50 protein-coding genes, 2 pseudogenes and 1 riboswitch (1 of these 53 running past the window's edge) are annotated in these 57,671 nt (G+C 59.6%); of the genes and pseudogenes, 27 read left to right on the top strand and 25 right to left on the bottom strand.

The features are described from left to right. Positions 1-60, top strand: the final stretch of a protein-coding gene (locus INR99_RS15800; RefSeq protein ID WP_194117344.1) for a bifunctional 4-hydroxy-2-oxoglutarate aldolase/2-dehydro-3-deoxy-phosphogluconate aldolase. Its footprint begins 564 nt before the window's first position; only the last 60 of its 624 coding nucleotides appear in the window; its start codon lies beyond the left edge, outside the window; it ends in the stop codon at positions 58-60. Positions 61-275: 215 nt separating this feature from the next. Beyond that, positions 276-1,277 (top strand): type I glyceraldehyde-3-phosphate dehydrogenase, encoded by a 1,002-nt coding sequence (gap, locus tag INR99_RS15795; protein ID WP_194117343.1) that lies wholly within the window; start codon positions 276-278, stop codon positions 1,275-1,277. 110 nt (positions 1,278-1,387) lie between these two features. On the opposite strand, the gene clpB is transcribed toward gap, so the two are convergent. The 10 genes from clpB to metG all read right to left on the bottom strand — a co-directional run bounded on the left by clpB (position 1,388) and on the right by metG (position 16,059). Beyond that, entirely contained in the window at positions 1,388-3,973 is a 2,586-nt protein-coding gene (gene clpB / locus INR99_RS15790) for an ATP-dependent chaperone ClpB (protein WP_194117342.1), read from the bottom strand. Positions 3,974-4,151: 178 nt separating this feature from the next. Continuing rightward, the gene (locus INR99_RS15785; protein WP_194117341.1) at positions 4,152-5,744 is read right to left on the bottom strand and encodes a GGDEF domain-containing protein; all 1,593 of its coding nucleotides are present in this window, start codon (positions 5,742-5,744) and stop codon (positions 4,152-4,154) included. After that, positions 5,738-7,288 (bottom strand): diguanylate cyclase domain-containing protein, encoded by a 1,551-nt coding sequence (locus tag INR99_RS15780; RefSeq protein ID WP_194117340.1) that lies wholly within the window; start codon positions 7,286-7,288, stop codon positions 5,738-5,740. The genes INR99_RS15785 and INR99_RS15780 overlap by 7 nt, the downstream gene beginning before the upstream one ends. A 102-nt stretch (positions 7,289-7,390) precedes the next feature. Beyond that, a complete protein-coding gene (locus INR99_RS15775; protein ID WP_194117339.1) occupies positions 7,391-9,655 on the bottom strand; it encodes an arginine/lysine/ornithine decarboxylase in 2,265 nt (754 codons plus the stop codon). A gap of 190 nt (positions 9,656-9,845) precedes the next feature. Continuing rightward, the gene (locus tag INR99_RS15770) at positions 9,846-10,430 is read right to left on the bottom strand and encodes a prepilin-type N-terminal cleavage/methylation domain-containing protein (RefSeq protein WP_194117338.1); all 585 of its coding nucleotides are present in this window, start codon (positions 10,428-10,430) and stop codon (positions 9,846-9,848) included. Continuing rightward, on the bottom strand, positions 10,430-11,710 hold the full coding sequence (locus tag INR99_RS15765; protein WP_194117337.1) for a pilus assembly PilX family protein: 1,281 nt from the start codon (positions 11,708-11,710) through the stop codon (positions 10,430-10,432). The genes INR99_RS15770 and INR99_RS15765 overlap by 1 nt, the downstream gene beginning before the upstream one ends. 2 nt (positions 11,711-11,712) lie before the next feature. Beyond that, positions 11,713-12,321, bottom strand: a complete 609-nt coding sequence (locus INR99_RS15760; protein WP_194117336.1) for a PilW family protein — start codon at positions 12,319-12,321, stop codon at positions 11,713-11,715. Between the two features lie 16 nt (positions 12,322-12,337). Further along, positions 12,338-12,889, bottom strand: coding sequence for a GspH/FimT family pseudopilin (locus tag INR99_RS15755; RefSeq protein ID WP_194117335.1), 552 nt, complete (start codon positions 12,887-12,889; stop codon positions 12,338-12,340). 104 nt (positions 12,890-12,993) lie between these two features. Beyond that, positions 12,994-13,965: an L-threonylcarbamoyladenylate synthase gene (locus tag INR99_RS15750; RefSeq protein WP_194117334.1), complete on the bottom strand. Its 972-nt coding sequence runs from the start codon at positions 13,963-13,965 to the stop codon at positions 12,994-12,996. A gap of 75 nt (positions 13,966-14,040) precedes the next feature. Continuing rightward, a complete protein-coding gene (metG, locus tag INR99_RS15745) occupies positions 14,041-16,059 on the bottom strand; it encodes a methionine--tRNA ligase (RefSeq protein ID WP_194117333.1) in 2,019 nt (672 codons plus the stop codon). A 123-nt stretch (positions 16,060-16,182) separates the two neighbouring features. Between metG and INR99_RS15740 the strand changes: the two genes are divergently transcribed. Both INR99_RS15740 and INR99_RS15735 read left to right on the top strand, forming a co-directional pair. After that, positions 16,183-20,055, top strand: a complete 3,873-nt coding sequence (locus INR99_RS15740; RefSeq protein ID WP_194117332.1) for a response regulator — start codon at positions 16,183-16,185, stop codon at positions 20,053-20,055. A 39-nt stretch (positions 20,056-20,094) separates the two neighbouring features. Then, positions 20,095-20,721: a trimeric intracellular cation channel family protein gene (locus INR99_RS15735; protein WP_194117331.1), complete on the top strand. Its 627-nt coding sequence runs from the start codon at positions 20,095-20,097 to the stop codon at positions 20,719-20,721. A 102-nt stretch (positions 20,722-20,823) separates the two neighbouring features. Here INR99_RS15735 and INR99_RS15730 read toward each other — a convergent pair whose 3' ends face one another. The 4 genes from INR99_RS15730 to gcvT all read right to left on the bottom strand — a co-directional run bounded on the left by INR99_RS15730 (position 20,824) and on the right by gcvT (position 26,037). After that, entirely contained in the window at positions 20,824-21,339 is a 516-nt protein-coding gene (locus INR99_RS15730; RefSeq protein WP_194117330.1) for a glycine cleavage system transcriptional repressor, read from the bottom strand. 107 nt (positions 21,340-21,446) lie between these two features. Continuing rightward, positions 21,447-24,305 (bottom strand): aminomethyl-transferring glycine dehydrogenase, encoded by a 2,859-nt coding sequence (gene gcvP / locus INR99_RS15725; protein WP_194117329.1) that lies wholly within the window; start codon positions 24,303-24,305, stop codon positions 21,447-21,449. A 149-nt stretch (positions 24,306-24,454) separates the two neighbouring features. Next, positions 24,455-24,841: a glycine cleavage system protein GcvH gene (gcvH, locus tag INR99_RS15720; RefSeq protein ID WP_028453203.1), complete on the bottom strand. Its 387-nt coding sequence runs from the start codon at positions 24,839-24,841 to the stop codon at positions 24,455-24,457. 104 nt (positions 24,842-24,945) lie between these two features. Then, a complete protein-coding gene (gcvT, locus tag INR99_RS15715) occupies positions 24,946-26,037 on the bottom strand; it encodes a glycine cleavage system aminomethyltransferase GcvT (RefSeq protein WP_194117328.1) in 1,092 nt (363 codons plus the stop codon). A gap of 145 nt (positions 26,038-26,182) precedes the next feature. Further along, positions 26,183-26,273: riboswitch (glycine riboswitch) on the bottom strand. A 127-nt stretch (positions 26,274-26,400) separates the two neighbouring features. On the opposite strand from gcvT, the gene INR99_RS15710 reads away from it, so the two are divergent. The 3 genes from INR99_RS15710 (at position 26,401) to INR99_RS15700 (ending at position 29,514) form a co-directional block, all read left to right on the top strand. After that, positions 26,401-27,039, top strand: coding sequence for a CoA pyrophosphatase (locus tag INR99_RS15710; RefSeq protein ID WP_194117327.1), 639 nt, complete (start codon positions 26,401-26,403; stop codon positions 27,037-27,039). A gap of 176 nt (positions 27,040-27,215) precedes the next feature. Next, positions 27,216-29,030, top strand: coding sequence for a translational GTPase TypA (typA, locus tag INR99_RS15705; RefSeq protein WP_194117326.1), 1,815 nt, complete (start codon positions 27,216-27,218; stop codon positions 29,028-29,030). A gap of 127 nt (positions 29,031-29,157) precedes the next feature. Continuing rightward, positions 29,158-29,514, top strand: a complete 357-nt coding sequence (locus INR99_RS15700; RefSeq protein WP_194117325.1) for a DUF1622 domain-containing protein — start codon at positions 29,158-29,160, stop codon at positions 29,512-29,514. 244 nt (positions 29,515-29,758) lie between these two features. On the opposite strand, the gene INR99_RS15695 is transcribed toward INR99_RS15700, so the two are convergent. From INR99_RS15695 to INR99_RS15685, 3 genes are read right to left on the bottom strand one after another with little or no spacing between them, the layout of a single operon-like run. Next, entirely contained in the window at positions 29,759-31,126 is a 1,368-nt protein-coding gene (locus INR99_RS15695) for an NAD(P)(+) transhydrogenase (Re/Si-specific) subunit beta (RefSeq protein ID WP_194117324.1), read from the bottom strand. 10 nt (positions 31,127-31,136) lie between these two features. Beyond that, the gene (locus INR99_RS15690) at positions 31,137-31,484 is read right to left on the bottom strand and encodes a proton-translocating transhydrogenase family protein (protein WP_194117323.1); all 348 of its coding nucleotides are present in this window, start codon (positions 31,482-31,484) and stop codon (positions 31,137-31,139) included. A gap of 20 nt (positions 31,485-31,504) precedes the next feature. Beyond that, positions 31,505-32,683, bottom strand: coding sequence for a Re/Si-specific NAD(P)(+) transhydrogenase subunit alpha (locus INR99_RS15685; RefSeq protein ID WP_194117322.1), 1,179 nt, complete (start codon positions 32,681-32,683; stop codon positions 31,505-31,507). 188 nt (positions 32,684-32,871) lie between these two features. Between INR99_RS15685 and INR99_RS15680 the strand changes: the two genes are divergently transcribed. The 17 genes from INR99_RS15680 to INR99_RS15600 all read left to right on the top strand — a co-directional run bounded on the left by INR99_RS15680 (position 32,872) and on the right by INR99_RS15600 (position 49,439). Continuing rightward, on the top strand, positions 32,872-33,210 hold the full coding sequence (locus INR99_RS15680) for a DUF2325 domain-containing protein (protein ID WP_194117321.1): 339 nt from the start codon (positions 32,872-32,874) through the stop codon (positions 33,208-33,210). A 97-nt stretch (positions 33,211-33,307) separates the two neighbouring features. Then, the gene (flgB, locus tag INR99_RS15675) at positions 33,308-33,718 is read left to right on the top strand and encodes a flagellar basal body rod protein FlgB (RefSeq protein ID WP_194117320.1); all 411 of its coding nucleotides are present in this window, start codon (positions 33,308-33,310) and stop codon (positions 33,716-33,718) included. Positions 33,719-33,728: 10 nt separating this feature from the next. Next, a complete protein-coding gene (gene flgC / locus INR99_RS15670; RefSeq protein ID WP_194117319.1) occupies positions 33,729-34,136 on the top strand; it encodes a flagellar basal body rod protein FlgC in 408 nt (135 codons plus the stop codon). Positions 34,137-34,153: 17 nt separating this feature from the next. After that, complete coding sequence (locus INR99_RS15665) at positions 34,154-34,837, top strand: flagellar hook assembly protein FlgD (RefSeq protein WP_194117318.1); 684 nt, start codon at positions 34,154-34,156, stop codon at positions 34,835-34,837. Positions 34,838-34,852: 15 nt separating this feature from the next. Then, positions 34,853-36,217 (top strand): flagellar hook protein FlgE, encoded by a 1,365-nt coding sequence (flgE, locus tag INR99_RS15660; RefSeq protein WP_194117317.1) that lies wholly within the window; start codon positions 34,853-34,855, stop codon positions 36,215-36,217. 21 nt (positions 36,218-36,238) lie between these two features. Then, on the top strand, positions 36,239-36,976 hold the full coding sequence (gene flgF, locus INR99_RS15655; protein ID WP_194117316.1) for a flagellar basal-body rod protein FlgF: 738 nt from the start codon (positions 36,239-36,241) through the stop codon (positions 36,974-36,976). 33 nt (positions 36,977-37,009) lie between these two features. Next, complete coding sequence (gene flgG / locus INR99_RS15650) at positions 37,010-37,795, top strand: flagellar basal-body rod protein FlgG (RefSeq protein ID WP_194117315.1); 786 nt, start codon at positions 37,010-37,012, stop codon at positions 37,793-37,795. A 13-nt stretch (positions 37,796-37,808) separates the two neighbouring features. Further along, positions 37,809-38,492, top strand: coding sequence for a flagellar basal body L-ring protein FlgH (locus INR99_RS15645; RefSeq protein WP_194117314.1), 684 nt, complete (start codon positions 37,809-37,811; stop codon positions 38,490-38,492). Positions 38,493-38,535: 43 nt separating this feature from the next. Beyond that, entirely contained in the window at positions 38,536-39,612 is a 1,077-nt protein-coding gene (locus INR99_RS15640; protein WP_265588352.1) for a flagellar basal body P-ring protein FlgI, read from the top strand. A 90-nt stretch (positions 39,613-39,702) separates the two neighbouring features. Continuing rightward, positions 39,703-40,608 carry a flagellar assembly peptidoglycan hydrolase FlgJ gene (gene flgJ, locus INR99_RS15635; RefSeq protein ID WP_194117312.1) on the top strand — a complete coding sequence of 302 codons (906 nt, stop codon included), beginning with the start codon at positions 39,703-39,705 and terminating at the stop codon, positions 40,606-40,608. A 31-nt stretch (positions 40,609-40,639) separates the two neighbouring features. Beyond that, positions 40,640-42,691 carry a flagellar hook-associated protein FlgK gene (flgK, locus tag INR99_RS15630; RefSeq protein ID WP_194117311.1) on the top strand — a complete coding sequence of 684 codons (2,052 nt, stop codon included), beginning with the start codon at positions 40,640-40,642 and terminating at the stop codon, positions 42,689-42,691. Positions 42,692-42,713: 22 nt separating this feature from the next. Continuing rightward, positions 42,714-44,081 carry a flagellar hook-associated protein FlgL gene (flgL, locus tag INR99_RS15625; RefSeq protein ID WP_194117310.1) on the top strand — a complete coding sequence of 456 codons (1,368 nt, stop codon included), beginning with the start codon at positions 42,714-42,716 and terminating at the stop codon, positions 44,079-44,081. 81 nt (positions 44,082-44,162) lie between these two features. Further along, entirely contained in the window at positions 44,163-45,515 is a 1,353-nt protein-coding gene (gene radA, locus INR99_RS15620; protein ID WP_194117309.1) for a DNA repair protein RadA, read from the top strand. 132 nt (positions 45,516-45,647) lie between these two features. Further along, entirely contained in the window at positions 45,648-45,974 is a 327-nt protein-coding gene (trxA, locus tag INR99_RS15615) for a thioredoxin TrxA (protein ID WP_194117308.1), read from the top strand. Positions 45,975-46,101: 127 nt separating this feature from the next. Next, the gene (gene rho / locus INR99_RS15610) at positions 46,102-47,361 is read left to right on the top strand and encodes a transcription termination factor Rho (protein ID WP_194117307.1); all 1,260 of its coding nucleotides are present in this window, start codon (positions 46,102-46,104) and stop codon (positions 47,359-47,361) included. Positions 47,362-47,446: 85 nt separating this feature from the next. Beyond that, the gene (locus INR99_RS15605; RefSeq protein ID WP_194117306.1) at positions 47,447-47,704 is read left to right on the top strand and encodes a type B 50S ribosomal protein L31; all 258 of its coding nucleotides are present in this window, start codon (positions 47,447-47,449) and stop codon (positions 47,702-47,704) included. A 253-nt stretch (positions 47,705-47,957) separates the two neighbouring features. Beyond that, a complete protein-coding gene (locus tag INR99_RS15600; RefSeq protein WP_194117305.1) occupies positions 47,958-49,439 on the top strand; it encodes a glycosyltransferase family protein in 1,482 nt (493 codons plus the stop codon). A 29-nt stretch (positions 49,440-49,468) separates the two neighbouring features. Here the strand turns inward: INR99_RS15600 and INR99_RS15595 are convergent, their stop codons facing one another. The 8 genes from INR99_RS15595 to argF all read right to left on the bottom strand — a co-directional run bounded on the left by INR99_RS15595 (position 49,469) and on the right by argF (position 55,635). Next, a complete protein-coding gene (locus tag INR99_RS15595) occupies positions 49,469-49,627 on the bottom strand; it encodes a DUF3149 domain-containing protein (protein WP_194117304.1) in 159 nt (52 codons plus the stop codon). A gap of 101 nt (positions 49,628-49,728) precedes the next feature. Continuing rightward, the gene (locus INR99_RS15590) at positions 49,729-51,582 is read right to left on the bottom strand and encodes a sensor domain-containing diguanylate cyclase (RefSeq protein WP_194117303.1); all 1,854 of its coding nucleotides are present in this window, start codon (positions 51,580-51,582) and stop codon (positions 49,729-49,731) included. Positions 51,583-51,659: 77 nt separating this feature from the next. Next, positions 51,660-52,154, bottom strand: a complete 495-nt coding sequence (locus INR99_RS15585; RefSeq protein WP_194117302.1) for a YajQ family cyclic di-GMP-binding protein — start codon at positions 52,152-52,154, stop codon at positions 51,660-51,662. Positions 52,155-52,234: 80 nt separating this feature from the next. After that, positions 52,235-52,546, bottom strand: a complete 312-nt coding sequence (ppnP, locus tag INR99_RS15580) for a pyrimidine/purine nucleoside phosphorylase (protein WP_194117301.1) — start codon at positions 52,544-52,546, stop codon at positions 52,235-52,237. Positions 52,547-52,571: 25 nt separating this feature from the next. Continuing rightward, positions 52,572-52,772, bottom strand: a complete 201-nt coding sequence (locus INR99_RS15575) for a DUF2788 domain-containing protein (RefSeq protein ID WP_194117300.1) — start codon at positions 52,770-52,772, stop codon at positions 52,572-52,574. A gap of 72 nt (positions 52,773-52,844) precedes the next feature. Beyond that, complete coding sequence (locus tag INR99_RS15570; RefSeq protein WP_194117299.1) at positions 52,845-54,062, bottom strand: argininosuccinate synthase; 1,218 nt, start codon at positions 54,060-54,062, stop codon at positions 52,845-52,847. Positions 54,063-54,090: 28 nt separating this feature from the next. Beyond that, positions 54,091-54,711, bottom strand: a complete 621-nt coding sequence (gene leuE / locus INR99_RS15565) for a leucine efflux protein LeuE (RefSeq protein ID WP_194117362.1) — start codon at positions 54,709-54,711, stop codon at positions 54,091-54,093. Positions 54,712-54,720: 9 nt separating this feature from the next. Further along, the gene (gene argF, locus INR99_RS15560; protein WP_194117298.1) at positions 54,721-55,635 is read right to left on the bottom strand and encodes an ornithine carbamoyltransferase; all 915 of its coding nucleotides are present in this window, start codon (positions 55,633-55,635) and stop codon (positions 54,721-54,723) included. A 207-nt stretch (positions 55,636-55,842) separates the two neighbouring features. Here argF and INR99_RS15555 point away from each other — a divergent pair. The 3 genes and pseudogenes from INR99_RS15555 to INR99_RS17550 all read left to right on the top strand — a co-directional run. Beyond that, positions 55,843-56,133, top strand: a pseudogene (locus INR99_RS15555) (DUF3579 domain-containing protein); the annotation flags it as partial. A gap of 161 nt (positions 56,134-56,294) precedes the next feature. Continuing rightward, the gene (gene fabG / locus INR99_RS15550; protein ID WP_194117296.1) at positions 56,295-57,035 is read left to right on the top strand and encodes a 3-oxoacyl-ACP reductase FabG; all 741 of its coding nucleotides are present in this window, start codon (positions 56,295-56,297) and stop codon (positions 57,033-57,035) included. A 119-nt stretch (positions 57,036-57,154) separates the two neighbouring features. Then, positions 57,155-57,542 (top strand): annotated as a pseudogene (locus INR99_RS17550) (transposase); the annotation flags it as partial. Positions 57,543-57,671 lie beyond the last annotated feature (129 nt).

Below are 57,671 nucleotides of genomic sequence, written 5' to 3'. Positions count from 1 at the left end.
GCCGGCGACTGGGCAACTATCACCAAGCTCGCCAGCGAAGCGGCTGCGCTGCGTCCGTAATTCTCCGCATCCGGCCGGTGCATGCGCTTGGCATGTGCCGGCATCCTGCTAGAATCAGGGCTTGTCGTGTCGCGCTGCACCATCCGGCCGACAGTTCCTGACCCGCATGCAAGAATCTGACGGTTTTTTGTCATGGCACAAAGGCAGGCTGCCCGGCCTGCTGCATGCTTAACCGTCTCGTATATCGTTCCATCCTCTATTTCTGGAGATGATCCATGGCTATCAAAGTAGGTATCAATGGTTTTGGCCGTATCGGCCGCATGGTTTTCCGCGCTGCTGTCTACAACTTCGCCGATGACATCGAAATCGTTGGTATCAACGACCTGCTCGAGCCGGACTACCTCGCCTACATGCTCAAGCACGACTCCGTGCACGGCAAGTTCAAGGGCGACGTGAAGGTGGAAGGCGGCAATCTGGTCGTGAACGGCAAGACCATCCGCCTGACCGCCGTGAAAGATCCGGCTGAACTGAAGTGGGGCGACATCGGTGCCGACATCGTGGTTGAGTCCACCGGCCTGTTCCTGACCAAGGAAACCTGCGAGAAGCACATTGCTGCCGGCGCCAAGAAGGTCATCATGTCCGCACCGTCCAAGGACGACACTCCGATGTTCGTGTACGGCGTGAACGACAAGACCTACGCCGGTCAGGCCATCATCTCCAATGCATCCTGCACCACCAACTGCCTGGCACCGATCGCCAAGGTCATCAACGACAACTTCGGCATCAAGCGCGGCCTGATGACCACCGTGCACGCGGCGACTGCAACGCAAAAGACCGTTGACGGCCCGTCGAACAAGGACTGGCGCGGTGGCCGCGGCATTCTGGAAAACATCATCCCGTCCAGCACTGGCGCTGCCAAGGCCGTGGGTGTGGTGATTCCGGAAGTGAAGGGCAAGCTGACCGGCATGGCCTTCCGCGTTCCGACTTCCGACGTATCCGTGGTTGATCTGACTGTCGAGCTGGAAAAGGAAGCCTCCTACGCTGACATCTGCGCCGCCATGAAGGCCGCTTCCGAGGGCGACATGAAGGGCGTGCTGGGTTACACCACCGAGAAGGTCGTTTCGACCGACTTCCGTGGCGAAGCCTGCACTTCCACCTTCGATGCCGACGCCGGTATCGCGCTGGACAAGACCTTCGTCAAGCTGGTGGCCTGGTACGACAACGAGTGGGGCTATTCCAGCAAGGTGCTGGAAATGGTTCGCGTGATGGCCAAGTAATTCGCCATCAAGCACCAACAAAAAACCCGCTTCGGCGGGTTTTTTGTTAGGTATTGCCTTGCAGCTTATTGAGTGATTGGCTTGCGGGCGGATACCCGCCTGCTGTTGTTTCAGCGTTCGCGACTGAAGCTGATCCTGCCCTCGCTGGCATCGACCCGGATCACGTCCTTCGGGCCGAAGTGGCCGGCGAGCAACTCCTTGGCCAATACATTCTCGATCTGCTGCTGGATCGCGCGCTTCAGCGGCCGCGCGCCATACACCGGATCGAAGCCGGCTTCCGCCACCAGGTCGAGCGCGGCATCGCTGCAGATGAGACTGATGTCCATCTGCGCCAGCCGCGCTTCCAGCCGGCCGAGTTGAATGCGGGCGATATTGCGGATGGCCGCCTGATCCAGGCCGTGGAACACCACCACCTCGTCGATGCGGTTGATGAACTCGGGGCGGAAATGCGTCTTCACCTCGGCCATCACGGCGAGCTTGACCACCTGGTAATCTGAATCTGCCATCATCTGGATGTGCTGGCTACCGAGGTTCGACGTCATCACGATCACGGTGTTCTTGAAATCCACCGTGCGACCCTGGCCGTCGGTGAGGCGCCCGTCGTCGAGCACCTGCAGCAGCACGTTGAACACGTCCGGATGGGCCTTCTCGACCTCGTCGAGCAGGATGACCGAGTAGGGCTTGCGGCGGACGGCCTCGGTGAGATAGCCGCCTTCCTCATACCCTACATATCCCGGCGGCGCGCCGATCAGCCGCGCCACCGAGTGTTTTTCCATGAATTCGCTCATGTCGAGCCGGATGATGTGCTCGTCGGTATCGAACAGGAAGGCCGCCAGCGCCTTGGTGAGTTCGGTCTTGCCGACGCCGGTGGGGCCGAGGAACAGGAAGGAGCCATACGGCCGGTTCGGATCGGCCAGACCCGAGCGTGAACGACGGATGGCGTCCGCCACCAACGTAACCGCCTCGTGTTGTCCAACCACGCGGCGGTGCAGCGCGTCTTCCATTTTCAGCAGCTTGTCGCGCTCGCCTTCCATCATCTTGCTGACCGGAATGCCGGTGGCGCGGCTGACCACCTCGGCGATTTCTTCGGCGCCGACCTGGGTGCGCAGCAGCTTCGGCTTGTCACTGCCACCGGCCTCGCTGGCTTCGGCGGCTTTCAGCTTGGCCTCCAGTGCCGGCAGTTCGCCGTATTGCAGCTCGGACACTTTTTGCCAAACGCCTTCGCGCTTGAGCGCTTCCATCTGGTTTTTCAGCTTCTCGATGTCTTCCTTGATGGCCTGGCTGCCAAGCACCGAGGCTTTTTCGGCCTTCCAGATTTCTTCCAGATCGTTGAACTCGCGCTGCAGGCGTTCGAGTTCTTCCTCGATCAGCGCCAGGCGGCGCTGCGAGGCTTCGTCCTTCTCCTTCTTGACCGCTTCGCGCTCGATCTTCAGCTGGATCATGCGGCGTTCGAGCTTGTCCATGACTTCCGGCTTGGAATCGATTTCCATCTTGATGCGGCTGGCGGCTTCGTCGATCAGGTCGATGGCCTTGTCCGGCAGGAAGCGGTCGGTGATGTAGCGGTGCGACAACTCGGCGGCGGCGACGATGGCCGGGTCGGTGATGTCGACACCGTGGTGGATTTCGTACTTTTCCTGCAGGCCGCGCAGGATGGCAATGGTGGCCTCGACGCTCGGTTCGTCCACCAATACTTTCTGGAAGCGGCGCTCCAGCGCGGCATCCTTTTCGATGTATTTGCGGTATTCGTCGAGCGTGGTGGCGCCAATGCAGTGCAGCTCGCCGCGCGCCAGTGCGGGCTTGAGCATATTGCCGGCATCCATCGCGCCATCGGCCTTGCCGGCGCCGACCAGCGTGTGCAGCTCGTCGATGAAGATGATGTTGTTGCCTTCATCCTTGGCGAGTTCGTTGAGCACGGCTTTCAGGCGCTCCTCAAACTCCCCGCGGTATTTGGCGCCAGCCAGCAGGGAGGCGAGGTCCAGAACCAATACCCGCTTGGATTTCAGCGAGTCGGGCACTTCGCCGTTGACGATGCGCTGCGCCAGCCCTTCGACGATCGCCGTCTTGCCCACGCCCGGCTCGCCGATCAGCACCGGATTGTTCTTGGTGCGGCGCTGCAGCACCTGGATGGCGCGGCGGATTTCGTCGTCGCGGCCGATCACCGGGTCGAGCTTGCCGGCCTTGGCGCGCTCGGTCAGATCGACGGTGTATTTCGACAAGGCTTCGCGCTGTTGTTCGGCATCGGCGCTGTTGACGGCTTCGCCGCCACGCGCGGCGTTGATGGCGGCTTCAATCGAGTTGGTCTGCCCGCCGTGCTCCTTGAGCAGCTTGCCGGCGTCGCCCTTGTCGCCGGTGAGCGCCAGCAGGAAGAGGTCGCTGGCGATGAACTGGTCGTTGCGCTTCATGGCCAGTTTTTCGGTGGCATTGAGCAGATTGCCCAGATCTCGGCCAATGCTGATGTCGTGGTCGCCGCTGACATTCTTGGCGAGCTGCTTGATCTTGCCATCCAGCGCGTTTTTCAGCGCCTGCACATTGACGCCGGCGCGTGCCAGCAGCGCCGGGGCGCCGGAGTCCTGATCCGCCAACAGGGCCGCGAGCACGTGCACCGGCTCGATGGCCGGGTTGTCATTGGCCAGTGCCAGGCTTTGTGCGTCTGACAGGGCCTGCTGGAATTTGGTGGTGAGCTTATCGAGTCGCATGGTGAAAACCCTCTTTAATTCATGGTCATAGCCATAGATGGGTTTGCCTGCCACGCATTTCAAGCGTCAGGCTGTGTATACGGTGCGGTAGCGGTTCTCGCAGCCAAGGTGGTGGATACCCATTAGGGTAATGGCAGGCTTGCTCAGTATTTGATGGGGTATGTGGCTATACCCTTGCCTAGCAGCAGGTGCGATTGCGGCCGCCCGCTTTGGCCTGGTAGAGGTGGGCATCGGCACGGGCGAGCAGATCGTGCGTGGACTCGCCGGCTTGCAATTCCGCTGTGCCGATACTGATGGTGAGGGTCAGCAGTTCCGGGTGCAGGGTGAACCAGTCATGGTGGCTGATTTTCAGGCGTATGCGTTCGGCAATATGCCGGGCGGTGTCTGCACCCGCGCCGGGCAGCAGGATCACGAATTCTTCCCCGCCATAGCGGGTAATGAATTCATCCTGCCGGCAGCAGGACTGAATCAGCTCGGCCACCGTTTTGAGCACTGCATCGCCGGTCAGGTGCGAAAAACGGTCGTTGACCTGCTTGAAGTGGTCAATGTCCAGCATCAGCAGGCTGAAGGGACGGCTCAGCTGCGTGGCGGTGTAGAGCTCGCGCTGCAGACGATCCTCCAGTGCCCGCCGGTTGAAGACGCCGGTCAGCGGGTCGGTTTCTGCCTCGATTTTCAATGCCTGGATATGCTGTTCGTGGCTCTGCAGGCGTGCCATCAGGCTGGAGTTCTCCTGCTCGGATTGCGCCAGGGCCAGTTCGCTTTCCATGCGCCGCAGCCGCCGCCGCGTCGTCGGATCAATCTGGTGGCGATTCTGATTATCGATCAGTTCCAGCGTCAGCTCGGTATAGCGCCGGTGGTGCACCAGTGCTTCTTCATAGCGCTGCTCCTGTTTGCTGATGCTGTAGAGCAGTTCCTCGGCCTGCATTTCCAATAGGTGTGAGGCAATGCTGTGAGCTTTGCTGCTGGCGATCAGCAAATGGCTGCGTGCAGTGGCCAGCCGGTTCAGCACGAAATGCACGCGCCCGGATTCCAGCTCGGCAAAGGCGTGGTGCCAGTTGTAATGTCCGGCCGTTGCCATGCGGATGGCTTCATCGAGCTCATTGACGGCCTTATGCCATTCGCCGCGTCCGGCACGGATCTGGCTGCGGTAGATCAGCAATTCGCTGCGGTGCTTGTCCGGGTAGGGGCTGTGAGCCAGATTGTCTTCGGCGATTGCGAGCGCGACATAGGCGCGATCGAATTCGGCCAATTTCAGGTAGTCCGCCGCCAGACAGAGGTGGATGGCCGAGTTCATGCTGTTGTCTTTCAGGGCATACGACAGCTCGACCGAACGCAGATGCTGCTCTTTGGCCTCGTCATGCTTGCCAAGGGCAAAGAGAACCTTGCCGATGCCGAGGTGTGCCCGCACGAGGCCGAAACGGCTGTCTTCCTGCAAGGCAGCATCAAAGCAATCCAGCCATTGTCGTAGTGCGGCATCGATCTGGCCGCGCATCAGGCAGATCGCCGCCAGCTCATCGCGGGCTTCTGCGACCAGATAATGCATGCCGCGCTGCTTGGCCTGGCGTAGTGCCCGGGTGAGCTCGTACTCGGCCTGGACATAATTGCCCAGACGGGCGTGGCAGATGGCCTGCAGCAGGCGCAGTGCCAGACGTTCCACCGGATCGGCGCGGGTTGCCATCTGTGCTGCGGCTTCTGCCTGTGCCGCGGCCGGATCGCGGGCCATCAGCTCATGCAGCTGGTAGATGAAAGGCAGTTCGTGCACGATCAGCATCCCGGTACTCCCGTGCCGGCAGGCCAGAACCAGTCTGCCGGCCGGCCGAGCAGTTGCCGGCCCGCGGGCTCGGCAGGATTCCAGTCGGTTACCGTCAGGCTGTGCGTGACAAAGACATCGGCGTGCTGCCAGCGCAGTTGGGGTATCCACTCCTGCAAGTGGCGGGCCGCGGCGTCGGCGGCCTTGCGGTCGGTGATCAGCAGCAGGCTGCTGCCGCTAAAGCGCAGTGCTTCACCCCGGAACTGGCGCGCAGCCTCCTGCAGCAGGCTGGCGCAGCGCTGCAGCAGCTGGTCCCCGCTGCTGATGCCATGAATTTCGTTGAAGGCAGTCAATCCGTTGATCTGCCAGAGCTGCAGCGTGATGTGCTCGCTGCGTTGCTGCTGCAACCATTGCTGCAACAGGTTTTCCAGCACGACACGGCGGGGAAGTCCTGTGAGTATGTCGGTGCCGTCCTGATTGTCGAGCTGACGCAAGCCTCGTTGTTTGAGCAGAGCCAGGTCATAGCGGGACTTGACCAGTTGCAGGCGCAGATCAAGCTGTGCCAGCCGGGCAGGGGTCAGCTGGGTGCGATTGCGTTTCAGCTGGCGGCGATGGTTGACGGCAAAGCGATGGTAGGATTCATGCGCAGCCAGCGCTGAGGCGAAGTCCCCGGTGCTTTCCCGCAAGTCCACCAGCTGCCTGCAGACCTGTTGCAGCAGAAAGCCCTGATCAAAGCTGCTGGCAATGGCGATCGCTGTTTCCAGCGTGCCGCCGGCCTGCGCCAGTTTGCCTTGCGCCTGATACAGTCTGGCCAGCAGCATGCGATTCTGGGTTTCTCCCCACAGCAATTGTTCGCGCATATTGATCTGCAGCGACTGCTGCAACTCGTGTTCGGCCTCATCCAGGCGACCCAGCGACAGCAGCGCGGCAGCAGCGTAGTGGTGGATTTCACCCCGCCAGGCCGGATCCGTATCCTCCGCCTCGCAGGCCCGGGCGATTTGCAGTACCTGCATTGCCTCTTCGGCCCGTTCCGCCTGCATCAGGTCAAACAGCAGGAACAGCGCGGCTTTCAGTCGCAGATGACGGTCAGTGTGCTGTTCGGCAAGGTGCAGGGCATAGCTGTGGTAGAGCTGGGCCTGCGCGGGCTGGTTGTCATACAGGTAGTAGTGGCCGATGCCCAGATAAGCCTCGATGTACAGATCGGGGCTGGCGGTGGTGCCAGCTTCTTCAAGACAGGTGACCCAGCCTTCCAGTGCCTTGCTGTAATTGCCCTGGGCATTGTGCAGCAGGGCTTGCAGGCTTAGCGCTTCGGCACGCAGCAGCGGGGCATCCTCGCTGAGTGCCAGTACCTTGCGGATGTGCTGTAGGCCTTCGGGGTAGTGCACCAGTCCCCAGGCGATTCGCGCGCGTTCGAGGTGGATGGCCGCTTCCAGCAGCGGCAGATTCTGCATGCCCAGCAGCTGCTCGGCCCGATCGACAAGCAAGCCGGCCTTGCTGGCCGAGCCGGTGCGGGTCTCGGTCCTGGCTTGATGCAGCAGCTGGAATATCTGCTCTTCAACAGCCATGCGGGCTCTGGGCGGTGATGGAAGGTAAGCCGATTATAGAAGTACAAACGGGCCAGCAAAACCTGCTGACCCGTTTGACAGGGAGCTCTCGCTCAATTTCGCCTAATTCGCCACACAATCGACGTAGTAGCGTTTGCCGGCCGGACCATCTTCCACCACCAGCCCGTGCGTATAACTCTCGAAGCCAGGGAAGCGGCCGTTGAATTCGCGCACGAATTTCAGGTAGTCGACGATGGTCTTGTTGAAGACCTCGCCCGGCACCAGCAGCGGAATGCCCGGCGGGTAGGGCGTCAGCATCACAGCGGTGACGCGGCCTTCCAGTTCGTCCAGCGGTACGCGCTCGATTTCCTTGTGTGCCATTTTGGCAAAGGCCTTGGACGGTTTCATCGCCGGCACCAGATCCGACAGGTACATCTCGGTCGTCAGCTTGGCGACGTTGTTGTCCTTGTAGATCCCGTGGATCTGCTGGCACAGGTCGCGCAGGCCGATGCGTTCGTACTGCGGGAACTGGGCAATGAATTCCGGCAGGATGCGCCACAGCGGGGCATTCTTGTCGTAATCGTCCTTGAATTGCTGCAATGCGGTCACCATGGTGTTCCAGCGGCCCTTGGTGATGCCGATGGTGAACATGATGAAGAAGGAATACAGGCCGGTCTTCTCGATCACCACGCCATGCTCGGCCAGATACTTGGCCACGATGGCGGCCGGAATGCCGCTATCGGCAAAGTTGCCGTCGACATTCAGCCCCGGGGTCAAGATCGTTGCCTTGATCGGGTCGAGCAGGTTGAAGCCTTCGGCGATATCACCAAAGCCGTGCCAGTTTTCGCCGGCCTTCAGCATCCACGCGTCGCGGTGATCCAGGCCCTCATCGGTCAGGTCGTCCGGACCCCAGACGCGGAACCACCAGTCCTGACCGTATTCCTCATCGACCTTGCGCATCGCACGGCGGAATTCCAGTGCCTCGGCCAGTGATTCTTCCACCAGCGCGGTGCCACCCGGCGCTTCCATCATCGCGGCGGCGACGTCGCACGAGGCGATGATCGCGTACTGCGGGCTGGTGGAGGTGTGCATCAGGTAGGCTTCGTTGAAGATGTCGCGGTCGAGCTTGTTGTCGATCGCATCCTGCACCAGGATCTGCGAGGCCTGCGAAATGCCGGCCAGCAGCTTGTGCGTGGATTGCGTCGAGAAGATCATCGAATCCTTGCAGCGCGGGCGGTCTTCGCCAATCGCGTGATAGTCGCCGTAGAAGTCGTGGAAGGCTGCATGCGGCAGCCAGGCTTCGTCGAAATGCAGCGTCTCGATTTCGCCGTCGAGCAGCCCCTTGATTTCCTCGACGTTGTACAGAATGCCGTCGTAGGTCGACTGGGTGATGGTCAGCACGCGCGGCTTGACGTTGGGATTCTCGGCCAGTTTTTCGCGGCAGAAGGGGTTGGCCAGCATTTTCTTGCGGATGGCTTCCGGTTCGAATTCGCTGCGCGGGATCGGGCCGATGATGCCGTAGTGGTTGCGGGTGGGCATCAGGAAGATCGGGACTGCGCCGGTCATCATGATCGCGTGCAGGATGGACTTGTGGCAATTGCGGTCCACCACCACGATGTCACCCGGTGCCACGGTCGAGTTCCACACGATCTTGTTGGAGGTCGACGTGCCGTTGGTAACAAAGAACAGGTGATCGGCATTAAAGATGCGTGCGGCATTGCGCTCGGAGGCGGCTACCGGGCCGGTGTGATCCAGCAGCTGGCCGAGTTCGTCCACCGCATTGCACACGTCGGCGCGCAGCATGTTTTCGCCGAAGAACTGGTGGAACATCTGGCCGACCGGGGATTTCAGGAAGGCCACGCCGCCGGAGTGACCCGGGCAGTGCCAGGAATAGGAGCCATCCTGCGCGTAGTGGGTCAGCGCACGGAAGAAGGGGGGGGCCAGTCCGTCGAGGTAGGACTTCGCCTCGCGGATGATGTGACGGGCCACGAATTCGGGGGTATCTTCATGCATGTGAATGAAGCCGTGCAGCTCGCGCAATACATCATTGGGTATGTGGCGCGCGGTACGGGTTTCGCCATACAGGTAGATGGGGATATCCGGATTGCGGCGGCGGATTTCCTCGACGAAGTGGCGCAGGTGCGTCAATGCGTCCTGCGTTTCTTCGGGCGTGCCGCCACCGAATTCCTCGTCGTCGATCGACAGGATGAAGCCAGCAGCGCGGCTTTGCTGCTGGGCAAACGAAGTCAGATCGCCATAGCTGGTATAACCGACGACGTCCATGCCCTCGGCCTCGATGGCCGCAGCCAGCTCGCGGATGCCCGAGCCGCTGGTGTTTTCAGAGCGGAAATCTTCGTCGATGATGACGAGGGGGAAGTAAAAACGCATTGGCGTGTCCTTTCCAAAGAAGGGGTGGAAAGGGAGCGCGGTACCTCTGGCAACCTGAGGAATCAGGCTGTTACCGGCCTTGGACGTCCCGAAAAACGCGCTATGTTAGCGGTTTTTTGCGGCAAGGGTGTGACGAATTTGCCCCGCTGCCGCAGTAGCCGCTTTCGCGTGGCAGCACCCCGCTTGCCAGTTAGATCTTGCTCCACCAGTTCCAGGCATCCGGCGAGGTGTACGAGGCCGGAATGGCATAATCGGCACGATAATTCGAGCCGTTGTAAGACACGACCGTGCCCTGCGGATAAGCCGTGTTGGCCTGCCAGGCCGGATAGCTCGGTGTCGGCGTGGCGGCTGGGGTGGCTGTCGGCGTGCTGCTTGGAGCCGGCGTGGTTGTGCTGCTGCTGGTCGCGATGTAGGTACTCACTGCTAGCGTCTGTGCATTGCCGCGACTGTCGGTCCAGCAGACGTTCATCGAAATGCTCTTTACGCCGGGGGGCGTGCCCGGGGTGCTGACCGTCCAGTAACGGCGAAAACTGCCTGTGCTGCAATCGGCCGCACCGTCGCTGCCGCTCGTGGTCGTACTGGCACCGGTAGCACGCAATTCGTCGATTTTCTGCTGTGCCATGTTCTGCGCACGCGAGCGGTCGGCGCTGAAAGCCACATCGCGGTAGAGCGTGCCGGTGAAGCGCGACAGCACCAGCAGCCCGACGGCGAGGATGGCGACCGCGATCATGACCTCGATCAGGCTGATGCCATGCTGTGAGCGCAGGGGACGCATCAGAAATCCCTCCAGGAGTTGGCGCTGGTGCTGGGTTTGGTCGCACTGCTGCTGGGGATGACTGAATACGGGGATGTCGCATAAACCGAAATCGTACCGTTGGTGGAAAGATTGCCCGCAAAGGCCGCAGATCCATTGATGGTCAGGCTGCTCGGGATATTCGAAACGGCATCACCACGGACATAAAGGGTGCCGAATAGTGTGCTGGGCGATGGATTGGGCATGCTCAGATTGCCTTCGACAATCAGTACCATCGGAGGCGTCCGGTTCAGGCCCACATTGGCGAACTGGGAGTCAAAGACCAGATTGCCTTGAATGAAGACATACTTCTTGCCTGCACACGTCGTGTTGATGCTGGTCTGCACTGCACTGAAGTTGCTGTCCGTACCTGCCGCACCCAGCAGGCAGGATGTGCTGGAACTGGCCTTGAGCGAATTGATGTCAGTGCCGAAGTAATTCTGGAAGTGCGTGTCCTTACTGACCCCGCCGGTGATTTCATAGGGTGGGTCATATTTGTTGCTGCTTGAATTATTGCACTGTGTGACACAGCCAATGACATCGCTGAAGCTGCCTGTGCCCTGAGTGCCAACGCTGACCCCGCAGGTATACGCATCGCTGCCGCTGCTGTTTTTTACGTTATTGGTAAATCCGTGAATGCTGGAGCCGCCAGAAGTCGAGATATTCAGTGTGCCATTCACATCCATCGGGCAAATTGCTCCGCCGCTGATTGTGAAATCAATCATCACAAACGCTTCGGCGTAGTCGCAGGCGTCGGCACAGCCCCGGCTGATCATGCGGAAACGGTTGGTGCCGAGCGTTGCCAGATAGACGGTGTAGGTCTGTGCGAAACCGTCGATGTTGTTGCCGCCGGCATCCTTGGGCAGTGGCAGGGTGCCGCTGTCGGCCGTTTTCAGCCCGGTCTGGCCGAAGTCATGGTTGTATGCGCTGTTGCTGCTGTTGAGATAGCCGGCGCTATTGAGTTTGCTGGCGTTGTCGTAATTGGTTTTCAGCTGCCAGTTGCCGCCGGATTTCTGGAAATACTTGTTGAAGTTCTGGCTGGTATCCGTTCCGCCCAGTGTACCCATGAAGCCGTCGATGCCGGACTGGGCGGCTTCGAGCGCCAGCGTGCGCTTGTACTGGTTGGTGGTGGTGCGCTGCTCGATGAAGATGGCGCGGTTGCTATACAGCGTAATGAAGGCCAGCACGATGAGCATCACCACGGCAATCAGCAGGGTGGCCAGCCCGCGCTGGCGGGAGAGGGGGGGCATACCGTAGCGCATGGTCAACTTCCGGTGGTGGCGGTGCCCAGGCTCGGGGCATTGAACAGGGTGATGGTCTGGTCGAGCGCGAAATTGACCTTGCTGTCGCTTTGCAGCGTGCCGGTCAGCCCGATGGCCAGCCGCGGGCGGCTGCCGCTGGTGTAGCTGACGGTAAAGCGGCTGACCGTGGTGAAGTTGCTGGCGGTGATGGCCACCCAGTCGCTGCCGGTCTGGCAGGTGTTGTTGCTGCTGCCGGCATTTTTCATGTACAGCCGGCCGTCGGCGGCCAGCAGGAAGCCGCCGTTGCGCAGCGTACCCCGCTCGTCCACATAGCGGTAGATTACGCAGTTGGTGTTGGCCTGTGCGCTCGTGGTTTTGCCGATCCAGATGGTGCTCACCAGCGGCTGGTTGGTGGTGTCACCATTGGGAAAATAACCGGCACGGCGCAGGTCGCGCTGCATCAGGTCGGCCGCGGTGCGGATTTCCTGCTGCAGCCGGCTTTGCGCCACCATGGCGCTGCTGTTGCGCAGTGTGCTCAGGAAGTAGCTGTAGGCCGCACCAATGATCAGCATGCCGATGGCAAGCGCGACCAAAATTTCGATCAGGGTAAAACCCCCTTGGGGTATGGTCATGAATGCTTTGTTATTTCTAGCATGCATCCGGGTACCCTCCTACTTTGCTGCTGCCGCTGGGTGAATAGATGCAGACACTGCCCAGTACCGACATCTTCACCACCAGCTTGCGGCCGGATTTGCCGGTGACCGTGACTTCCTGATTGCCAGTCAGCGTGGCATTGCTGCTGGTGACCGGCAGACCGCGCGCAGAATCGAATTGCAGATTGCTGAAGGCGCCGTTGGCTCGGGTGAGTGTAATTCCGGACGGGAAGCTGCCGGCCTGGCGCAGTTCGCAATAGCCGCTGGTGGCGGCGTCGGTAATGGTGCAGGTGCAGTCGGTCGTGTTATTGGTGGTGAGGCCGTAGCAGCTACTGGCGCCATCGCTCATGCTCAGCTGGACGGTCTTGTTCTGGCGGGCGGCCTCGCTGCGGGCGTACACCAGATCCTGCGCCAGATTGTCGGCGACCCCCTTGAGATGGGTGCGCGCGATGAAATCGCTGAGGTTGGGTACGGCGATCGCCAGTGCAATGCCAAGCACCGCAACGGTGACCATCATTTCGATCAGGGTAAAGCCACTCTGGCGCACGGGCGTCGATTCGGGGAGGGTGGAAACCCATGAATCATCAGCGAATCATGGATAACTTACAATCGTAACATTCCTGTACGGTGGCTCTTGACCTACCAGCGGCATCAGAGACGCTGATGTGCCGCACGGCGCAGCCGGTCGTTCACCGCCAGCCAGGCAGGGGTCTGCGGCGGGCTTTCCAATAGCAGCGCGGCAAAGCCCTTGCGGTCGTAATGGCGCAGCGTGGCGTAGATGTCACGGGCAAACTGTTCCGGATCGTCGGGCAGCACGGCGGCGCTCACGCCTTGCGGTGCCGTGCCGGCAAAGGACAGCAGCAGCACCTTTTGGCCGGCATCAGATCGCTCAACAGCCTCGGCGCGCAGCACGGCAAGCGGGCCGGTCAGCAGCGGTGTGCGTGGCGAGTAGTGGCTGTCGAGCAGGCCAGAGGCGCGTATCTTGGCGGAGCTGGCGGATTGATGGTGCTCCAGCTCAATACCCAGCAGGGTTTCGATGGCCTCGCGCGGCACGCCGCCGGGGCGCAGCAGCTTGGGGGCGCCAATCAGGCTGACAATGGTCGATTCCACGCCGACTTCGCACGGCCCGCCGTCCAGTACCAGTTGCAGCGTGGCGGTATCGAATTCATCGCGCACGTGTTGTGCCGTGGTCGGGCTCACGTGGCCGAACTGGTTGGCCGAAGGCGCGGCCAAGCCGCCACGGAACTGTTTTAATAGTTCGTGCGTCAACGGGTGTGCCGGCGCGCGCACGCCAACCGAATCCTGCCCGCCGGTCACCGCCAGCGGGGTGGAGGCTTTGCGCGGCAGGATCAGCGTCAGCGGGCCAGGCCAGAACGCTTCCGCCAGTTGCCATGCCGCAGCGGGAATGTCGGTCGCCCAGTCGGGCAGTTGTTCAGCACCCGCAATATGCACGATCACCGGGTGGTCGGCCGGGCGACCTTTCGCGGCAAAGATTTTGGCAATGGCTTCCGGGTTGCCCGCGTCCGCAGCCAGCCCGTACACCGTCTCGGTCGGAATGCCGACGAGCTCGCCCGCGCGCAACAGCGCGAGAGCCTGGTCGAGTGAAGTACTGGATGTGGACATGGCTGAATCCAAAAGAAAAGGGTATTGCTCTGCAGCCAAACAAGTGTAAAGGCTGCAGGGCAATACCCGTGGTTATTACTTGACCCGCATGCCCGGCTTGGCACCGGAATCGGGGTTGAGGATGTAGAGGCCACCATCACCGCCAGCGGCCAGCACCATGCCTTCGGACATGCCGAACTTCATCTTGCGCGGTGCCAGATTCGCGACCATCACGGTGAGCCGCCCCTGCAGGTCTTCCGGCTTGTAAGCCGATTTGATGCCGGCGAACACATGGCGGGTTTCAGAACCAATATCCAGCGTCAGCGACACCAGCTTGTCGGCGCCTTCGACGGCCTTGGCCTCGACGATGCGCGCCACGCGCAGGTCGATCTTCATGAAGTCGTCGATGCTGATGGTCTCGGCAATCGGCGGCACCTCGTAATCGAGTTTCGGCGCTTCGACAACTGGCGCGAGGCTTTGCTTGTTTTCTTCAACCATGGCTTCGATCTGCTTGGGGTCGATGCGCGTCATCAGGTGGTTGTACGGGTTGATGCAGTGCGCCAGCAGCAGGCTTTGCGCGTCGGCCCATTGCAGCGGTGCAACATTCAGGAAGGCTTCCACGTCCTGTGCCAGCTTGGGCAGTACCGGCTTCAGGTAGATGGTGAGGATGCGGAAGGCATTGATCAGGATCGAGCACACGCGTTGCAGTTCGGCGTCGCGGCCTTCCTGCTTGGCCATTTCCCACGGCTTGTTGGCGTCGACGAACTGGTTTACCTCGTCGGTCAGCGCCATGATTTCGCGGATGGCCTGGCCATACAGGCGTGCGTCGAACAGACCGGCGATGCGCTCGGCTTCACCCGAGAGCTTGCTCAAGAGCGGCACATCGCCCAGTTCGCGTGCCAGCTCGCCGCCAAAACGCTTGCTGATGAAGCCGGCGGCGCGGCTGGCGATGTTGACGTACTTGCCGATCAGGTCCGAATTCACGCGTGCGCTGAAGTCTTCCAGGTTCAGGTCGATGTCTTCCACCGTGTTGGACAGCTTGGCGGCGAAGTAGTAACGCAGCCATTCCGGGTTCAGGTGGCGCAGATAGGATTCGGCGGTGATGAAGGTGCCGCGCGACTTGCTCATCTTGGCACCATCGACCGTCAAAAAGCCGTGGGCGTTGATCGCGGTCGGCGTGCGGTAGCCAGAGAACTCCAGCATCGCCGGCCAGAACAGCGCGTGGAAATACAGAATGTCCTTGCCGATGAAGTGATACAGCTCGGCGTCGGAGTCTTTTTTCCAGTAGCTGTCGAAATCGATGCCAAGACGGTCGCACAGGTTCTTGTGGCTGGCCATGTAGCCGACCGGCGCATCCAGCCAGACATAGAAATACTTGTCCGGTGCATCGGGGATTTCAAAGCCGAAGTAGGGCGCGTCGCGCGAGATGTCCCAGTCGCTCAAACCGGCCTCGAACCATTCCTGCATCTTGTTCGATGCTTCGGCCTGCAGCTTGCCCTCAGTCGTGGTCCAGTTTTTCAGGAAGTCTTCACAGTCGCCGAGTTTGAAGAAGAAATGCTCGGAATCGCGCAGCTCCGGCGTGGCACCGGACACGGCCGAGTAGGGGTTCTTCAGATCGGTCGGCGCGTAGGTGGTGCCGCAGGCTTCGCAGTTGTCGCCGTACTGATCCTTGGCACCACACTTCGGGCATTCGCCCTTTACGAAGCGGTCCGGCAGGAACATGTTCTTCACCGGGTCGTACAGCTGCGAAATGGTGCGGCTGACGATTTTGCCATTGGCTTTCAGCTTGCCGTAGATGTCGTAGGCAAAGTGGCGGTTTTCTGCACTGTTGGTGCTGTAATAGTTGTCGAACGCCACGTGGAAGCCGGTGAAGTCGCGCAGATGCTCGCCATGAACGCGTTCGATCAGTGCCTCGGGGCTGATGCCTTCCTTCTCGGCACGCAGCATGATCGGCGTGCCGTGGGTGTCGTCGGCGCACACATAGTGACAGGTGTGGCCGCGCAGCTTCTGAAAGCGCACCCAGATGTCGGTCTGGATGTACTCGACCAGGTGACCGAGGTGGATCGCGCCGTTGGCATACGGCAGGGCAGAGGTGACGAGGATTTTGCGGGACATGGGCCGGGGCGGATAAAGGGGAACAATCGCGGGATTATAACCCAGACGCGGGGCGCTGGATTAGGCGTTCCCCGAAGCGGCGACTATAGTAAAGCCGTTCCTACCTTGCGGCTTTCCCACTTCATGCTTCTGCAGCGCTTTCTTCGACATCACCGCCTGCTGGCGTTGCTGCTTGCAGTTCTGGGCGTGATCAGCAGTTGCGCACTGTGGCTCTATTCGCGGCAGGCGAACGAGCGCGCCTACCAGCATGATTTCGAGCGCCTCACCAACCCGCTGGTCAGTGCGCTGCAGCAAGCTGCCCAAAGCTATGAATACGGGCTGGCCACCGTGCGGGCACATGTGCAGGTGCGCCATGGCGAGCTTGATCCGGCCGCATTCCGCCGCTTCATCGAATCGCAGCAGATCGACCGGCTGTATCCCGGGGCGCTGGGCTTCGGGTTTATCCGGCAACTGCCGCGGGAGCAATTAGCCGATTACGAGGCGCAACGCCGGGAGCTGCAACCGGATTACCATGTCCGCTCACTGGGCAAGGCCGATGGCGATGCTTATGTGATCGAACTGATCGAACCACTGGAGCAGAATCGCGCGGCACTGGGGCTGGATATCGCCTCGGAAGCGCGAAGACGGGCCGCGGCCGAGTACGCCATGCGTACCGGCGAGCTGACCGTGACGCGGCCGATCCAACTGGTGCAATCCGGCAAGAAAGAACCGGGCTTTCTCTTTCTGCTGCCTTGCTATCTGACCAGCATGCCGCGTGATACCGCAGCAGAGCGCGAGCAGGCGCTGATTGGCTGGGCCTACTCGCCGGTGCTGGCCAGAACCCTGGTCAAGGAGGTGGGCGCCCTGGCCGGCGGTCAATTCGACTTCGAGCTGTGGGCAGGACGCCCCAGCACCGGTGGGGAGCTGCTTTACGACAGCGATGGTCATCTGGGGGGGCGTGGGGCAAAGGCGGTGGGCGAGCGGCGCTTCCACCGTGAACAGCTGATCAGAATTGGCGATCAGGAGCTGGTGCTGACGATCAGTGGTCTGCCCGAATTCGAGCGCAGCCGCAGCAATGCGCTGCCCTGGCTGTTTTTGCTGGGCGGGCTGGCGCTGACCGCGCTGAGCTGCTCCTTGTTGCTGGTGCTGGGTCGCACGCGCCAGAAGGCGGAAAAGCTGGCCGAAGTGCTCAGTCGCGATGCGCAGGAAAAGGAGCAGCAGCTGGCGGCCGTACTCGACAGTACCAGCGATGCCATTGTTACCGCGGATCGTGCCGGGCGGATTGTCACCTTCAATCAGGCGGCTGAAGTCATGTTCGGGTTCTCCCGGCAGGACATGCTGGGGCAGAACGTGGCCGAACTGATGCCCGAGGCCGAGCGTCTGGCCCACATGGCCTATGTGACGCATGCGGCCGGTGAAGGCGAGCTGCGCATGATGGGACTGGGGCGCTTGCTGCAGGCCCGGCGGGCCGATGGTGCGCTGTTTCCGGTGGAGATTGCGCTGAACCGCTTTGTACAGGATGGGCAGTACTATTTCGTGGCGCTCTTGCGCGATATGACCCTGCAGCTGGAGCACGAGCAGGAACGCGATTCCCTGTTGCAGCAATTGCTGTCCAGCCAGAGCCAGCTTGCCAATGTGCTGGACTCGGCAACCGAGTTTTCGATCATCGCCACGGATGCCGATGGCCTGATCAAGGTGTTCAGCAAGGGTGCCGAGTTGATGCTGGGTTATTCGGCCGGCGAGATGGTGGACCGGCAGAGTCCGGCCATCATCCATGACCTGCAGGAAATCGGCGAGCGTGGGCAGCAGCTCAGCGAGGAATATGGCGAGCCGATTCAGGGCTTCGACGTGTTTGTCTATCGCGCCCGTCTGGGCATTGCCGATGCCCATGACTGGACCTACATCCGCAAGGATGGCTCGCACCTGACTGTTAGCCTGGTTGTGACGGTGATGCGGGATGGCGGCGGGCAGATCAGCGGTTATCTGGGTGTGGCCACCGACATTACCCGCCAGCGCGCCATCGAACAGGATCTGGATGCTGCCCGCCGTGCCGCCGAGGCCGCCAGCCAGGCCAAGTCGGACTTCCTTGCCAACATGAGCCACGAAATCCGCACGCCACTGAATGCCGTGCTGGGCTTTTCGGCGCTGCTGCACGATACCGAGCTCAGCCATACGCAGAGTGAATATGTTGCATCCATCCAGACCGCGGGCGATGCGCTGCTGACGCTGATCAGCGATCTGCTGGATTTCTCCAAGATCGAGGCTGGCCGGCTCGAGCTGGAGCAGATCGATTTTGACTTGCGCACGACCTGCGAAGACACGCTCAATATTCTGGCGGAAAAAGCAGCCGTGAAATCGCTGGAGCTGGCCTGCCTGATCGACCCGCAGGTACCGGCACGCGTCAAGGGCGATCCGGGGCGGATACGGCAGATTCTGCTCAATTTGCAGAATAACGCGATCAAGTTTACCGATCAGGGTGAAGTGATTACGCAGGTGCGGGTGCTCGCGCGCGCCGACGAGTCGGTTGCGCTGCGGCTGGAGGTGCGCGATTCGGGGATCGGCATGAGCGAGGAGCAGATGGCAAAGCTCTTTACTCCGTTTACGCAGGCCGATGCATCGACCACACGCCGCTTTGGCGGTACGGGGCTGGGCTTGTCGATCTGCAAGCGCCTGATCGAGGCCATGGGTGGGCGCATCGGCGTGCAAAGCCAGCCCGGGCAGGGGGCGACATTCTGGTTCGAGCTGACCTTGCCGGTGGCCGAGGAGCCCGAACTGCTGGTGAACGATGTCGATCTACGCAATCTGCGTGCGCTGGTGCTGGACGATTCCGATGCCAACCGGCGCCTGGTGACTGAATTGCTGCACGGATTTGGCATGCGCAGCGAGGAATTTGCCAGCGCGGCTGTGGCTTTGCAGCGGCTCGAGGCCGCGCCGGATGCCTTCGATGTGGCGCTGGTGGACATGCAGATGCCGGGAATGGATGGGCTGGCATTTGCCGCGGCCGTGCAGCAGTCGGCGGCCAAAGCGCTGCCTTTGATCCTGCTCAGCTCGGTAGCCTTGCCCGGTGGGGCACAGAAGGCGCGGGATGCTGGTTTTGCCGCCTATCTGAACAAGCCGCTGCGCCAGGCGCAGCTGCGTTTCGTCATTGCCGAGAGCCTGCGTCTGCAGCAGCTGGAAGCCGAGGTGCGCCCGCTGGTGACACGGCATCGCCAGGCCGAGTTGCAGGCGGCCATCAAACCCTATGTGCTGCTGGTGGAAGACAACCCGGTCAATCTGCGCCTGGCCAGCATCATGCTGGAAAAGCTCGGCTGCCGCATTGATGTGGCCGGTGACGGGCTGGAGGCACTGCAGGCCGTGCAGCGGCAGCAGTACGATCTGGTGCTGATGGATTGCCAGATGCCGGTCATGGACGGCTATCAGGCCACGCGGGAAATCCGTGCGCTGGCTTCGCCGCATGCGCGGGTGCCCATCGTCGCACTGACGGCCAATGCCTTCAAGTCGGATATCGAGCAGTGCCGGCAGGCTGGCATGGATGATTTTGTGGCCAAGCCCGTCAATCAGGCGGCTCTGCAGAAAGTGCTGCTACACTGGGTGACAGACAAGGTGGCCCCAGCGGACACCAGAAACAACAAAACGGACGTGATCAAGGAGGAAGGCATGACGGCACTGGATCTGAATACCGAGCTGGCTTCGATTGACGCCATGTTCAAATCGCTCGAAGAGCAGGTGGGCCTGGATATGCGCGACGAACTGCTGGCGCTGTTCTATCCGACCGTCGAGGAGTGTCTGGCCAGCCTTGGGCAGCAGCAGGCGCAAGGGGATCTGGCCGGCATGGCGGCAAGTGCCCACAAGCTCAAGGGGGCCTCGGCCCAGCTGGGGGCCGCGCAGCTGGCCGCAACGGCCAAGGCCATCGAGGCCGCTGCCCGCGAAGGACGTCCGGATTCCATTCCGGCTGATCTGGCGCAGCTGGCTGATCTGGCGCAAGCCTTGCTCGGGGCGCTGCGCCAGACTGGCTGATTCGCCGCTACACTGGCGTTTTTCGGCAATGGAGCCGCCATGCTCGATGCGGTCATCGATATCGAATTCGACTGGCTGTACTTTATCGGTACCGTCTCGTTCACCGTTACCGGCTATCTGATTGGGGCCCGCAAGCAGTTCGATTTGCTGGGCGTGTGCATTCTGGCACTGCTTACCGCCATTGGCGGCGGGATGATCCGCGATGTGCTGGTCAACAGCGTGCCGCGCATTTTTCTGGATGCCTCGCCGCTGTACACCATTTTTGCCACGCTGGCGCTGGCCTGGCTTTTGAAGCTGGAGCGTCTGGACAGCCACCGGCTGCAGCGGGTCTTCATTGTGGCCGATTCGATCGGGCTGGTGGCGTTTTCGATCGCCGGCGCGCAACTTGGGCTGGCGCTGGGGCTCAATGCCTTTGCTGTGGCCTTTCTCGGTTTTGTTACTGCCGTCGGTGGCGGGCTGGTGCGCGACATGCTGTGCAATGACGTTCCCTTTATCCTGCATGAGGATTTCTACGGCACGGTGGCGATTCTGGTGGCGGTGGTGCTCTACGGCTTATTCCAGCTCGGCTGGGTCAGTGATGCGGCGACCTGGTTGCTGTTTGCCGGCGGGCTCGCGCTGCGCCTGTTTGCCCACCAGAGCGAGTTGCGCCTGCCCAAGAAAACTTGATGGGGTATGGTCGTGTAGCCTAATCAGCAAGATTGGTTTGGCCGCATACCCTGCAAAAAGAAACCGGCCTTCTGGCCGGTTTCTTTTTGCAGCGGGCAGGCTTTACAGCAGCTCGCCCAGCTGCACGTCGACCATCAGGTCGTCCGACAACTGCTCCAGATCGGCCTTGAGCGCACGCGTATCGAGCGCGGAGCCCGCTTCCAGCGCGATGTCGGCGTGGAACATCAGCTCCGAGGACATCGGTGCGCTGTCGGTGTGCGTCGAGAGGCTGACCACATTCACCGCATGGCGCGCCAGCACCTGGCTGACTTCCTTCACGATACCGATGCGGTCGTGGCCGACCAGGCTCAGTGACAGCGCGCGGGTGTACTGCACCGCGCTGCTGCCGGCCACTTCGCAGACGATGTGCAGATTGCTCAGCGCCAGCAGCGCGGCCTGCAGGCCGGCGGCCTTGGGGTCAGCAACATCGACACGGACGATGCCGGCGAACTTGCCGGCCAGTTGCGAGAACGACGATTCCAGCCAGTTGCCGTCATGCGCGGCAATGACGGCAGCGAGTTCGCCGACCAGACCCGGGCGGTCGTCGCCCAGCACGGTAAGAACCAGGGTTTGGCTCATGGTTTGTTCCTTTTCAGGGTGCGGCAAGCAGGCCGCAGCTCCGGATGTTATTGGGCGTGGATAACAAACCCCTGTGCAATGCCGCCAGCAGGGGTTTGCTAACCATGTCAGGCCTGATACTCGTCCATTGGGACGCAGGCGCAGAACAGATTGCGGTCGCCGTACACGTCGTCGATGCGGTTCACGCTCGGCCAGTACTTGGCGGCCGCCACCCACGCCAGCGGGAACACGGCGGCTTCGCGGCTGTACGGGCGATCCCACTCACCAATCACGTCGGCTTGCGTGTGCGGGGCGTTTTTCAGCGGGTTGTTGTCCGCCGGCAGTGCGCCGCTTTCCACCTGCGCGATTTCGCCGCGAATGGCGATCAGCGCGTCGATCAGGCGATCAAGTTCACTCTTCGATTCCGACTCGGTCGGCTCGATCATGATGGTGCCGGCCACCGGGAAGCTCATGGTCGGGGCGTGGAAACCATAGTCCATCAGGCGCTTGGCGATGTCGACTTCCGTGATGCCACACGCCGCCTTGATCGGGCGGATGTCGATAATGCACTCGTGCGCCACGCGACCCTGGCTGCCGGTATACAGCACCGGGTAATGCCCGGAAAGCCTTGTGGCCACATAATTGGCGTTTAATAGGGCGACTTCGGTTGCAGCGGTGAGACCACTGCCGCCCATCATGGCGATATACATCCACGAGATCGGCAGAATTGATGCCGAGCCGTACGGCGCGGCGGATACGGCACTCTGGCCGACATTCGGGCCGGAAACCACATTGACAGAATGGTTTGGCGCAAACGGCGCCAGATGCGCGGCCAGGCCGATCGGGCCCATGCCCGGGCCGCCGCCGCCGTGCGGAATGCAGAAGGTCTTGTGCAGATTCATGTGGCTGACATCGGCACCAATGGTTGCCGGGCTGGTCAGGCCAACCTGCGCGTTGAGGTTCGCGCCGTCCATGTACACCTGGCCGCCAGCGGCGTGCACCAGTGCGCAGATGTCCTTGATCGCTTCCTCGAACACGCCGTGGGTGGACGGGTAGGTGATCATCAGGCAGCTGAGATTTGCGGCGTGCTGCGCAATCTTGGCCTTCAGGTCTTCGACATCCACATTGCCGTTGTCGTCGCAGTTCACCACGATCACCGACAGGCCCAGCATCTGTGCGGTGGCCGGGTTGGTGCCGTGCGCGGATTTCGGAATCAGGCAGATTTTCCGATGTCCTTCGCCACGGCTGGCGTGGTAGCGCTGAATCGCCACCAGACCGGCGTATTCGCCCTGCGCGCCGGAGTTCGGCTGCATGCAGATCGCGGCAAAGCCGGTCACCGCCTTGAGCATCTCGGTCAGCTCGTTCAAGAGCAACTCGTAGCCACGGGTTTGATCCGCCGGGGCGAACGGGTGAATGTTGCCGAATTCCGGCCAGGTCACCGGAATCATTTCACTGGTGGCGTTGAGCTTCATGGTGCAGCTGCCCAGCGGAATCATCGAGTGCGTCAGCGCCAGATCCTTGTTTTCCAGACGCTTCAGATAGCGCAGCATTTCGTGTTCGGTGTGATAGCGGTTGAACACCGGGTGCGTCAGGATGGCGGAAGAGCGCGCCGGACCGAATTCGCAGGCAGTGGCGACTTGCGCATCAACGGCGTCGACGTCGAGCGTCGCGCCCGGCACGAAGGCGGCCAGCAGGGCGGCCAGATCGGAGCGGGTAGTGGTTTCGTCGAACGACACGCTGATGGCGTTGGCGGCAACGCGCACATTGAAACCTGCTGCCAGTGCACGGGCGGCGATGCTGCCCGCGTCGCTACTGGCAATGGTCAGGGTGTCGAAGAACTGCGCGTTCTGGACAGATACACCGTGCTGTACCAGCGCGGCCTTGAAAATCTGCGCGCTGCGGTGCACGCGGCTGGCGATGCGCTTTAGGCCTTCGGGGCCGTGATAGGTGGCGTAGAAACCGGCGATATTGGCCAGCAGCACCTGCGAGGTGCAGATGTTGGAGTTTGCCTTTTCGCGGCGGATGTGCTGCTCGCGGGTTTGCAGCGCCATGCGCAGCGCCGTCTTGCCGCGCGCATCCACCGAGACACCGATGATGCGGCCCGGCACCGAGCGCTTGTGCTCGTCGCGGGTCGCGAAAAACGCCGCGTGCGGGCCACCGAAGCCCATCGGCACGCCGAAACGCTGCGCCGAACCAAAGGCAATGTCCGCACCCATTTCGCCCGGCGCCTTGGCCAGCACCAGCGCCAGCAGGTCGCAGGCGACGGCAGTGACCACGCCCTTGGCCTTCAGCTCGCCGATCAGCGCGGTGAAGTCGGTCAGTTCGCCGCTGGCATTCGGCGTCTGGAACAGTGCGCCGAACACGTCGTGTTTGGCGGCATCCATTGCGGGGCCGGTGATCAGCGTGAAGCCGAAGCCTTCCGCGCGGGTTTTCAGCACGTCCAGCGTCTGCGGGAACACGCCTTCGTCAACGTAGAAGGCATTGCTGGCGGCTTTGGAAATGCGGCGCGCCATCGCCATCGCCTCGGCGGCGGCGGTGGCTTCATCCAGCAGCGAGGCGTTGGCGAGCTCCAGACCGGTCAGGTCGATGATCATCTGCTGGTAGTTCAGCAGGGCTTCCAGGCGGCCTTGCGCGATTTCGGCCTGATACGGTGTGTAGGCGGTGTACCAGCCCGGGTTTTCCAGCACATTGCGCAGGATGACGGTCGGCAGGTGGGTGCCGTAATAGCCCAGGCCGATCAGCGACTTCTTGATGATGTTCTGGCTGGCATAGCCGCGGATTTTGGCCAGCGCGTCTTCTTCGCGCATCGGTGCGCCAATCGCCAGCGGGGCATTCAGACGAATCTGCGCGGGGACGGTTTGGGCGACCAGCTCGGCGCGGCTGGCGACCTTCAGCGTCGCGCACATCGCGGCTTCTTCCGCGGCGGAGACGCCAAGGTGGCGATGAATGAAGGCGTCGTGGCCTTCCAGTTGGGTAAGCGTGCTCATGCGTGTATCTCTGTATCCGTGAGGCAGGCGCGCACCGCACCGCGCAGTGGTTATCGTATGGGTATTGCCCTGCGGCCTTTGTTATTGAATGGCTGCAAGGCAATACCTTGTGTGTCTGCGGGTGCTGACGGTGCGCAGTCAGGCGATGATCAGGCGCCGATCTGGCCGAGGTAGTCGTCGGCGCTCATCAGGCCGTCGAGCACCGAGGCATCGGCCGGCTTGATGCGGAAGAACCAGGCCGCGCCATACGGATCGGCATTGACGGTTTCCGGCGCGCCGACCAGTTCGTCGTTGATCGCCACGACTTCACCGGCGATCGGTGCGTACACGTCGCTGGCGGCCTTGACCGACTCGACCACGCCGGCTTGCGCGTCCTTGGCCAGTACGCTGCCCACTGCCGGCAGCTCGACGTAAACGACATCACCCAGCAGCTCCTGTGCGTGGTCGGTAATGCCGATGGTGACGGAGCCATCGGCTTCCAGACGCAGCCATTCGTGGGTTTCGACGTATTTCAGTTCAGCAGGTGCCTTGCTCATGATCTTTCCTTGGATAGGTTGAATGGTATTGCTTTGTAGGTTCTGGTATTACAGGCCTGCATGGTGATACCCATGCAGGCGTGAACTGCGTCAGGTCATCTGTATCAGGCAAAGACGGCCTTGCCGTTACGCACGAAGGGCATCTTGACGATGCGCGCCGGCTCCAGCTTGCCGCGCACGTCGACCGACACCTGGCCGCTGCTGCCTGCCGGAATGCGGGCAATGGCGATGGATTGTTTGAGCGTCGGCGAGAAAGTGCCGCTGGTGATCACGCCGTCGCCGTTCTCGGTCACGACGCGCATGCCTTCGCGCAGCACGCCCTTGCCCTCGAACACAAGGCCGACCTGAACCTGCGCCACGCCGGCGGCTTTCTGTGCTTCCAGCGCCTTGCGGCCGATGAAGTCGCGATCGGCAGGTTCCCAGGCGATGGTCCAGCCCATGCCGGCCGACAGTGGCGAAATGCTCTCATTCATGTCGTGGCCGTACAGGTTCATGCCGGCTTCGAGCCGCAGGGTGTCGCGCGCGGCCAGCCCAATCGGGGCGATGCCGGCGTGGGCCAGTGCTTTCCAGAACAGCGCGGCTTCATCGGCCGGCAGCATGATTTCCAGGCCGTCTTCGCCCGTGTAGCCGGTGCGGGCGATGAACCAGCCGCCTTGCAGGGCAATACCCTGGAAAGGTTTGAGCGCCTTGACGGTGCTTTCCCATTCTTCGTGAATCACCTTGCAGGCCTTGGCGATGGAGTTGGGGCCTTGCACGGCGATCATGGCGAGTTCGGCGCGTTCCTGCAGTTCGACCTTGAAGCTGCTGGCCACCTGCTGCATCCAGGCCAGATCCTTGTCGCGGGTGGCCGCATTGACCACCACGCGGTAGCCCCAGGTATCGACGCGATACACGATCAGATCATCAATCACGCCGCCGGCTTCGTTGAGCATGCCGGAATAGAGTGCCTTGCCGTCAAAGCCCAGGCGCGCCACGTCATTGGCGATCAGTTTTTGCAGGTAGGCCGTGGCGTCTTCGCCGGCCACGTCGATCACGGTCATGTGTGACACGTCGAACATGCCGGCATCCGCGCGGACGGTTTCGTGTTCTTTCAGCTGCGAGCCGTAATGGATCGGCATGTCCCAGCCGGCGAAATCGACCATCTTGGCGCCGGATTCGCGGTGGGTGGCGTTGAGCGGAGTAGTTTGAGTGCTCATGAATCATCCAGGGGTGGTTGTGCATTGCATGGACTTGTCGCGTCCATGTCCTCACCCCCCTGTCTCACGGCCTGAGATTTTCCGGCATCGCTGCCGTTAGCCCCTTCGGCGGACGCAGCATGCTGCGTCTCTCTCCAGAGTGTTTGTGCCGGATACAGTCCGTTTACCTGAGCGATTCCGGGTGACGTTGCGCCTTCGGTGGTGCTGCTGTCAGCACGCTCTCCTGCATCCAGCGCGGATTATCGTGAAGGGCGCGGCGGCAGGCAAGCGCCAAATCGATTCAGCCCGCCCTGCGGTGATGCCCCGGCCGCTTCCGGCATGCGCTAGACTGGAACACCGCTGCCTTTGCCGGAGTCCCCTGTCGTGTCCGAAGCCGAGCTCTATACCGCCGATGTGCTGGAAACCTGGTTGCGCCATGGGCTGCAGCATGGCCCGCGCAGTGTGCGCGGCGACTGGCAGCAGCGCCACGCCACCCGGCAGGCGGCCGTGCTGGTCGGCATCGTGCCGCGGACCGAGCCCATGCTGCTGCTGACGCGCCGGGCCGAGCATCTGCCCAAGCATCCGGGCCAGATTGCCTTTCCCGGCGGCGCCGTTGATGCCACGGACGCCGATGCCATCGCCACCGCACTGCGTGAAGCCGAGGAGGAGGTCGGGCTGGATGCCGCGCTGGTGCGTCCGCTGGGGCTTTTGCCCCCTTACATCACCATCACCCAATTCAATGTCACCCCGGTGCTGGCGCTGCTCGATCCCCAGTACCGGGCGAGGGCCTGCCCCGACGAGGTCGCGGAGGTCTTCGAATTGCCGCTGCTGGAGTTGCTCGATACTGGCCGCTACGAGTGGCGGCGGATCGAGCGTAACGGCCGGACGGGCCAGAGCCTGTTTATCGAATGCGCGGGCCGTACAGTGTGGGGGGCAACGGCGGGGATGCTGGTGCAGCTGGCGGTGCTGCTGGGGCGGGAAGAGGTGGTGTTGCCGGATCAGTCGCTGCAGCAAAAGCCCTAGTCGTTTCAGCTGGAAAGGGGGTGGTATTGAAGGGGGGGCTGAAAACAGTAATGAAAAGAATGCCTTGTGTTGCCCGTCCGTCCGGGCGCGGTGATGTGCGGATACGCATTGTCACGGCAAGGCATTGAATGCGTGGTAGAATCCCGCGCTTATTCTGAATCACCTTTCGAGATCCCATGTCACGCGCACTCCGCAACATTGCCATCATTGCCCACGTTGACCACGGCAAAACCACTCTTGTAGACCAGCTGCTGCGCCAGTCCGGCACCTTCCGCGACAACCAGCAGGTTGATGAGCGCGTGATGGACAGCAACGATCTCGAAAAAGAGCGCGGCATCACGATTCTGGCGAAAAACACCGCCATCGACTTTGAAGGCACCCACATCAACATCGTTGATACCCCGGGGCACGCGGATTTCGGCGGTGAAGTCGAGCGCGTGCTGGGCATGGTTGACGGCGTACTGCTGCTGGTTGATGCCGTGGAAGGCCCGATGCCGCAAACCCGTTTCGTGACCAAGAAGGCGCTGGCTCTGGGCCTGCGCCCGATCGTGGTGATCAACAAGGTTGACCGTCCGGGCGCACGTCCGGACTGGGTGGTTGACCAGACCTTTGACCTGTTCGACAAGCTGGGCGCGACTGACGAGCAGCTCGACTTCCCGATCATCTATGCCTCCGGCCTGAACGGCTTTGCCAAGCTCGATCTGGCCGAAGAGTCCGACAACATGCGCGCACTGTTCGAAACCGTGCTTGCCCATGTTCCGACCCCGCCGGGCTCGGCCGACGCGCCGCTGCAGCTGCAGATTGCCGCACTGGATTACTCCACCTACACCGGCCGCCTGGGCGTGGGCCGCGTGCTGAACGGCCGCATCAAGCCGGGTCAGCAAGTGGTGGTGATGAACCACGACGACCAGGTTGCCACCGGTCGCATCAACCAGGTGCTGGGTTTCCAGGGTCTGGATCGCGTTGAAGTGCAGGAAGCCGAAGCCGGCGACATCATCATCATCTCCGGTATCGAAGACATCGGCATCGGCGTGACCATCTGTGACAAGGAACAGCCGGTCGGTCTGCCGATGCTGACTGTTGACGAACCGACGCTGACCATGGATTTCATGGTGAACTCCTCGCCGCTGGCCGGCACCGAGGGCAAGTTCGTCACCAGCCGCCAGATCCGCGATCGCCTGACCAAGGAATTGCTGACCAATGTGGCGCTGCGTGTGGAAGATACCGATGACACCGACGTGTTCCGTGTGTCCGGCCGTGGCGAACTGCACCTGACCATTCTGCTGGAAAACATGCGTCGCGAAGGTTTCGAGCTGGCTGTGGCCAAGCCGCGCGTCGTATTCAAGGAAATCGATGGCCAGAAGTGCGAGCCGTACGAAAACCTGACCATCGACCTGGAAGACAGCCACCAGGGCGCGGTAATGGAAGAAATCGGCCGCCGTCGTGGCGAGCTGACCAATATGGAATCGGACGGCCAGGGCCGCACCCGTCTGGAATACCACATTCCGGCGCGTGGCCTGATCGGCTTCCAGTCCGACTTCATGACCATGACCCGTGGTACCGGCCTGATGAGCCACGTGTTTGACGACTATGCCCCGGTCAAGCCGGACATGCCCGGCCGTCACAACGGCGTGATGATCTCGCAGGAAAACGGCGAAGCCGTGGCCTACGCCCTGTGGAACCTCGAAGATCGCGGCCGCATGTTCGTGCACCCGGGCGACAAGCTGTACGAAGGCATGATCATCGGTATCCATAGCCGCGATAACGATCTGGTGGTGAATCCGATCAAGGGCAAGAAGCTGACCAACGTGCGTGCGTCCGGCACCGATGAAGCGGTGCGCCTGACCACGCCGATCAAGCTGACGCTGGAATCTGCCGTCGAATTCATCGACGACGATGAACTGGTGGAAATCACTCCGAAGACCATCCGCATCCGCAAGCGTCACCTGCAGGAACACGAGCGTCGCCGTGCCGCCAAGGCCGAAGCCTGATCCCTTCGGGATTCAGCAAAAACCGCCCCTCGGGGCGGTTTTTTCTTGTCTCGAGCAGGGCTGCTCAGGGCGGAATTTACTGGCGTGAGCCATGATGAAGACAAGAGCATGAACGGAGTGCGTCATCATGGCAGGGGAAGGCATCATTGAATGGGCCGCGCATGCGGTGGAGCTGGCCGGAGTGGCCGTACTGCTGCTGGGCGCCGCGCTGGCGGCGGGGGTATTTGCCTGGAGGCTAAGAAATTCAAGTTTTCACGAGGCATACCATGGTCTGCGTGCCGATCTGGGGCGGGCAATTCTGCTGGGTCTGGAGTTGCTGGTGATTGCCGACATCATTGGTACCGTGGCCATCGAGCCGAATCTGCACAATCTGGCGGTGCTGGCGGTAATCGTGGTGATCCGGACTTTCCTCAGCTTTTCACTGGAGCTGGAAGTCAGTGGCCGCTGGCCTTGGCAGCAATCGCGTGGTGGCGGGCATGATTGAGCAAGGGTATGTGCTCCAAGGCTAAATTTTTCAATGTTTGGCGCCGTATACAATGTTTGGTATGCCGGGGTCGTGTAGCGGAACTGCACTGAGGAGTTGGCGATGCTGGATATGGCGCTGGTAATTCTGGAGCAGGTGACCGCATTCATGCTGTCCCTGCTGGGCGATCGTCCCGACTAAGCCGGGCAGGAATGCAAAACAGCCGCCCGTGGGCGGCTGTTTCTTGTTGCGCGGTGCGGTGCAATCAGTGCACGGCCTGCAGCATTTCCTCGACCACTTTCTTGGCATCGCCAAAGACCATCATCGTGCGATCCATGTAGAACAGATCGTTATCGAGACCGGCGTAACCGGCGTTCATCGAGCGTTTCACCACCATCACCGTGCGTGCCTTGTAGGCATCCAGGATCGGCATGCCGTAGATCGGGCTGGCTGGGTCGTTCTTCGCGGCAGGGTTGACCACGTCGTTGGCGCCGATCACCAGCGCGACGTCGGCGGTGCCGAATTCACTGTTGATTTCCTCCATTTCGAACACCTTGTCGTAGGGCACTTCGGCTTCAGCCAGCAGGACGTTCATATGCCCCGGCATGCGGCCGGCAACCGGGTGAATTGCGTAGCGCACATCCACGCCACGCTCGGTCAGCAGATCGGTCAGCTCCTGTAGGGCGTGTTGCGCGCGCGATACGGCCAGGCCGTAGCCTGGAATGATGATGACCTTCTCGGCGTTTTCCATCAGGAAGGCCGCATCATCCGCCGAGCCCGAGCGGTAGTTCTTTTGCGCGCTGCCGGCCGGGCCTGCCGTGGCCGCTTCGGCGCCGAAGCCCCCCAGCAGCACGGAGACGATCGAGCGGTTCATCGCCTTGCACATGATGTAGGACAGGATGGCCCCCGATGCGCCGACGCAGGCGCCGGCAATGATCAGTACCGGATTTTCCAGCGTGAAGCCGATGCCGGCAGCTGCCCAGCCGGAGTAGGAGTTGAGCATCGATACCACGACCGGCATGTCCGCACCGCCGATCGGGATGATCAGTGTCACGCCCAGCGCAAGGGCAATGGCAACCATCATCAGGAAGGCGGCCTGGCTATCGGTAAAGAAATACGCCATCCCGAAGCCCAGCATGGTGAGTGCGAGCAGCAGATTCAGCAGATGCTGGCCCTTGAAGTTGATGGCACGTGCGCCGAACTTGCCCGAGAGCTTGCCGTAGGCAATGACCGAGGCGGTGAAGGTGATGGCGCCGATGAAGGCACCGATGAAGAGCTCGATCTTCTGCACACCGCTATGGCTGACACCCGCGTGATAGACGGCTGCGACCGCAATCAGCACGGCCGAGAGGCCGACCAGCGAATGCATGGCGGCGACGAGTTCCGGCATGGCTGTCATGGCCACCGTACGAGCTTTCCAGGCACCGACGACAGCACCGGCGGCAATCGCGGCAACAATCAGCCAGATGACCGGCGAATCGGCGACAAAGAAGGTGGTCATGACGGCCAGTGCCATGCCAGTCATGCCGTAGAGGTTGCCGCGCCTTGCGGTCAGCGGGCTGGACAGGCCTCTTAGCGACAGGATGAACAGAACGGCCGAAGCCAGATAGAGCAGGGCGAGTAGGTTTTGCATGATCATCCCCTTACTTGTTCTTTTTCTTGAACATTTCGAGCATGCGCTGGGTCACCAGGAAGCCGCCGAAGATGTTGATGCTGGCGAGGAAAATCGCAATGGCCCCCAGTACGCTGGTGAGCGTGATCTGCTGGGCGTGGATGTCGACCACCTGCAGCATCGCGCCGACCACGATGATCCCGGAAATGGCGTTGGTGACGGCCATCAGCGGCGTATGCAGTGCCGGGGTGACGTTCCAGACGACGTGGTAGCCGACGAAGATGGCCAATACGAAGATCGTGAGCAGGCCGATAAACGGGTCGGTGCTCAGGCCATGGCTGGCCTGGCTGACCGCTGAAGCAACAGCAGTTGCGGACATGGAATTCTCCCTTATTGTTTTCAGGCGGTCGCGTCGGCCAGTTCGGGCTGGCTCGTCGGTGCTGCTTGTGCCAGCAGGTCGCTGGCCAGAGTCTGGCCGTCGGCACAGATGCGGGTGGCGACGATGATTTCATCATCCAGCTTTGGTGCGTAGCAGCCCTCTTTATCGGCCAGCAGCCCCATGAAGGTCAGCAGGTTGCGCGCGTACATCGCCGAAGCATCCGCTGCAACCAGCGCCGGCAGATTGCCGTGGCCGACAATGATCACGCCGTTCTCGCTGGTGATGACTTCGTCTGCGCGGGACAGCGGGCAGTTGCCGCCGGTATCGACCGCCAGATCGATGATGACGCTGCCGGCTTTCATGGCGGCAACGGTATCGGTGGTAATCAGCACTGGCGCTGCCTTGCCCGGAATCTGCGCGGTGCTGATGACGATATCGGCCTGCGTGGCGTGTTTGGCGATCAGCGTGCTCTGGCGAGCCTGATAATCGGCCGACATCTCGCGCGCATAGCCGCCCAGATTTTCCAACGACGCTTTTTCTTCAGCAGTCAGCTCGACTTCGATGAATTTGGCACCCAGCGATTCGACCTGTTCGCGCGTGGCGGGGCGCACGTCGAAGACTTCGACGACTGCCCCCAGGCGCTTGGCGGTGGCAATGGCCTGCAAGCCGGCAACACCGGCGCCAAGGATCAGTACCTTGGCGGGTTTGACGGTCCCGGCTGCGGTCATGAACATGGGCATGAAGCGCGGGTAGTACTGCGTGGCCAGCAGTACGGCGCGGTAGCCGGCAATATTTGCCTGTGACGAGAGAATGTCCATCGACTGGGCGCGGGTAATGCGCGGGATGCGCTCCAGCGCATAGGCGCTGATGCGGCGGGCATTGAGCAGGGCGAAATGCGGATATCGCCATGCATCGAAGTGCGCCAGCACAGCGCAGCCTTCCGGCAGCGCGGCGATTTCGGCTGCTTCCGGGGCTCGGACCTTCAGCACCAGCTGAGCGTTGGCAACGGTGGTGGCAAAGTCATCGGCCAATGTGGCGCCAGCTGCCGCAAAGTGTTCATCGGGCAAGGCTGCCCAGCGCCCGGCACCGCGCTCGACGGTAACCGTGTGCCCGCTGGCCAGCAGTTTCTTTACCGTGTCCGGTGTCGCGGCGATACGGCGTTCGCCGCTGCTGCGCTCGGTGGGTATGGCGATCTGCATGCTGTAAATCCTGAAGACGAACGATGGAGTCCGGCTATTAGCGCACCATTGGGCAGCTCTTTCTTTGACCAGACACAACGGCGAAACGAGTTGGTCAGGGTTTTTCTGTATTACTCATATTTTGATATTGATAATGATTATCAATATGTGTATGGTACGAGCTTCACACACATGCGGAGTTCATCACCATGAATGCCTATCTGGTCGGGGCCGATGTACTGGGGAATATTCCTGATCTGCTGGCGGAGCGCGGCATCCGCATCCAGCATCATGTATCCGGGCGCAATGCCGCACACCAGCGTCGTCCGGCCTCATTGCGTGGCGCCGACCTGTTGATACTGTTTACCGATTTTCTCAGCCATAACGTCATGCGGGCCTACCGCGAGCTGGCACAGGAAGAGGACGTCAGGTTTGTGGCCTGCCGCCGTTCGGTCTGTGCGCTGTCACAGACGCTCGACAAGATTGAGTGTGCAGGCGTGGCCGTTGCTGATGGGTGCGGAGGCTGCCCCCGGCGGCGCAAGAAATAGCAGCAGGCTGGATGAAATGACCGATAGGGAGGCAGAGGCCTCCCTTTATTTTGGCATGAATCATGCTTGAACTGGGCCAAGCCATGGAGACTTCGTCATGCTCGACCGTATTGATCGCTATTTTCAGCCGCAGGAAACAGCTCTCAAGCTTAGCGCCTATCGCCAGGAGGTGCTCGCGTCCAATATTGCCAATGCAGATACGCCGAACTACAAGGCCCGTGATTTTGACTTCGGCAGGGCGTATGTCCAGGCACGCGCAATTCAGCGTGGCCAGGGGGGTGATCTGAAAACGACGGATTCCCGGCATCTGCAGCCGGCAGGCGGAACGGATCCGCTGCATCCCGAGTTGCAGTACCGCAATCCGCTGCAACCATCGATTGATGGCAATACGGTTGATATGGCAAGTGAAATGAGCGAATTTTCCCAGAATGCGCTGCGCTACCAGGCGGCGATCATGTTCTTCCAGCGCCGGGTCGAAGGCATGCGCACCGCGCTCACAGGTCAGTAAGAGGTGAACGATGTTCAGATTGTTTGATATTGCCTCCTCCGCAGTAACCGCCCAGTCGGCGCGCTTGAATGCCGTCGCCAGCAATCTCGCAAACGCCGAGTCGGTGACCAGCTCTAACGGGCAGCCTTACCGCGCCAAGCAGGTGGTATTTCAGGCGGTGCCGGTTGCCGGCGGAAATGCAGCCGGAGTGGGGGTGAAAGTGGCTGGCGTGATCGAGGATCAGGCCCCGCCCAAGCTGATGTTTGATCCGCATAACCCGCTGGCTGATGCCAATGGGTATGTGGCCATGCCCAATGTCGATGTGGTCGAAGAGATGACGAACATGCTGTCAGCGTCGCGCGCTTACCAGATCAATATCGACGTCATGAATACCGCCAAAACCCTGATGATGCGCACCATTGCGCTGGGTCAGGCTTGAGTAGAAGGAGCTAGATCATGGCTGTTTCATCAGTAAGCAACAAATTCGATTACACAACGCTGAATACCGATTCGGGCAAGTCACGTAGCGAAGTCGAAGAGCAGCAGGATCGTTTTCTGAAGATGCTGGTGACCCAGTTGCAGAATCAGGATCCGATGAATCCGATGGACAATGCCCAGACCACCTCGCAGATGGCGCAGATCAATACTGTTACCGGGATTGAAAAGCTGAACAAGACCATGGAGACCATGATGAGTCTCTATGCGGGTACGCAGGTCATGCAGTCGGCACAACTGATCGGCAAGGATGTCCTCGCTCCCGGCAAGGATTTCCACTTTGATGGCAAGCAGGCGGATTTTTCCTTTGATGTGCCGGAAGGAGTCAAGAGCGCAGAAGTAAAAATCACCGATGCCAAGGGAAACGTTGTGGCGGTTCTGCCGTATAGCGCGCCGCAATCAGGCGTGAAGCCCGTGGTCTGGGATGGCAAGCTGGAGAATGGGACGACCGCGCCAGCTGGTGACTACAAGGTGAGCGTGAAGGCGCAGGATCAGAATGGCAAGGAAATTGCTTTGAACAGCTATACATGGCAATCGGTCAAGTCGGTGCAGTTCGGAAGCGAAGGTGTGGTCGCGCTGATGAGCAATGGTAACCGGGTAAGTTTCGGCAGCATCCTGGAAATCCAGGCTGGCAGCAAAGTTTGATTCTGGAGGTGTGAGATGGGTTTTCAGCAAGGTCTATCAGGTCTAAATGCTTCTTCGAAGAATTTAGATGTTATTGGCAACAATGTAGCCAACTCTCAAACCGTTGGATTTAAAGGATCCCGTGCCGAATTTGCTGATATTTATGCCAGTACATTTGGTACCGCATCCAATGTGGCCGGGATTGGTACTCGAGTTTCGACGATTGCTCAGCAGTTTGGTCAAGGAAACTTGACAACTACGAATAATCCGCTGGATATAGCAATTACCGGGAATGGTTTTTTTAGGATGCAGGGCTCGGCAGGGGATGTAAGTTATTCACGAAATGGGCAGTTTCAAGTTACTAAAGATGGCTATATTGTTAATGGCGGCAACAAGCAGTTCCTAACCGGTTGGCCGGTAGATAAGGCGTCCGGTTTGTTTCTTGAAGGAAGTATGCCTCAGCCAATCCAGTTGCAATATTCGAATATTGGTGCTCAAGAGACCGGTGGGTCAGGAGTTACCGGGGCTGGTTTGAGCTTGGGTATCAATCTTAATGCTAAAGATAAGGTGATTAATTCGCCGACGAATCCAATTCCAGGTCCTGCTTTTTCGTCAAGTGATCCGACGACTTACAATTACTCAACGTCGGCAACGGTATATGATTCACTTGGCGTATCTCATACCCAGACGTTTTACTTTCGCAAGCAGGATCCTGCTGGTGGTGGGGCCGTGAATGCTTGGGATGTGTATTACACGCTGGATGGTAAGACGGTAAACCAAAATGGCTCGCTTGGGCCTGGTGGTACTATGCTGCGAGGGTCTTTGACCTTTGATCAAAATGGGCAATATACCGGTTATACCTCAAATTTAACGGCTGGTACGCGCCCCCCTGTGCCTGCGACAAATAGCTCTTGGTTTTCTGTGGAGGCAGGGGCGACAGGATTAAATAATGGATCGGATGGATTGAATTTTGAGCTTTTCTTTGACAAAAGCACTCAGTTCGGTAGTCCCTATACGCTGAATTCGCTGACGCAGGATGGTTATACCGACGGGGTGCTGACCGGTATCTCCGTGAGTGATGACGGTGTGGTGCAAGGGCGTTATTCGAATGGTGAAACCCGTAACGTTGCCAAGGTGGTGCTGGCAACCTTTATCAATAACCAGGGTCTGCAGCCGGTTGGCGATAATCTCTGGGTTGAGTCCTACGCATCGGGTCAGCCCTTGCTGAATGCGCCTGGCGCCGGCAGTACCGGTCAGTTGCAGGCGGCGACCGTCGAGGATTCGAATGTCGACCTGACCGCGGAATTGGTAAACATGATTGTGGCTCAGCGTACCTATCAGGCCAATGCCAAGACCATTTCTGCACAGGATGCCATCCTGCAGACTCTGGTGAATATCTGATCTTAGTTGCGGGGCTGGATAATGGACCGACTGCTCTACGTTGCAATGACTGGCGCCAAGCATACCCAGCTGCGCCAGGCAACGGTTGCGCATAACCTGGCCAATGCGTCGACCACCGGCTTTCGGGCCGAGCTGGCAGCGTTTCGTGCGGTCCCTGCCTTGGGGCAGGGGTATGCGACGCGTGCCTTTGCTGTTGAGCAAACGACGGGGGCTGATCTTTCCAGTGGCCCGTTCCAGCAGACCGGCAATGATCTGGATGTGAGCATCGATGGTCGTGGCTGGATTGCTGTGCAGTCTGCTACCGGCGAGGCTTATACTCGCAATGGACAGTTTGCGGTTGATTCCACCGGCTTGCTGAAGACGGTCTCTGGGTTGGTGGTTCAGGGCGAAACGGGGCCGCTGCTCATCCCCGAAAATACCCGGCCAAGTATTGCTCCGGATGGCACAGTCAGTGCCGTTTCCCTGGATAACCCTGCCGAGTCGAATGAAATTGGCCGGATCAAGCTGGTGAATCCGGCTGATACCGACTTGCAGAAAGGCAATGATGGCCTGTTTCGTCTGCGCGGCGGTGATGCAGCCCAGGCGGACGCAGCCGTCAAGCTGATCAATGGCGGTCTTGAGGGTAGCAATGTGAATACCATCGACCAGCTGACGGCAATGATTGCCACCCAGCGGCAATATGATCTGCAGGTGCGGATGATGCAGGCCGCTGATCAGAATGCGCGCGCTGCGTCCCAGTTGCTGCAGATGAATAGTTAAGCAAATTAGAACGAAAGAACGAGGATTACTGCCATGATGCGCTCGCTGTGGACTGCCAAGACCGGCATGGATGCCATGCAGATGAATGTGGATGTCATCTCGCACAACCTGGCGAACGTCAATACTACTGGCTACAAGCGCGAGCGTGCGGTCTTCGAGGATCTGCTCTACCAGACCATTCGGCAGCCCGGTGGTTCGACCAGTCAGCAGACCCAGTTGCCGACCGGTTTGCAGATCGGCGTAGGTGTCAATGTTGTGGCAACGTCGCGCATTTTCATGCAGGGTAGCATGCAGCAGACCGAGGGGCAGCTGGATATTGCTATTGATGGCCCCGGTTTTTTCCAGATCGCCATGCCGGACGGTACGACGGCCTACACCCGTGATGGCTCCTTCGAGGTGGATAATCAGGGTAATGTGGTGACCTCGAGCGGTTACCAGTTGCAGCCCGCCTTGCAGGTGCCGCAGGGTACGACCAGCCTCACCATTGGCAAGGATGGTACGGTCAGCGCCATTATTGCCGGCAATTCGGCTGCGCCTGTGACGTTGGGCAATATCCAGCTTGCGACCTTCATCAACAATCCGGGTTTGCAGGCGATCGGCTCGAATCTCTTTCTGGAGACGGCTGCCAGTGGGGCTCCCACGGTCGGACAGCCTGGTACCAACGGCGCTGGCGTGATCAATCAGGGTTTTGTCGAAACCTCGAATGTCAACGTGACCGAAGAACTGATCAATATGATTCAGGCCCAGCGGGCATATGAAATCAATTCCCGCTCAGTCAAAACCTCGGATGAGATGCTGCAGCGACTTTCCAATCTGTAATGGGTTTTCCGTAATGCGAGTATTCCAACTTGGCTGGCTGATCTGTATCGGGGTGCTGGCGCTGCTGCTGCAAGGGTGTGTGGCGCCAGCGACCATCGTGACCAAGCCGGTAACTGCCAAGCCGCAGCCGCAGGCCTCGGTGGAAAGCCAGAACGGCAGCATCTATCAGGCTTCGACTGCTCGCCTGCTGTTCGAGGAGCCCAATGCGCGCTTCGTCGGTGATGTGTTGATGATTACCCTGGAAGAAAACCTCACTGCGGCCAACAAGGCCAACAGTAAAACCGACCGTTCCGGCAAGCTCTCGGTGAGTGGTTCTGGCAGTGCCCCTTACTTTCCGAATGCGCTGGAAAAGCTGTTCAATGCCAGTATTACGGCATCGGGCAGCAATGTTTATGACGGCAGTGGCGAGACCAATAGCACCAACACTATCCGTGGCTCGATTGCTGTGACGGTGATCGACGTTTATCCCAACGGCAATCTTCAGGTGGGCGGCGAGAAGCAGATTTCGGTCAACGGTGAAATCAATACGCTGCGCTTCACCGGGGTAATCAATCCGCGTGATGTCAAGGCGGGCAATACGGTTTCTTCCACGCGCGTGGCGGATGCCCGTATCGAACAGGTCGGGGTCGGCGCGATCGGCGATGCCAATACCATGGGCTGGCTCCAGCGTTTCTTCCTGACTGCCTGGCCTTTCTGATTCTAAGGGTATATTGATGAGATCCTTTTTCATCAAGTTTTGCATGGTAATACTTGCCTTGGTATGTGGCACGACAGCCAGCGCCGAACGGCTGAAAGATATCGCAACCTTTTCCGGCGTACGCAATAACCAGTTGATGGGCTACGGGCTGGTCGTCGGTCTGGATGGTAGCGGTGACCAGACCACGCAAACGCCGTTTACCGTGCAATCGGTCATCAACATGCTGACCAATCTGGGTGTGCAGGTGCCACCGGCAGGTTCGATGCAGCTGAAGAACGTCGCCGCTGTCACGGTCACCGCTGTTCTGCCGCCTTTTGCGCGGCAAGGTCAACCGCTGGATGTGACCGTGTCCTCGCTCGGTAATGCCAAGAGTCTGCGCGGTGGCACGCTGATCATGACGCCATTGAAAGGGGCGGATGGCCAGATTTACGCGATGGCACAGGGCAATCTGATCGTTGCCGGCGCTGGCGCGGCGGCTGGCGGTAGCAGTGTCCAGGTCAATCAGCTTGCAACCGGACGAATTCCTGCGGGAGCGACGGTGGAAAAAACCGTCCCGACCATGCTGGGTAGCGGTGAATTTGTCACGCTGGAGTTGCTGCAATCGGACTTCGGCATGGCCAATCGGGTGGTCGGGGCGATCAACAGCCAGTTCGGCACCGTTGCAGCGGCACTGGATGGGCGGGTCGTGCAGGTGCGGGCGCCGCTGGATGCCAATCAGCGGGTGGCATTTCTGGCGCGCCTGGAAAACATCACGGTAACCCCCTCGGAGGTGTCGCCCAAGGTGATTATCAATGCCCGCACCGGATCGGTTGTCATGAATCAGGCCGTGCAGATCGATCCGTGCGCGATTTCGCATGGCAATCTTACCGTTACCGTCACCGCCAATAATCAGGTGGTGCAGCCCAATGCTCTCGCAGGCGGCGAAACGGCAAAAGTCAAAAATGCCACCGTGGAGATCGATACCGGCACCGGGCCGACCGTACGTATGCCCAAGGCGACAAACCTCAATCAGGTCGTGAAGGCCTTGAATGCAGTCGGGGCGACCCCGCAGGATCTGCTGGCGATTCTGCAGGCCATGAAGGCGGCGGGTGCGCTGAAGGCCGAGCTCGAGGTGATCTGATCCGGCGTGCATTCCGCTGGCGCTGCAGGTGGCTGGAATGTATTGGCATGAGCTTTGCTTTGTATTCCCCGGAATCTTCGGAGAATGGCCATGGCCTATACCCCTGCAGTCACCGCTTCTGTTGCGATAGACCCCCGTGGTGTCGAGTCATTGCGCCGGCAGAAGGCGGACGTGGCTACGCGCGGGGTTGCCCAGCAATTCGAGTCCTTGTTGCTGCAGCAGATGCTCGCCAGCATGCGTGAAGCCAGCCCGCGCTATGCCGACGAAGACCAGGGCAGCTCCCAGGATCTGTTTCGCTCGATGTACGACAAGCAGCTGGCGCAGACCTGGTCGGCGAAGGGCGGGGTGGGGCTTGCGGACATGATCCTTCGGCAACTCAACCAGCAACGCGGTGTCGTTGCCGGCAATCGGGCTTCGATCACGCCACATATGCTGCGCAAGCCGGAAAACAGTGAGTCGTCTGGTGGGCTTGCCGGTGTCGCGGCAAAAACTGCCGTTCAGGCGGTACAGGGGGCGCCAGCCCCCATCAAGGCCTTTATTGACAAGGTGGGTGATGCAGCGACCGCCGTTGCGCGACAGTTGAATGTCTCCCCCGCCATGCTGATTGGCCATGCCGCTCTGGAGAGTGGCTGGGGCAGCAAATCCATCAAGGATGCCGAGGGCAATGAAACCTGGAATCTTTTCGGGATCAAGGCCGGTAAAAGCTGGGGTGGCAAGACGGTTGATGTGCTGACTACCGAGTATGTGGACGGGGCACCGCAGAAGCGGGTGGAAAAGTTCCGTGCCTACGGCTCGCTTGACGAGGCCTTTGCCGATTATGCCTCGCTGCTGCAGCGACGCTATGCGGGCGTGGTTGGTGCAGGGGATGATTCCGCCCGTTTCGGGAGGGCTTTGGCTTCCGGTGGGTATGCCACTGCACCGGATTATGCCCGTCGTGTGACGCAGGTGGTGCAGAGTGTCCAGAGTAGGTTGGCAGGGTCAAGCTTGAGCGCTTGATGCCGATATCAGGGAATAGCAGGAGCAAATCATGGGTTCATCCGTTTTTGGTATCGGTGTTTCAGGGCTGAATGCGGCCAATCTGGGCCTCACGACGACTGGCCACAATATCGCCAACGTGAATACCAAAGGTTATTCGCGCCAGACGATTCTGCAGAGCGCACCGTATCCGATGGGAACCGGTAGCGGCTTTGTCGGTATGGGTGTGCGTGTCGATACCATCAGCCGTGTTTACGATCAGTTCCTGACCCGCAACGTCCAGTCCTCCCAGGCGCAGTCAAGCTATTACGACTCATACCTTTCGCATCTGAAAGAGATCGACAATATCGTCGCAGATCCGGATGCCGGCGTGTCGCCGGCATTGCAGGATTTTTTCAGCTCGGTGCAGAACGTTTCCACCAATCCGTCCAATATGCCGTCAAGGCAACAGATGTTGGCTTCGGCACAAACACTGGTGAACCGCTTTCAGGTGTTTGAGCAGCGACTCGACGAGCAGAGAAATTCCCTCAACGGTGAAATTACCAACACGGTCAATAGCATCTCGGCGCTGGCCAAGAATATCGCCGAGGTCAACAATCAGATCGCCCTCACCAAGGGGGCGGGGCAGCCGCCGAATGATCTGCTGGACAAGCGTGATCAACTGGTGCTCGAGCTTAACCAGTACGTCAAAGCATCGACATACCCAAATGATGACGGCACGATCAATGTGTTCGTGGGGAGCGGGCAGTCGCTGGTGCTTGGCGGCAATGCGGTACAGTTATCCACCGCCCCATCGCCGGGCAGTCCCGAGCGTATCTCGGTCGTGTACGATGATGGTGTCAATCAGGTGGCCTTGCCGGATACCTTGCTGACAGGGGGCAAGCTGGGCGGCCTGCTGGATTATCGCGCCAAATCGCTTGATCTTGCACAGAACAGCCTCAACCGCATGGCGCTGGTGATGGCCCAGTCGTTCAACGATCAGCATCGTGTCGGGATGGATCTCAATGGCAATATGGGGGGCAATTTCTGGTCCTATCCGACGCTGGATGTGTCTGCGGCTGTACCGCCTTTCGTAAATACCCCGGCAACCCCGGGGCCGGCAACGGCCATTGCGGTTGATCCGCCTGCGCTTGGTGCGATTTATTCCAATGCCAATAACAACCCGGCGACGACCACGGTGGCCTCGGGCTATATCGCGGATGTCAGCAAGCTGACCACCAGTAATTACGAATTACTTTATGATGGTACCAATTACGTATTGACCCGCTTGTCCGACAATACTCGTGAAACCTTGAATGCGGCCGACATTGTCTCTGCTGATGGCGCATCGACTGCGGATGGGTTGGTGATCCGGCTTACTCCGGCGCCCAATGCGGGTGATCGTTTTACCATCGAGCCTACCAGTGGCATGGTCAGCAGTCTGGCGGTCGGAATGACGGATCCCCGCATGATTGCCGCAGCCGGCGCGGTCAGGGCTGCCGCACCTCAGCCGCCGGCCACCGGAAACACCGGGACGCTCAAGATTTTCCAGCCGCAGACTGATCTGCGCACCAACAGCACCACGGATGCGCCTTATAACCCCAATTTGCGCAATTCGGTCACCATCACATTCAATGCGGGTGGCACATTTGACGTCGTCGATACCACGACCTCGACAACGCTGGCGACGGGAGTCCCCTACACGGCTGGCATGACGCTGCGTTATAACGGCTGGTCGATGAAGCTGGATGGGCAGCCCGCAGCCGGCGATATCGTGAATGTCAGCGCCAATCCGCCAACTGCAACGGCGGATAACCGCAATGCACTGGCGCTCGCAGGCCTGCAGACGACCAAAATCCTGAGCGGCAATACCGCGACCTATCAGGAGGCCTACGGCCAGATGGTTTCGACGATCGGTACGCAGACCAACGAGGCAGAGATCATGGCGAAAGCGCAAGGCACTGTGCTCAATGAGGCGGTCAAGGCGCGCGATTCGGTGTCAGGGGTTAACCTGGATGAGGAGGCCGCAAATCTGCTGCGCTATCAGCAGGCCTACCAGGCGTCCAGCAAGGTCATCCAGATTGCCCAGCAGGCATTTCAGGAAATTCTCAATATTGGGCGTTGAGCCAGGTTGAAAGGAGGCTGACATGCGTGTCGCAACCACTACCATTTTCCAGCTGGGCACGACCAATATGTCGCGTCATACCGCTGATCAGGCCAAGCTGCAGAGCCAGCTGAGTACTGGTCGCCGGATTCTGACGCCAGCAGACGATCCGATTGCCTCGGCGCGCCTGCTGGATATTGCCCAGTCGCAAAGCCTGAATGAGCAATACAATGTCAATAGCAAGACGGCGGATTCTTCGTTGAGTATGACCGAAGAGCTGTTGCAGCAGGTCACGACGGTTATCCAGAATGTGCAGACTTTGGCGGTGAACGCCGGTAATGGTTCGCAGACGGCTGCAGACAAACGGATTCTGGCCAGTGAGTTGCGTGGCCATTATCAGCAGCTGCTTGAGCTGGCCAATTCCACGGATGGCGGGGGTTTATACCTGTTCTCCGGGTTTGCCGGTGATACCAAGCCCTTTACCGAGGCCAGCTTTGGGAATGTGACCTACAACGGTGATGATGGGCAGCGGCAAGTGCAGGTCTCGACTTCGCGCAATATTCCAGTTTCGGAGTCGGGCAATGATGTGTTCATGCGCATCAAGAACGGTAATGGCACTTTCGTTACTGCCGCCGCGGCAACGAATGTAGGCACTGGTGTTGTCAGCCCCGGCGAGGTGCTGGATCCGGTGGCGTGGTCCAATGCACCTGCGCCACGTGACTTTCAAGTGCAGTTCTACTGGGCCAATAATCCGGCCAAGCCAACCGAACCGTTGATGACCTATGACCTGATTGACAATACTACCGGCAATTCATTGATTACCGGGAATGCAACAGCAGGAAATACAACGGGCCCGCGCGCTTGGACCCCGGGTTCCGACATTCAGTTCAAGCAGCTGCCAACCGATCCGGTGCCACAGCCAGCTGCGTGGGACTATGGTATCAAGATGAGTGTCAAGGGAACGCCAGTGGCTGTTGACCCGACCACCAAGCTGCCTGTTGGCTTGCCCGGTGTGGCCGACTCGTTCAGTGTCAAGCCGAGTACCGACGTGGATGTCTTCACCACGCTGGGAAATATGATCAATGCCCTGGAGTCATTTGCCAGCGACGGCAGCGGGGCAGGGCAGGCGGCGTTCATGAACAAGCTGAATACCGGCATGCTGAGCCTGGCGAACTCACTGCAGAATGTTCTGACCACGCAAGCCAATATTGGCTCGCGCATGAATGAAACCGAATCGATCCGCTCGACCAATAGCGACATCAATCTGCAGTATGCTAAGACCTCCAACGACCTGGGGGGTATCGATTGGGCAAAGACAATTAGTGATTTTGCCGAAAACCAGATGGTGCTGGATGCGGCGCGCAAATCCTTTTCCCAGGTTCAGGGGCTTAGTCTGTTCAAGTATATCTAAGGTATATACTTGTAGCCCTATTTTCGATTAAATGCTGGCCGTATACATTCCTATGTATACGGCTTTTTGCTGGTGGGCCTGATGGCAAAATCCCGATCTGTGTTCAGTTGCAGCGAGTGCGGTGCAAGTTCGCCAAAGTGGCAGGGGCAATGCCCAGGTTGCGGGGCCTGGAATACTCTGCTGGAAACGGTTGCGCGGGAGAAAGGTACTGGGCGTTTCCAGTCCCTGGCCGCCGATGGTGCAATTCGTCAGCTGGCCGATGTGGATGCGGCCGAGCTGCCGCGTACCCCAACCGGTCTGGCCGAGCTGGATCGGGTGCTGGGTGGTGGGCTGGTGCCTGGAGGGGTCGTGCTCATTGGCGGGGATCCGGGGATCGGCAAATCGACACTGTTGCTGCAGGCGTTGACCCGGCTGGCAGATGCCTGCCGCGTGCTGTATGTCTCGGGGGAAGAGTCCGCGCAGCAGATCGCCTTGCGCGCCAAACGCCTGGATCTGACTGCCGCACGAGTGGCTTTGTTTGCCGAGATCGGTCTTGAAGCAATTCTGCAGGCGCTGGAGCGTGAAAAGCCGCAAGTGGCGGTTATCGATTCGATCCAGACCCTCTATACCGACACGCTGGGCAGTGCGCCCGGCAGTGTGGCGCAGGTGCGCGAGTGTGCGGCGCAACTGACCCGTTTTGCCAAACGCACGGGTACGACCATCCTGCTGGTCGGGCATGTGACGAAAGAAGGGGCGCTGGCCGGCCCGCGAGTCCTTGAGCATATTGTCGATGCGGTGCTGTATTTCGAAGGCGATACCCATTCCAGTTTCCGCTTGATCCGGGCGATCAAGAACCGCTTCGGTGCGGTGAACGAACTGGGGGTGTTTGCCATGACCGACAAGGGATTGCGTGAGGTCAGCAATCCCTCGGCGCTGTTTCTGTCGCAGCATCGCGAGCCGGTTCCGGGGTCCTGTGTGCTGGTCACGCAGGAGGGGAGCCGTCCCTTGCTGGTGGAAATTCAGGCGCTGGTCGATGATGCCCATGGTGTGCAGCCTAAGCGGCTGGCTGTCGGGGTCGAACAAAACCGGCTGGGCTTGTTGCTGGCGGTGCTGCATCGGCATGCGGGGATTGCGGCCTTTGATCAGGATGTATTTATCAATGCGGTGGGAGGGGTGCGGATCAGCGAGCCCGCTGCCGACCTGGCCATGTTGCTCGCCATTGTTTCCAGTTTGCGAAACCGCCCCTTGCCGGAGAAACTGGTGGTGTTTGGTGAAGTCGGGCTGGCGGGCGAGGTAAGGCCGGTGCAGCGCGGGCAGGAGCGTCTGCGCGAGGCTGCCAAGCTCGGTTTCACCCATGCCATCATCCCGAAAGCCAATCGCCCAAGGCAGGCGATCGAGGGGATGGAAGTGCTGGCCGTCGAGCGGCTTGGCGATGCGGTCGGGCACATCATCTAGAATGTGACTATTGCGCTGATAGGCAGTTTTTTTGAGTGCGCGGCTTGAAGCCGGTTAAAATGCCCCTATCACTGAGATATGGCCGCCGTTTGAGTGCGGCGCTGTGCTTTGCAAACTTGTCTGGAGATCCGCATGAGCGACAAAATCCTGAAACTGACCGATGCTTCTTTCGAGAGCGATGTACTCCAGGCCAAGAGCCCGGTTCTGGTTGATTACTGGGCCGAATGGTGTGGCCCTTGCAAGATGATTGCGCCGATTCTGGACGAGATTGCCGGCGAATATGAAGGCAAGGTTGCAGTTGGCAAGCTGAATATCGAAGAAAATCCGGCGACACCGCCTAAGTATGGTATCCGCGGTATTCCCACCCTGATGCTGTTTGTCGATGGTGAAGTGAAGGCGACCAAGGTTGGCGCATTGTCCAAGTCGCAGCTGATTGCCTTCCTCGACGCCAATCTGTAAGCATTCGCTCCTGCTTCATTGACAAGGTTGGCCGCAAGGTCTAACCTTGTCCTGCATCTTTTAGGTGGGCGTCCGCCCGCTGCGCTTTACCTCCTTCCTTATTTTCTCCCCTTTCCCCAAGCACATTATGCGTTTATCCGATCTCAAGAAGCTTCATGTTTCCGAGTTGATCGAGATGGCTACGGCCAACGAGATTGACGGCGCAAACCGGATGCGCAAACAGGACTTGCTGTTTGCCATTCTCAAGAATCAGGCCAAGAAGGGGGAGAGCATCTACGGCGATGGCACGCTCGAAGTCCTGCCCGACGGCTTTGGTTTCCTGCGCAGCCCCGATACGTCGTATCTGGCGGGGCCCGATGATATCTACGTCAGCCCCAGCCAGATCCGGCGCTTCAATCTGCATACCGGCGATACCGTAGAAGGTGAAATCCGCACCCCCAAGGACGGTGAGCGTTATGTCGCACTGGTCAAGGTCGACAAGATCAACGGGGAGCCGCCGGAAAATGCCAAAAACAAGATCCTGTTCGAGAACCTGACCCCGCTCTTCCCGAATGAACGGCTGCAACTCGAGCGAGATATCCGGGCAGAGGAAAACACCACTGGCCGTCTGATTGACTTGATGGCGCCAATCGGCAAGGGGCAACGAGCCTTGCTGGTTGCGCCGCCGAAGTCCGGCAAGACGGTCATGTTGCAGCACATTGCGCATGCAATTACTGCCAATCATCCCGAAGTGGCATTGATTGTGCTGCTGATCGACGAACGCCCGGAAGAAGTCACCGAAATGCAGCGCTCGGTGCGCGGGGAAGTCATTTCCTCGACCTTTGATGAGCCTGCCGTGCGTCACGTCCAGGTGGCGGAAATGGTGATCGAGAAGGCCAAGCGCTTGGTCGAGCACAAGCGTGATGTCGTGATTCTGCTGGATTCCATCACCCGCCTTGCCCGTGCCTACAACACCGTGGTTCCGGCTTCCGGCAAGGTGCTGACTGGTGGCGTCGATGCCAATGCCCTGCAGCGTCCCAAGCGTTTCTTCGGTGCTGCACGCAATATCGAAGAAGGTGGCAGCTTGACCATTATTGCCACTGCACTGATCGATACCGGTAGCCGCATGGATGATGTGATCTACGAAGAATTCAAGGGCACCGGCAATAACGAAATTCATCTTGATCGTCGCATGGCGGAAAAGCGGATTTTCCCGGCGATCAATATCAACCGTTCCGGTACGCGCAAGGAAGAACTGCTGATCGAGCAGGACAAGCTGCAGAAAATCTGGGTGCTGCGCAAGTTGCTGTACCCGATGGATGATCTGGAGGCGATGGAGTTCCTGATGGACAAGATCAAGGCCACCAAGACCAATGATCAGTTCTTCGATTCGATGCGTGGGCGTTAAGCTTGCCTATCCGGCGTGTGCGTGGAATAATGCGCGTTTTGCATCGGCACAACCCCGGTGCGCTTATTTATAAGGACCTACAACCATGAAATCCGGTATCCATCCCGAATACAACGAAGTTATCTTCTACGACGCCAGTGTTGACTTCAAGTTTCTGACTCGCTCGACCATGAAAGCGCGCGGCGCCGAGACCATGAAGTGGACTGATGGTAAGGAATATCCGGTTGTTCGTCTGGACGTTTCTTCCGAATCCCACCCGTTCTACACCGGCAAGCAGAAGATCGTCGATACCGCTGGCCGTATCGAGAAGTTCAATCAGAAGTTCAACATGTATCGTCGCTAAGCCGGTGCATCTGGAAAAAGCAGCCTGCGGGCTGCTTTTTTTTTGCATTCATATTCTTTTTGCCACGGTATGATGCGTTTCTGATAGACGGTTCCTGATTATCATGCTGACTTATACGCCAACTTCTTCTGCAGGGCAGTCGCCGGATTCACGGCCAGGGGATAAACCCTGGCTGTTATTGCTGCTTTGTTTGCTCTGGCTGCTGCCCGGGCTTGTGGGGCACGGCCCCTGGAAGCCGGCCGAAAATCAGAGCATGGCAATCATCAGTACCATGATCGAGCGGCATCAATGGTTTCTGCCGGAAATCGCTGGCGTGCCAGCGCTTGAACATGGCCCCTTGTATTATTGGGTTGCAACCGTATTCGTGCGTTTTCTGGCTCATTTCGGTGTCGCCGCCCACGATGCCGCACGCCTGTCGACCGGACTCTGGATGGCTCTGGCTTTCTGGGGGTGTGGTTTGAGTGCACAAGCAATATACGGACGCGGTTACGGGCGTGTTGCCGTTGTCGTTCTGCTTGGCTGCCTTGGGTTGCTGCAATGGGGGCACCACGTCGCACCTGCCGTGCTGGTTCTCGTCGGATTCTCCTGGCTGGCTTATGGACTGGTGCTTGCCGGCCGCAGGCCGCTCCATGCCGGGGTTGTGCTGGCAGGGAGTTGGGCTGTGCTGGGCCTGGGCGCCTCCTATGCAGAGCTGATTCTTGCGGTGCTTCTTTCTCTGGCGTTGGTCCTGTCGACCAGCAGGCGGCGGGTCATGCTGCTGACCTGCGCCACATCGTTGCTGCTTGCGGCTCCGTTGATTGCGCTTTGGCCCATCGCGCTATTGCTCAATTATCCCGTCCTGTATGAGATTTGGTGGCAGAAAAGCATGCTGGGTGCCTACGGTGGCCTGCTTGAGCCTGAGGTCTGGCATGCATTTGGTTTTCTTCCCGGGATTGTGCTGTGGTTTGCCTGGCCGGCTTTGCCGCTGGCGATCTGGACGTGTTGGCTCAACCGTGCAGCCTTGTGGCAGCAGGCGGTGTGGCGGAATCAGCTGCTCGTTTTGCTGATTGTTGTCGCCTATGTGGCGTTTGCCGGTATGCCTTCGGAAGAGCAGGCTCTGCTTTTGCTGGTGTCCTTGTCCCTGCTGGCTGCTGGCGGAGTGGATGATCTGCGCCGGGGAGCCGCACAGGCGCTCAACTGGTTCGGAATCGTAACCTCTGGTTCGATTATTCTCTTGCTCTGGGTCCTCTGGGTCGGGAGTACGAGTCCGATTCTGGCCGGGATTCACGGCCATTTGCGCCGATACGGTGGGCTGGTCGATCCCGCCTTCGGCTTGGGTGCCTGTTTTGCTCTGTTGTTGGGCGGGCTTTGGATTATGGTTTTGCTGCGCAAAAACCCCCTCGGTCGCCGCGCAGTAACCAACTGGGCCTGCGGAATTGCCCTTGGCTGGGGGGTATTCGTAGGGCTTTGGCAGGAGTGGCTTGATGATGGCAAAAGTTATCAGGGGGTGGCTGCATCAATTGCTGCGCGGGTCAATACAGGCTGCCTGGATGTGGGGGCGGTTGCCGAGGCACCGCGGGCTGCCTTGGATTACTTTACCCAGCTCGAACTGGTCGTCGCTCGTGACTTGGGTGGTCAGTGCACATTCAGGTTATTGCCCTGGCCGGTCAGTGCTGCGGATGCGGTGCTGGTGTGGGAGGGTGGGCGCCCACAGGAAAACCGCGAGCGCTTTTACCTCTACCGGGTGGCGCGATAAAGGAAAAGCCGGCAAAACCGGCTTTTCCTTTATCTCTGCTGGTTTTGTTGCTTCTGGCTGTCTTCGCGGATGTGCCGGCGCACAAAGAAGAACAGATAAATGGCCATGACGATCACGAAGCCGATCGTGAACAGCGACAATAGTCCGATGTCGGATGTGAAAAGTGCTTGCAGGGGCGAATTTTCCATGGGGCAATTCTCCAGGTGGCAGGTTATTTGACGATGTTCTGCCTGTAATCCTGAACCTGTAAACCGGATATAACCTTGATGTCAGTCAAATCACGCACGGGCTAATTATCCGCGCAGACACGATTGCGGCCCGTTTGCTTGGCCTGATATAGCGCATTATCCGCTCGCTTGAGCAGGTCGCTGATGCTTTGGTCCTCCTCACACCACTGCGCGGCACCGATGCTGGTCGTAAAGCGGATGCGGTGCTGCTCCGGGGTGATGACCAGATGGGTCTCGATGGCATGGCGCAGCCGTTCTGCGGCATCAAGCGTGGCAGACAGCGCAGTTTCGGGGAGTAGAATCGCAAATTCTTCTCCCCCCATGCGTGCGATCAGGTCTGTGTCGCGCAAGCAGGCTCTGGCGATCTCCGCCACACGCTGAATGACCTGGTCGCCAGCGGGGTGGCCGAATGAGTCATTGATTTGTTTGAAGAAGTCGATGTCCAGCATCAGCAGCGATAGCGGGTGTCCGTAGCGCTTGCTGCGGATTAGTTCGCTTTCGGAGCGCTCCATGAAATGAGCGCGGTTGGCAAGTCCGGACAGGCTGTCGGTTGTGGCGCGGCGCTTGAGCTCCTCTTCCAGTCGTTTCCGCTCGGTGATGTCGTTCATGCCGATAACCAGCACGGTCTGCTCGTCGATGGTGACTGTCGAGAGCGAAAGAGTGGCCCAGAGTGGTGCGCCATCATGGCGTCGCAGGATAACTTCGACATTTTTGGCAGGTTCGCCGTTTTGGGCGTAGTAGACGAGATCGACAAACTGATCGCGATCCTGGAAAAAATCAAGCGCGCGCATTGACAGGGCTGCGGCCTGCGGCAGGTCAAAGAGCTGGGCCGCTCGCTGGTTGATGTAGGTGACAAAGCAGTCCGGCAGCCTGGCGAGCAGTAGCGCGACAGGTGTGGTTTCGATTACCTGGCGAAAGCGGTTTTCGCTTGCCTGCAGTTTCAGTTCCTTGCTGCGCAAATTGCGGGAAAGTCGGTGCGAACGCCAGAAAAAGAAGCTCATGAGCAAAGCGAGTGCCAGTAGCACCGCCCCTCCGGCGAGGTAGAGCATGGTGTTGCGTTGCCATTGCCGCAGATAGTCGGCTGCAGCCGAGCTGACGATGAGTGCGAGTGGCGTATCGGGGATGGCGCTGTAGCTGACCAGCCGGTTACCTGCGGCGGCAGGGCTCAATGCGGTGATGGTTCGAGCCTGGCGCCGGCTTTCAGCAAGTGCATCAGGATTGAGATCAAACGGAATACTGGCACTGCGGTGTGTGATGCCACGCAGGGCCGCCAGTGGGAAGCCTTCCTGATCCTGGATCTCGATAACCTGATTGGGGGGGGCGTCGGCCTGTTCGAGTAAGGGACTGAGGTAACTGGCGGCTATGCTGGCGACAATCAGCCCGGCAAAATCGCCATTGCTGTCCTCGACCCGCCTGGCCAATAGCAATACTGGAGCCTTGCTGCTGCTTTCCGGGCGTAATGTCAGGTAGACGCGCTCCAGATAGCGGTTGTTGCGGATCATGGCGACATCGTCTTCAGGCAGGCTGATGTGCGTTTGCTGGTCATCCAGCGCTTCATGCGTGGTCTGTCCGGCTGCGTTGATGAGGGCAATATTGCTGGCTTGTCGTACCTGGGTCAGTTTGTCGAGCAACAGGCCGTGCAGCACTGTGCGCTCGTCCTCGCTCATGGCTAGGCCAGATAGTTGCTGTGGAGTAATTTGCTGGCTGATGTCACCAAGCACCAGATTGAGCTGTGCCAGTGCACTGCTGAGCTGGCTCTGCAGTACGATTGCCCGGGTTTCGGCGACGGTTCTGGCGTGCTCCTGCTCGTTGCGGTAGGACTGCCCCAGCTGGATGCTCAGGATCAGTACCACGCCTGCGCAGAACAGCAGGGCAAAGACAGTGATGATCCAGGGGGGGCGGTGAGTCCAGTTCATTGCAGCTTGCGCATCCGTTTTGCTTACTATAACTGCTGTGGCGCAACTTGGCAGTGAACTGGACGCCGCATGTCGCTTTAATCCCGGAAGTTCTGATATTGCAGCGGGAAGTCGGTGATGCTTTTGCGTACCAGGGCAATCACTTCCTGCAGGGTATCCCGCTTGGCGCCGGTCACGCGAACGGCATCACCCTGGATGGCCGCCTGGACTTTCAGCTTGTTGTCCTTGATCAGCTTGATGATTTTCTTGGCGAGCTCCTGGTCGATGCCGGCCTTGATCTTCAGGTCCTGCTTGACCTTATTACCCGAGACTTTCTGCACATCCTGTGCATCCAGGCGTTTGCTGCTGTCGGGTTCTTTCTTTTCCAGGGCTGGAAACAGCAGATCCTTGATCTGATCGAGCTGGAAATCGGAATCACCATAAATGGTGATGATTTCGTTTTTTTCCTGCAACTCGACCTTGGCACTGGTGCCCTTGAAGTCGTAGCGGTTGACAATGGCGCGTTCTGCCACGTCAATCGCGTTTTTCAGGGCAACCATATCCACTTCAGAGGTGATGTCAAACGAAGGCATGGAATACTCCCATTCTTGGCTAGAGGGTAGAACGGCAAAGAGCCGCATGCAGCGGCTCTTGCGCAAAAAGCACCAGCGACTTAGCCGAAGTGGCAGACGTAGTGCAGCGTGTCGGTCACTTCAATTTCGAAGCTGGAGTCGCCCGGTACATTGAAGGACTGGCCGCCCGTGTAGGTGGTGGCAGCGGTTTCGCCAGCCAGCTTCACATTGCAGGCACCGGCAATCAGCTCCATGATTTCTGGTGCGCCGGTGTTGAACACCAGCTTGGATGGCAGGATGACACCCACGGACTTGCGGGTGCCATCGGCCAGCAAAATGGTATGGCTGACACATTTGCCGTCGAAGTAGACGTTGGCTTGTTTGAGGACGGAGACGTTATCGAACTGGCTCATGAGATTCTCTGAATGATTGGATGGGTTATTTTTGCAGGATTTCGGTCAGGATGGTCTTGGCGATAAAGCCGAACATCCCGAACCCCAGTACGAATAGCAGCACCAGAAAGCCCTTCTTGCCGGCCTTGGATTCCTTGGCCAGCTTGTAAATGATGAAGAACATGTACAGGATCAGCCCGGTGCACAGCAGCGGGACAGCAAGATTGGCAAATTGCTCTTCGCTCATGGGTATGTTTCTGGATGTTTTGTTCTTTAAGGTCTGCGAGGGTATACCCCGGCTTGCACCGGGGCGAGTGACTTAGCGGCCCTTCTTGCCGGCGATACGCATGCGCAGCGCGTTCAGCTTGATGAAGCCGCCGGCGTCGGCCTGGTTGTAGGCGCCGCCGTCATCGTCGAAGGTCGCGATAGTCTGGTCGAACAGCGTGTCCTTGGAGTCGCGTGCCACCACGGCAACGCTGCCCTTGTAGAGCTTCACGCGTACCCAGCCGTTCACGTAGCTTTGGGTGTGGTCGATCAGCACCTGCAGGGCACGGCGCTCCGGGCTCCACCAGTAGCCGTTGTAGATCAGCTCGGCGTAGCGCGGCATCAGGCTGTCCTTCAGGTGGGCCACTTCGCGATCCAGGGTGATGGATTCGATGCCACGGTGAGCCTTCAGCAGGATGGTGCCGCCGGGGGTTTCGTAGCAGCCGCGGCTCTTCATGCCGACGTAGCGGTTTTCCACCAGATCCAGACGGCCGATGCCGTGCTTGCCGCCCAGTTCATTCAGCTTTGCCAGCAGATCGTGCGGCTTCAGCGCCACGCCGTTGATGGCGACCGGGTCGCCATTGGCAAACTCGATGTCGACGTATTCGGCGGCATCCGGTGCGGCTTCCGGGCTGACGGTCCAGCGCCACATGCTTTCTTCGGCTTCGGCCTTCGGATCTTCCAGATGGCGGCCTTCGAAGCTGATGTGCAGTAGGTTGGCGTCCATCGAGTACGGCGCGCCGCCGTTCTTGTGCTTCATGTCGACCGGGATGTCGTTGGCTTCGGCATAGGCCAGCAGCTTTTCGCGCGACAGCAGGTCCCACTCGCGCCACGGCGCGATGATCTTCACTTCCGGCATCAGTGCGTAGGCACCCAGCTCGAAGCGCACCTGGTCGTTGCCCTTGCCGGTGGCGCCGTGGCTGATGGCATCGGCGCCGGTTTCGCGGGCGATCTCGATCAGGCGCTTGGCGATCAGTGGGCGGGCGATCGAGGTGCCCAGCAGGTATTCGCCTTCGTAGATGGTGTTGGCGCGGAACATCGGGAACACGAAATCACGCACGAATTCTTCGCGCACGTCGTCGATATAGATGTGCTCCGGCTTGATGCCGAACTTCAGCGCTTTCTGGCGTGCCGGTTCCAGTTCTTCGCCCTGGCCCAGGTCGGCGGTGAACGTCACCACTTCGCATTGATAGGTGTCCTGCAGCCATTTCAGAATGACCGAGGTATCCAGGCCGCCCGAATAGGCGAGCACGACTTTTTTCACGTCAGACATCTTTTACTCCCGATAAAACGATTCCGGCCTAGCGAGTCAGCGCCAGCCGGGCTCCAAAACTGATGAACAGAATGCCGGTAAGGCGTTGCAGCAGCGCACCGACCCAGGGGGTGTGGCGCAGCCGCCGGGCAATGCCGGCACCGGCAAGAATCAATACGCTCAGGTAGCTCAGGCTGATGACCTGCAGGATCAGCCCGAGGGCGGTAAAGGTCAGCGGCACATTGCCGTAGGTGGGATCCACAAATTGCGGGAAAAAGGCCATGAAGAACAGGATGGCCTTTACATTCACCAACGAGATGCCGAGCGCCTTGCGGAAAATGTGGCTGGCAGGTACATCGACGGGTTTGTCGCCGGAGTCTTTGTTTTTGCTGAGTAGCAGCCGTATACCCAGGTAGGCCAGATAAGCGGCCCCCAGGTAGCGCACCACGTCATAGGCGGCAGGGAAGGCCTTCATCAGGGCGGCGACCCCGAGCACGGCTGCGAGCATCAGGCAGAAGTCGCCGACCACGATACCGGCCGCTGCAGCATAACCGGCCCGCACGCCACGCTGTGCGGCTACGCCGAGCGTGAACAGCGAATTTGGACCGGGGGCCAGAATGATGGCGACCGTTCCGATCACATAGGTGGCAAGGTCGGTGATGCCTAACATGGACACGGCTTAGTCCTCAATGCGGCCCAGCAGCAGGTACTCGATTACGGCCTTCTGGGTGTGCATGCGGTTTTCTGCTTCTTCCCAGACAATCGATTGCGGGCCGTCGATCACTTCCGGGTCGACTTCTTCACCGCGGTGTGCCGGCAGGCAGTGCATGAACACCGCGTTGGCCTTGGCCTGCAGCATCAGCTTCTCGCTGACCTTGTAGCTGAGAAAGTCCTTCTTGCGCTGCAGGGTTTCGCGCTCGAATCCCATCGAGACACTGACGTCGGTGGTGACGATGTCGGCATTGCGGGCGGCCTGATACGGGTCGCGGAAGATCTCGAAAATATCGCTGCCATAGGTCTGACCGTCCAGCACGGTCATGTCGTAGCCGACCGGGCAAGCGAGATTGAGCTTGAACCCAAAGGTCTTGGCGGCTTGCAGCCATGTGCGCGAGACATTGTTCGAGTCGCCGATCCAGGCGACGGTCTTTCCCTCGATCGCGCCGAACTTCTCGATGTAGGTAAAGATGTCCGCCATGATCTGGCAGGGGTGGTATTCATTGGTCAGACCGTTGATTACCGGTACCAGTGAATTTTCGGCAAAGCGTTCGATGATGCTCTGCTCGAAGGTGCGGATCATCACGATGTCGACCATGCGGCTCATGACCTTGGCCACGTCCTCGATCGGCTCGCCACGCCCCAGCTGCGTGTCTTTGGAATTCATGTACATCGCGTGACCACCAAGCTGGAACATGCCGGCCTCGAAAGACACGCGGGTGCGGGTCGAACTCTTCTCGAAGATCATGCCCAGCACCTTGCCCGGCAGCGGCTGGTAGAGTTCGCCTGCCTTCAGGCGAGCCTTGATCTTGGCGGCGCGCTCGAAAAGGTACTCGTATTCTTCACGGCTGAAATCGGAAAACTGCAGGTAGTGACGCATGTTCTGGAATCCTGTCTCGCCGGTCGGCACAGGCGGCCGGCAGCTCGGGAAAAAGTTAGCATTATTCAGCCGTTTACGCTGTACTGGCAAGTGGCGATGCGTAGTTTCCCGTATCTGGATCAGATATTTTGCTGCTGGCGGGCAGGGGGGGCGTGGCGGTGATATAATTCGTCCAGAGCCTCTGAATGCACTTAGCCCATAAGAAACATCATGATCTGCAATCCCTACGAAATCATCATTCAAGGTATTACCAGTTCCGGTCGGGAGTTTCGTCCGAGTGACTGGGCAGAACGGCTTTCGGGCATCCTCTGTACGTTCGGGCACGATCAGAAGCTCTCTTACGCCCCCTATGTCCGCCCGATGATGCATAACAATATCCGCTGTGTGGCGGTGGACAAGCAGCTCGAGAAAATCGACCCGCGCGTCTACGAATTCATCATGACCTTCGCGCGTGACAACGATCTGCGCATCATCGACTGCCGCACCCTGATGGACGAAGTGTACGGCGATACTGGCGAAGCTTGATTTCGCGCAGATTTTTGCTTTCCCTTCTTGCTGCACTGCACAAGCATGGCTATGCTGCACCGGTAGGCGCCCTTTTCAGGCGCAGCTGCTGCAGTCCATTTCTATGTTCAAAGTGATGTAACAAGGGGGAGAGTATGCGTCTGAAAGACAAGGTATCCATCATTACCGGCGCCGCCAGCGGGATTGGCGAGGCCACTGCGCGCAAATTTGCCGCAGAAGGCGCAAAAGTCGTGGTCTGTGATGTCAACAAGGAAGGTGTCGACAAACTGGTGGCCGAGCTGGTTGCTGCCGGCAACGATGCCGCTGGCTTTCTGGTCAATGTAACCGACAAGGCGCAGATCGCCGCCATGGTTGATGGCGTCAAGACCAAATACGGCCGCATCGATGTGCTGGTGAATAATGCCGGTATCACTGCCGATGCCCAGTTGGTCAAGATGACCGACGAGCAGTTCGACCGCGTCATCGACATCAACCTGAAGGGCGTTTACAACTGTACCCGTGCCGTGGTTGACACCATGGTGGCACAAGGCGCAGGCGTGATCCTGAATGCGTCGTCGGTTGTGGGTGTGTATGGCAATTTTGGCCAGACCAACTATGCGGCGACCAAATTCGGCGTTATCGGCTTCGTGAAAACCTGGGCGAAGGAGCTGGGCAAGAAAGGGATTCGTGCCAATGCCGTCTGCCCCGGTTTCGTGGGAACCCCGATGGTAATGGCGATGCCGGAAGAGGTGCTGAAGAAGATGGAGTCACGCATTCCGATGCAGCGCGTGGCCAAGCCGGAAGAAATCGCGAATGTGTACGCTTTCCTTGCCAGCGATGAAGCTAGCTACATCAATGGTGCTGCCATTGAGGTAACGGGCGGACTGGCTTTGTAATTCCGCCCAGCCAACAAAAAACCGCAGCCCTGCTGCGGTTTTTTTGGGTATTGACTTGAATCGCCCCTGCTTTCCTAGGCACCTCAAGAGCCTCAAACTGAGGCCAAGAAGGAGGTGTCATGAGCAGTCCGCGTTACCCTGAAGAGTTCAAAATCGAAGCGGTCAAGCAGATCACTGAACGTGGTTCTCCCGCCGCAGAAGTCGCCAGCCGCCTCGGCGTATCTACCCACAGTCTGCATCAATCGTGGAAATGCTTTGACCCCACGCGTACCAAGTCGGCCAAATCTGCCGACCAGCAAAGCGAAATCCGCCGGCTTGAAGCAGAACTGAAACGGGTGACCGAGTAGCGCGACATCCTAAAAAGGTCGCCGCATACTTTGCCAAGGAGTCCGGGTAAGGTATGCCTTCATCTTGGCCCACGAGCAGCAATTTGCTGTTCGACACCTGTGCCGTGCGATGTCTGTGCATCCCAGTGGCTACTACGCCTGGAGGGCCAAGCCACTGTCCATTCCCGCTCGATTGATTACACGCTTTTTGAATAACTCGGGCCTTTGCTTCTGCCAATGCTTCATCGCTTGAAGGGGGGATTGGTGCTGTAGCGCCCGCTGTGGCAAATGCTGGTTATAGAGCCAGACA

It is taken from the genome of Chitinilyticum piscinae (genome assembly GCF_015223195.1).
GTDB classification, from domain to species: domain Bacteria; phylum Pseudomonadota; class Gammaproteobacteria; order Burkholderiales; family Chitinibacteraceae; genus Chitinilyticum; species Chitinilyticum piscinae.
Note: the sequence above shows the minus strand (reverse complement) of the source record. Positions and strands in the feature narration are given on the sequence as shown.

Coding starts and splice junctions, on each gene's coding strand:
- INR99_RS15600 (WP_194117305.1), top strand. CDS start 47,958: ATGGCAATCATCAGTACCATGATCGAGCGGCATCAATGGTTTCTGCCG.
- clpB (WP_194117342.1), bottom strand. CDS start 3,973: ATGCGACTCGATAAGCTCACCACCAAATTCCAGCAGGCCCTGTCAGAC.
- INR99_RS15685 (WP_194117322.1), bottom strand. CDS start 32,683: ATGCAGATCGCCATACCCACCGAGCGCAGCAGCGGCGAACGCCGTATC.
- flgC (WP_194117319.1), top strand. CDS start 33,729: ATGTTCAGATTGTTTGATATTGCCTCCTCCGCAGTAACCGCCCAGTCG.
- INR99_RS15750 (WP_194117334.1), bottom strand. CDS start 13,965: ATGTCCACATCCAGTACTTCACTCGACCAGGCTCTCGCGCTGTTGCGC.
- INR99_RS15730 (WP_194117330.1), bottom strand. CDS start 21,339: ATGAGCCAAACCCTGGTTCTTACCGTGCTGGGCGACGACCGCCCGGGT.
- INR99_RS15770 (WP_194117338.1), bottom strand. CDS start 10,430: ATGCGTCCCCTGCGCTCACAGCATGGCATCAGCCTGATCGAGGTCATG.
- flgE (WP_194117317.1), top strand. CDS start 34,853: ATGGGTTTTCAGCAAGGTCTATCAGGTCTAAATGCTTCTTCGAAGAAT.
- INR99_RS15590 (WP_194117303.1), bottom strand. CDS start 51,582: ATGAACTGGACTCACCGCCCCCCCTGGATCATCACTGTCTTTGCCCTG.
- INR99_RS15665 (WP_194117318.1), top strand. CDS start 34,154: ATGGCTGTTTCATCAGTAAGCAACAAATTCGATTACACAACGCTGAAT.
- INR99_RS15740 (WP_194117332.1), top strand. CDS start 16,183: ATGCTTCTGCAGCGCTTTCTTCGACATCACCGCCTGCTGGCGTTGCTG.
- flgJ (WP_194117312.1), top strand. CDS start 39,703: ATGGCCTATACCCCTGCAGTCACCGCTTCTGTTGCGATAGACCCCCGT.
- trxA (WP_194117308.1), top strand. CDS start 45,648: ATGAGCGACAAAATCCTGAAACTGACCGATGCTTCTTTCGAGAGCGAT.
- gcvH (WP_028453203.1), bottom strand. CDS start 24,841: ATGAGCAAGGCACCTGCTGAACTGAAATACGTCGAAACCCACGAATGG.
- fabG (WP_194117296.1), top strand. CDS start 56,295: ATGCGTCTGAAAGACAAGGTATCCATCATTACCGGCGCCGCCAGCGGG.
- INR99_RS15595 (WP_194117304.1), bottom strand. CDS start 49,627: ATGGAAAATTCGCCCCTGCAAGCACTTTTCACATCCGACATCGGACTA.
- INR99_RS15605 (WP_194117306.1), top strand. CDS start 47,447: ATGAAATCCGGTATCCATCCCGAATACAACGAAGTTATCTTCTACGAC.
- INR99_RS15765 (WP_194117337.1), bottom strand. CDS start 11,710: ATGCGCTACGGTATGCCCCCCCTCTCCCGCCAGCGCGGGCTGGCCACC.
- INR99_RS15585 (WP_194117302.1), bottom strand. CDS start 52,154: ATGCCTTCGTTTGACATCACCTCTGAAGTGGATATGGTTGCCCTGAAA.
- flgG (WP_194117315.1), top strand. CDS start 37,010: ATGATGCGCTCGCTGTGGACTGCCAAGACCGGCATGGATGCCATGCAG.
- INR99_RS15695 (WP_194117324.1), bottom strand. CDS start 31,126: ATGCAAAACCTACTCGCCCTGCTCTATCTGGCTTCGGCCGTTCTGTTC.
- leuE (WP_194117362.1), bottom strand. CDS start 54,711: ATGTTAGGCATCACCGACCTTGCCACCTATGTGATCGGAACGGTCGCC.
- gcvP (WP_194117329.1), bottom strand. CDS start 24,305: ATGAGCACGCTTACCCAACTGGAAGGCCACGACGCCTTCATTCATCGC.
- INR99_RS15680 (WP_194117321.1), top strand. CDS start 32,872: ATGAATGCCTATCTGGTCGGGGCCGATGTACTGGGGAATATTCCTGAT.
- gcvT (WP_194117328.1), bottom strand. CDS start 26,037: ATGAGCACTCAAACTACTCCGCTCAACGCCACCCACCGCGAATCCGGC.
- INR99_RS15570 (WP_194117299.1), bottom strand. CDS start 54,062: ATGTCTGACGTGAAAAAAGTCGTGCTCGCCTATTCGGGCGGCCTGGAT.
- flgL (WP_194117310.1), top strand. CDS start 42,714: ATGCGTGTCGCAACCACTACCATTTTCCAGCTGGGCACGACCAATATG.
- INR99_RS15785 (WP_194117341.1), bottom strand. CDS start 5,744: ATGCTGATCGTGCACGAACTGCCTTTCATCTACCAGCTGCATGAGCTG.
- INR99_RS15575 (WP_194117300.1), bottom strand. CDS start 52,772: ATGAGCGAAGAGCAATTTGCCAATCTTGCTGTCCCGCTGCTGTGCACC.
- INR99_RS15640 (WP_265588352.1), top strand. CDS start 38,536: ATGGTAATACTTGCCTTGGTATGTGGCACGACAGCCAGCGCCGAACGG.
- typA (WP_194117326.1), top strand. CDS start 27,216: ATGTCACGCGCACTCCGCAACATTGCCATCATTGCCCACGTTGACCAC.
- INR99_RS15780 (WP_194117340.1), bottom strand. CDS start 7,288: ATGGCTGTTGAAGAGCAGATATTCCAGCTGCTGCATCAAGCCAGGACC.
- flgB (WP_194117320.1), top strand. CDS start 33,308: ATGCTCGACCGTATTGATCGCTATTTTCAGCCGCAGGAAACAGCTCTC.
- INR99_RS15690 (WP_194117323.1), bottom strand. CDS start 31,484: ATGTCCGCAACTGCTGTTGCTTCAGCGGTCAGCCAGGCCAGCCATGGC.
- argF (WP_194117298.1), bottom strand. CDS start 55,635: ATGCGTCACTACCTGCAGTTTTCCGATTTCAGCCGTGAAGAATACGAG.
- INR99_RS15760 (WP_194117336.1), bottom strand. CDS start 12,321: ATGACCATACCCCAAGGGGGTTTTACCCTGATCGAAATTTTGGTCGCG.
- INR99_RS15700 (WP_194117325.1), top strand. CDS start 29,158: ATGGCAGGGGAAGGCATCATTGAATGGGCCGCGCATGCGGTGGAGCTG.
- ppnP (WP_194117301.1), bottom strand. CDS start 52,546: ATGAGCCAGTTCGATAACGTCTCCGTCCTCAAACAAGCCAACGTCTAC.
- INR99_RS15775 (WP_194117339.1), bottom strand. CDS start 9,655: ATGCGTTTTTACTTCCCCCTCGTCATCATCGACGAAGATTTCCGCTCT.
- radA (WP_194117309.1), top strand. CDS start 44,163: ATGGCAAAATCCCGATCTGTGTTCAGTTGCAGCGAGTGCGGTGCAAGT.
- metG (WP_194117333.1), bottom strand. CDS start 16,059: ATGTCCCGCAAAATCCTCGTCACCTCTGCCCTGCCGTATGCCAACGGC.
- gap (WP_194117343.1), top strand. CDS start 276: ATGGCTATCAAAGTAGGTATCAATGGTTTTGGCCGTATCGGCCGCATG.
- rho (WP_194117307.1), top strand. CDS start 46,102: ATGCGTTTATCCGATCTCAAGAAGCTTCATGTTTCCGAGTTGATCGAG.
- INR99_RS15735 (WP_194117331.1), top strand. CDS start 20,095: ATGCTCGATGCGGTCATCGATATCGAATTCGACTGGCTGTACTTTATC.
- INR99_RS15645 (WP_194117314.1), top strand. CDS start 37,809: ATGCGAGTATTCCAACTTGGCTGGCTGATCTGTATCGGGGTGCTGGCG.
- flgK (WP_194117311.1), top strand. CDS start 40,640: ATGGGTTCATCCGTTTTTGGTATCGGTGTTTCAGGGCTGAATGCGGCC.
- flgF (WP_194117316.1), top strand. CDS start 36,239: ATGGACCGACTGCTCTACGTTGCAATGACTGGCGCCAAGCATACCCAG.